This is a genomic window from Streptomyces sp. (genome assembly GCF_035644915.1).
Classification (GTDB): Bacteria; Actinomycetota; Actinomycetes; order Streptomycetales; family Streptomycetaceae; genus Streptomyces.
Map to the genome: position 1 here is coordinate 1 of NZ_DASQNP010000100.1, position 56288 is coordinate 56288.

The 56288-nt window shown below is 75.1% G+C and carries 50 protein-coding genes and 1 riboswitch; of the genes, 18 read left to right on the forward strand and 32 right to left on the reverse strand.

Annotated elements, in window-relative coordinates:
• Nucleotides 1-159: 159 nt before the first annotated feature.
• The 7 genes from murD to rsmH all read right to left on the reverse strand — a co-directional run bounded on the left by murD (nucleotide 160) and on the right by rsmH (nucleotide 9219).
• Complete coding sequence (gene murD, locus VE546_RS11595; protein WP_324921304.1) at nucleotides 160-1605, reverse strand: UDP-N-acetylmuramoyl-L-alanine--D-glutamate ligase; 1446 nt, start codon at nucleotides 1603-1605, stop codon at nucleotides 160-162.
• Entirely contained in the window at nucleotides 1602-2660 is a 1059-nt protein-coding gene (mraY, locus tag VE546_RS11600; protein WP_324921415.1) for a phospho-N-acetylmuramoyl-pentapeptide-transferase, read from the reverse strand. The genes murD and mraY overlap by 4 nt, the downstream gene beginning before the upstream one ends.
• Nucleotides 2660-4081, reverse strand: coding sequence for a UDP-N-acetylmuramoyl-tripeptide--D-alanyl-D-alanine ligase (locus VE546_RS11605; protein ID WP_324921306.1), 1422 nt, complete (start codon nucleotides 4079-4081; stop codon nucleotides 2660-2662). Before VE546_RS11605 ends, mraY begins: the two co-directional genes overlap by 1 nt.
• The gene (locus VE546_RS11610; RefSeq protein WP_324921308.1) at nucleotides 4078-5688 is read right to left on the reverse strand and encodes a UDP-N-acetylmuramoyl-L-alanyl-D-glutamate--2,6-diaminopimelate ligase; all 1611 of its coding nucleotides are present in this window, start codon (nucleotides 5686-5688) and stop codon (nucleotides 4078-4080) included. Before VE546_RS11610 ends, VE546_RS11605 begins: the two co-directional genes overlap by 4 nt.
• A 128-nt stretch (nucleotides 5689-5816) precedes the next feature.
• The gene (locus VE546_RS11615; protein ID WP_324921310.1) at nucleotides 5817-7760 is read right to left on the reverse strand and encodes a penicillin-binding protein 2; all 1944 of its coding nucleotides are present in this window, start codon (nucleotides 7758-7760) and stop codon (nucleotides 5817-5819) included.
• Nucleotides 7757-8173 carry a septum formation initiator family protein gene (locus VE546_RS11620; RefSeq protein WP_324921312.1) on the reverse strand — a complete coding sequence of 139 codons (417 nt, stop codon included), beginning with the start codon at nucleotides 8171-8173 and terminating at the stop codon, nucleotides 7757-7759. The genes VE546_RS11615 and VE546_RS11620 overlap by 4 nt, the downstream gene beginning before the upstream one ends.
• Before the next feature lie 89 nt (nucleotides 8174-8262).
• Nucleotides 8263-9219, reverse strand: a complete 957-nt coding sequence (gene rsmH / locus VE546_RS11625; RefSeq protein ID WP_324921314.1) for a 16S rRNA (cytosine(1402)-N(4))-methyltransferase RsmH — start codon at nucleotides 9217-9219, stop codon at nucleotides 8263-8265.
• Between the two features lie 407 nt (nucleotides 9220-9626).
• On the opposite strand from rsmH, the gene VE546_RS11630 reads away from it, so the two are divergent.
• The 4 genes from VE546_RS11630 to VE546_RS11645 all read left to right on the forward strand — a co-directional run bounded on the left by VE546_RS11630 (nucleotide 9627) and on the right by VE546_RS11645 (nucleotide 15094).
• Entirely contained in the window at nucleotides 9627-10157 is a 531-nt protein-coding gene (locus VE546_RS11630) for a carbonic anhydrase (RefSeq protein WP_324921316.1), read from the forward strand.
• Nucleotides 10158-10297: 140 nt separating this feature from the next.
• The gene (locus VE546_RS11635) at nucleotides 10298-11323 is read left to right on the forward strand and encodes a MoxR family ATPase (protein ID WP_324921318.1); all 1026 of its coding nucleotides are present in this window, start codon (nucleotides 10298-10300) and stop codon (nucleotides 11321-11323) included.
• Nucleotides 11323-12666, forward strand: a complete 1344-nt coding sequence (locus VE546_RS11640) for a DUF58 domain-containing protein (RefSeq protein WP_324921320.1) — start codon at nucleotides 11323-11325, stop codon at nucleotides 12664-12666. The genes VE546_RS11635 and VE546_RS11640 overlap by 1 nt, the downstream gene beginning before the upstream one ends.
• 40 nt (nucleotides 12667-12706) lie before the next feature.
• Entirely contained in the window at nucleotides 12707-15094 is a 2388-nt protein-coding gene (locus VE546_RS11645; protein WP_324921322.1) for a DUF3488 and transglutaminase-like domain-containing protein, read from the forward strand.
• 357 nt (nucleotides 15095-15451) lie between these two features.
• Here VE546_RS11645 and VE546_RS11650 read toward each other — a convergent pair whose 3' ends face one another.
• The 3 genes from VE546_RS11650 to VE546_RS11660 all read right to left on the reverse strand — a co-directional run bounded on the left by VE546_RS11650 (nucleotide 15452) and on the right by VE546_RS11660 (nucleotide 17471).
• Nucleotides 15452-15853 carry a DUF3040 domain-containing protein gene (locus VE546_RS11650; protein WP_324921324.1) on the reverse strand — a complete coding sequence of 134 codons (402 nt, stop codon included), beginning with the start codon at nucleotides 15851-15853 and terminating at the stop codon, nucleotides 15452-15454.
• A gap of 234 nt (nucleotides 15854-16087) precedes the next feature.
• Nucleotides 16088-16858, reverse strand: coding sequence for a methyltransferase (locus tag VE546_RS11655; RefSeq protein ID WP_324921326.1), 771 nt, complete (start codon nucleotides 16856-16858; stop codon nucleotides 16088-16090).
• 97 nt (nucleotides 16859-16955) lie between these two features.
• Nucleotides 16956-17471, reverse strand: coding sequence for an SAV_6107 family HEPN domain-containing protein (locus tag VE546_RS11660; RefSeq protein ID WP_324921328.1), 516 nt, complete (start codon nucleotides 17469-17471; stop codon nucleotides 16956-16958).
• A 237-nt stretch (nucleotides 17472-17708) separates the two neighbouring features.
• On the opposite strand from VE546_RS11660, the gene VE546_RS11665 reads away from it, so the two are divergent.
• Both VE546_RS11665 and VE546_RS11670 read left to right on the forward strand, forming a co-directional pair.
• The gene (locus tag VE546_RS11665) at nucleotides 17709-18335 is read left to right on the forward strand and encodes a TetR/AcrR family transcriptional regulator (protein ID WP_324921330.1); all 627 of its coding nucleotides are present in this window, start codon (nucleotides 17709-17711) and stop codon (nucleotides 18333-18335) included.
• A gap of 245 nt (nucleotides 18336-18580) precedes the next feature.
• The gene (locus tag VE546_RS11670; protein ID WP_324921332.1) at nucleotides 18581-20083 is read left to right on the forward strand and encodes an NAD(P)/FAD-dependent oxidoreductase; all 1503 of its coding nucleotides are present in this window, start codon (nucleotides 18581-18583) and stop codon (nucleotides 20081-20083) included.
• 38 nt (nucleotides 20084-20121) lie between these two features.
• On the opposite strand, the gene VE546_RS11675 is transcribed toward VE546_RS11670, so the two are convergent.
• The 5 genes from VE546_RS11675 to VE546_RS11695 form a co-directional block, all read right to left on the reverse strand.
• Nucleotides 20122-21117 carry a hypothetical protein gene (locus tag VE546_RS11675; protein WP_324921334.1) on the reverse strand — a complete coding sequence of 332 codons (996 nt, stop codon included), beginning with the start codon at nucleotides 21115-21117 and terminating at the stop codon, nucleotides 20122-20124.
• A 23-nt stretch (nucleotides 21118-21140) separates the two neighbouring features.
• The gene (gene metF / locus VE546_RS11680) at nucleotides 21141-22058 is read right to left on the reverse strand and encodes a methylenetetrahydrofolate reductase [NAD(P)H] (RefSeq protein ID WP_324921336.1); all 918 of its coding nucleotides are present in this window, start codon (nucleotides 22056-22058) and stop codon (nucleotides 21141-21143) included.
• A 158-nt stretch (nucleotides 22059-22216) separates the two neighbouring features.
• A complete protein-coding gene (gene thiE / locus VE546_RS11685) occupies nucleotides 22217-22864 on the reverse strand; it encodes a thiamine phosphate synthase (protein ID WP_414720457.1) in 648 nt (215 codons plus the stop codon).
• A gap of 173 nt (nucleotides 22865-23037) precedes the next feature.
• Complete coding sequence (locus VE546_RS11690) at nucleotides 23038-23403, reverse strand: Rv2175c family DNA-binding protein (RefSeq protein WP_324921340.1); 366 nt, start codon at nucleotides 23401-23403, stop codon at nucleotides 23038-23040.
• Between the two features lie 32 nt (nucleotides 23404-23435).
• Entirely contained in the window at nucleotides 23436-24674 is a 1239-nt protein-coding gene (locus tag VE546_RS11695; protein WP_414720458.1) for an NAD(P)/FAD-dependent oxidoreductase, read from the reverse strand.
• Between the two features lie 127 nt (nucleotides 24675-24801).
• Nucleotides 24802-24914, forward strand: a riboswitch (TPP riboswitch).
• Between VE546_RS11695 and thiO the strand changes: the two genes are divergently transcribed.
• The 6 genes from thiO (at nucleotide 24912) to VE546_RS11725 (ending at nucleotide 31420) form a co-directional block, all read left to right on the forward strand.
• Nucleotides 24912-26057, forward strand: coding sequence for a glycine oxidase ThiO (gene thiO, locus VE546_RS11700; RefSeq protein WP_324921419.1), 1146 nt, complete (start codon nucleotides 24912-24914; stop codon nucleotides 26055-26057). Its footprint overlaps the riboswitch before it by 3 nt.
• The gene (gene thiS / locus VE546_RS11705) at nucleotides 26054-26302 is read left to right on the forward strand and encodes a sulfur carrier protein ThiS (RefSeq protein ID WP_324921342.1); all 249 of its coding nucleotides are present in this window, start codon (nucleotides 26054-26056) and stop codon (nucleotides 26300-26302) included. The genes thiO and thiS overlap by 4 nt, the downstream gene beginning before the upstream one ends.
• A 124-nt stretch (nucleotides 26303-26426) precedes the next feature.
• Nucleotides 26427-27170: a thiazole synthase gene (locus VE546_RS11710; RefSeq protein WP_414720461.1), complete on the forward strand. Its 744-nt coding sequence runs from the start codon at nucleotides 26427-26429 to the stop codon at nucleotides 27168-27170.
• Between the two features lie 176 nt (nucleotides 27171-27346).
• Nucleotides 27347-29272 carry a Stk1 family PASTA domain-containing Ser/Thr kinase gene (gene pknB, locus VE546_RS11715; RefSeq protein ID WP_324921345.1) on the forward strand — a complete coding sequence of 642 codons (1926 nt, stop codon included), beginning with the start codon at nucleotides 27347-27349 and terminating at the stop codon, nucleotides 29270-29272.
• Nucleotides 29273-29700: 428 nt separating this feature from the next.
• Complete coding sequence (locus VE546_RS11720; RefSeq protein ID WP_414720462.1) at nucleotides 29701-30378, forward strand: transglycosylase SLT domain-containing protein; 678 nt, start codon at nucleotides 29701-29703, stop codon at nucleotides 30376-30378.
• Between the two features lie 94 nt (nucleotides 30379-30472).
• Complete coding sequence (locus VE546_RS11725) at nucleotides 30473-31420, forward strand: deoxyribonuclease IV (RefSeq protein WP_324921349.1); 948 nt, start codon at nucleotides 30473-30475, stop codon at nucleotides 31418-31420.
• Nucleotides 31421-31475: 55 nt separating this feature from the next.
• On the opposite strand, the gene VE546_RS11730 is transcribed toward VE546_RS11725, so the two are convergent.
• Nucleotides 31476-32099 carry a sulfite oxidase-like oxidoreductase gene (locus tag VE546_RS11730; protein WP_324921351.1) on the reverse strand — a complete coding sequence of 208 codons (624 nt, stop codon included), beginning with the start codon at nucleotides 32097-32099 and terminating at the stop codon, nucleotides 31476-31478.
• Between the two features lie 169 nt (nucleotides 32100-32268).
• On the opposite strand from VE546_RS11730, the gene bfr reads away from it, so the two are divergent.
• Nucleotides 32269-32757, forward strand: a complete 489-nt coding sequence (bfr, locus tag VE546_RS11735; protein ID WP_324921353.1) for a bacterioferritin — start codon at nucleotides 32269-32271, stop codon at nucleotides 32755-32757.
• A gap of 69 nt (nucleotides 32758-32826) precedes the next feature.
• On the opposite strand, the gene VE546_RS11740 is transcribed toward bfr, so the two are convergent.
• Nucleotides 32827-33099 (reverse strand): (2Fe-2S)-binding protein, encoded by a 273-nt coding sequence (locus VE546_RS11740; RefSeq protein ID WP_324921355.1) that lies wholly within the window; start codon nucleotides 33097-33099, stop codon nucleotides 32827-32829.
• A gap of 170 nt (nucleotides 33100-33269) precedes the next feature.
• Nucleotides 33270-34619: a class II 3-deoxy-7-phosphoheptulonate synthase gene (locus tag VE546_RS11745; RefSeq protein ID WP_324921357.1), complete on the reverse strand. Its 1350-nt coding sequence runs from the start codon at nucleotides 34617-34619 to the stop codon at nucleotides 33270-33272.
• A gap of 283 nt (nucleotides 34620-34902) precedes the next feature.
• Here VE546_RS11745 and VE546_RS11750 point away from each other — a divergent pair, with 283 nt between their 5' ends.
• Nucleotides 34903-36837: an anthranilate synthase family protein gene (locus tag VE546_RS11750; RefSeq protein WP_324921359.1), complete on the forward strand. Its 1935-nt coding sequence runs from the start codon at nucleotides 34903-34905 to the stop codon at nucleotides 36835-36837.
• A 106-nt stretch (nucleotides 36838-36943) separates the two neighbouring features.
• On the opposite strand, the gene VE546_RS11755 is transcribed toward VE546_RS11750, so the two are convergent.
• The 4 genes from VE546_RS11755 to VE546_RS11770 all read right to left on the reverse strand — a co-directional run bounded on the left by VE546_RS11755 (nucleotide 36944) and on the right by VE546_RS11770 (nucleotide 40883).
• A complete protein-coding gene (locus VE546_RS11755; protein WP_324921361.1) occupies nucleotides 36944-37975 on the reverse strand; it encodes an ATP-dependent 6-phosphofructokinase in 1032 nt (343 codons plus the stop codon).
• A gap of 183 nt (nucleotides 37976-38158) precedes the next feature.
• Entirely contained in the window at nucleotides 38159-38884 is a 726-nt protein-coding gene (locus VE546_RS11760; protein WP_414720459.1) for a response regulator, read from the reverse strand.
• Entirely contained in the window at nucleotides 38874-40070 is a 1197-nt protein-coding gene (gene macS, locus VE546_RS11765) for a MacS family sensor histidine kinase (protein ID WP_324921363.1), read from the reverse strand. The genes VE546_RS11760 and macS overlap by 11 nt, the downstream gene beginning before the upstream one ends.
• 33 nt (nucleotides 40071-40103) lie before the next feature.
• Entirely contained in the window at nucleotides 40104-40883 is a 780-nt protein-coding gene (locus VE546_RS11770) for a lysophospholipid acyltransferase family protein (protein ID WP_324921365.1), read from the reverse strand.
• A gap of 195 nt (nucleotides 40884-41078) precedes the next feature.
• Here VE546_RS11770 and VE546_RS11775 point away from each other — a divergent pair, with 195 nt between their 5' ends.
• A complete protein-coding gene (locus VE546_RS11775) occupies nucleotides 41079-41849 on the forward strand; it encodes an alpha/beta hydrolase (RefSeq protein ID WP_324921367.1) in 771 nt (256 codons plus the stop codon).
• Nucleotides 41836-42468, forward strand: a complete 633-nt coding sequence (locus VE546_RS11780) for a hypothetical protein (RefSeq protein ID WP_324921369.1) — start codon at nucleotides 41836-41838, stop codon at nucleotides 42466-42468. The genes VE546_RS11775 and VE546_RS11780 overlap by 14 nt, the downstream gene beginning before the upstream one ends.
• Before the next feature lie 16 nt (nucleotides 42469-42484).
• On the opposite strand, the gene VE546_RS11785 is transcribed toward VE546_RS11780, so the two are convergent.
• The 6 genes from VE546_RS11785 to VE546_RS11810 all read right to left on the reverse strand — a co-directional run bounded on the left by VE546_RS11785 (nucleotide 42485) and on the right by VE546_RS11810 (nucleotide 47785).
• The gene (locus VE546_RS11785) at nucleotides 42485-43339 is read right to left on the reverse strand and encodes an endonuclease/exonuclease/phosphatase family protein (RefSeq protein ID WP_324921371.1); all 855 of its coding nucleotides are present in this window, start codon (nucleotides 43337-43339) and stop codon (nucleotides 42485-42487) included.
• 15 nt (nucleotides 43340-43354) lie between these two features.
• A complete protein-coding gene (locus tag VE546_RS11790; RefSeq protein ID WP_324921373.1) occupies nucleotides 43355-44296 on the reverse strand; it encodes an ROK family glucokinase in 942 nt (313 codons plus the stop codon).
• Between the two features lie 128 nt (nucleotides 44297-44424).
• Complete coding sequence (locus VE546_RS11795) at nucleotides 44425-45009, reverse strand: DUF5304 family protein (RefSeq protein ID WP_324921375.1); 585 nt, start codon at nucleotides 45007-45009, stop codon at nucleotides 44425-44427.
• Nucleotides 45010-45207: 198 nt separating this feature from the next.
• Complete coding sequence (locus tag VE546_RS11800) at nucleotides 45208-46452, reverse strand: ArsA family ATPase (RefSeq protein ID WP_324921423.1); 1245 nt, start codon at nucleotides 46450-46452, stop codon at nucleotides 45208-45210.
• Nucleotides 46449-46898 (reverse strand): SRPBCC family protein, encoded by a 450-nt coding sequence (locus tag VE546_RS11805; protein WP_324921377.1) that lies wholly within the window; start codon nucleotides 46896-46898, stop codon nucleotides 46449-46451. Before VE546_RS11805 ends, VE546_RS11800 begins: the two co-directional genes overlap by 4 nt.
• A 98-nt stretch (nucleotides 46899-46996) precedes the next feature.
• Nucleotides 46997-47785, reverse strand: coding sequence for a metallophosphoesterase family protein (locus tag VE546_RS11810; RefSeq protein ID WP_324921379.1), 789 nt, complete (start codon nucleotides 47783-47785; stop codon nucleotides 46997-46999).
• Nucleotides 47786-48067: 282 nt separating this feature from the next.
• Here VE546_RS11810 and VE546_RS11815 point away from each other — a divergent pair, with 282 nt between their 5' ends.
• Nucleotides 48068-49870: an AMP-dependent synthetase/ligase gene (locus VE546_RS11815; protein ID WP_324921381.1), complete on the forward strand. Its 1803-nt coding sequence runs from the start codon at nucleotides 48068-48070 to the stop codon at nucleotides 49868-49870.
• Between the two features lie 147 nt (nucleotides 49871-50017).
• Here VE546_RS11815 and VE546_RS11820 read toward each other — a convergent pair whose 3' ends face one another.
• A complete protein-coding gene (locus tag VE546_RS11820) occupies nucleotides 50018-51175 on the reverse strand; it encodes a glycosyltransferase family 4 protein (protein ID WP_324921383.1) in 1158 nt (385 codons plus the stop codon).
• Between the two features lie 59 nt (nucleotides 51176-51234).
• On the opposite strand from VE546_RS11820, the gene VE546_RS11825 reads away from it, so the two are divergent.
• Nucleotides 51235-52497: a glycosyltransferase 87 family protein gene (locus VE546_RS11825; protein WP_324921385.1), complete on the forward strand. Its 1263-nt coding sequence runs from the start codon at nucleotides 51235-51237 to the stop codon at nucleotides 52495-52497.
• Nucleotides 52498-52506: 9 nt separating this feature from the next.
• Here the strand turns inward: VE546_RS11825 and VE546_RS11830 are convergent, their stop codons facing one another.
• The 3 genes from VE546_RS11830 to VE546_RS11840 all read right to left on the reverse strand — a co-directional run bounded on the left by VE546_RS11830 (nucleotide 52507) and on the right by VE546_RS11840 (nucleotide 56209).
• Nucleotides 52507-53784: a hypothetical protein gene (locus VE546_RS11830; RefSeq protein ID WP_324921387.1), complete on the reverse strand. Its 1278-nt coding sequence runs from the start codon at nucleotides 53782-53784 to the stop codon at nucleotides 52507-52509.
• A gap of 51 nt (nucleotides 53785-53835) precedes the next feature.
• Nucleotides 53836-54912, reverse strand: a complete 1077-nt coding sequence (locus VE546_RS11835) for an NlpC/P60 family protein (protein ID WP_414720460.1) — start codon at nucleotides 54910-54912, stop codon at nucleotides 53836-53838.
• A 271-nt stretch (nucleotides 54913-55183) separates the two neighbouring features.
• Nucleotides 55184-56209: an NlpC/P60 family protein gene (locus tag VE546_RS11840; RefSeq protein ID WP_324921389.1), complete on the reverse strand. Its 1026-nt coding sequence runs from the start codon at nucleotides 56207-56209 to the stop codon at nucleotides 55184-55186.
• Between the last annotated feature and the right edge of the window lie 79 nt (nucleotides 56210-56288).

The following is a 56288-nucleotide window of genomic DNA, read 5'->3' on the forward strand; positions in this document are numbered from 1 at the left end:
CGGCTGCGCGGAGGCGGTCCACCACGCCCGCCACGGGCCCGTACCACGCGTCCCGGAGGCGCCGTACGCGCTCCGCACGGGTCGGTACGGGTCGCTCGGCCGTCATCGTCCCCTCCTGTCTCCCCGCGCCGGCCGGCCCTCGGCGCGGGGACCGGCGGGCTATCGCTCCTGCGCCGCGGACCGGCCGGAGGCCAGGTCGCGGACCGCGGCGGCGAAGGCCTCGCCGCGCGCGTGGTAGTTGGTGAACATGTCCATCGAGGCGCAGGCCGGGGCCATGAGGACGGTGTCCCCGGGGCGGGCCAGCCGCGCGGCCTCCCGGACCGCCGCCGCCATCGCCCCAGTGTCGGTCCGGTCGAGGTCGACGACCGGGACATCGGGGGCGTGTCGCGCCAGCGCTTCGCGGATCAGGGCGCGGTCGGCGCCGATCAGCACCGCGCCGCGCAGCCGCTTCGCCGCCTTGGCCACCAGCTCGTCGAAGGTCGCGCCCTTGGCGAGGCCGCCGGCGATCCACACCACCGGGTCGTACGCGCCCAGGGACGCCTCGGCGGCGTGGGTGTTGGTCGCCTTGGAGTCGTCGACGTAGCGCACGCCGTCCACGTCGGCGACGTGCTCGATGCGGTGGGGGTCGGGCCGGAAGGCGCGCAGGCCGTCGCGTACGGCCCTGGGCTCCACGCCGAAGGCGCGGGCGAGGGCGGCGGCGGCCAGGGCGTTGGCGATGTTGTGCGGGGCCGGCGGGTCGACGTCGGCGACCTCGGCCAGCTCCTGGGCGTGGCTGTACCGGTTCTCCACGAACGCCCGGTCCACCAGGACGCCCTCCACCACGCCGAGTTGGGAGGGGGCGGGGGTGCCCAGGGTGAAGCCGATGGCCCGGCAGCCCTCGACGACGTCGGCCCGGCGGACCAGTTCCTCGGTGGCGGGGTCGGCGGCGTTGTAGACGCACGCGACCCGGTTGCCCTCGTAGATGCGGCCCTTGTCGGCGGCGTACGCCTCCATCGAGCCGTGCCAGTCCAGGTGGTCGGGGGCCAGGTTGAGCACCGCGGCCGAGTGGGGCCGCACCGAGGGGGCCCAGTGGAGCTGGTAGCTGGACAGTTCCACGGCGAGCACGTCGTACCGCTCCTCGCCGAGCACCACGTCGACGATCGGGGTGCCGATGTTGCCGACGGCGGCGGTGCGCAGGCCGGCGGCCTCCAGGATGGAGGCGAGCATCCGCACGGTGGTGGTCTTGCCGTTGGTGCCGGTGACCGCCAGCCAGGGGGCCGCCCCCTCGGGCCGCAGCCGCCAGGCGATCTCGACGTCGCCGACCACCTCCACGCCCGCCCCGGCGGCGGCCGTGAACAGCGGGCTGTCCGGCTTCCAGCCGGGCGAGGTGACGACCAGTTCGGTGCCCTCGGGCAGCGTGGTGCCGTCGCCGAGGCGGACGGCGATCCCGTCCCGCTCCAACTCGGCGGCCGCGGCGCGCTGTCGCTCGCCGTCGCCGCCGTCCACGACCGTGACCAGCGCGCCCCGCCGGGCCAGGGCGCGGGCGGCGCTGGCGCCGCTCACGCCCAGCCCGGCGACGGTGATCCGGCGTCCGGCGAAGTCGCCGGCGGACGGCTGCGCGGTCATTTCCCGGCCGCCCAACCGGCGTAGAACAGGCCGATGCCGACGATCGTGCACATGCCCTGGATGATCCAGAAGCGGACCACGACGAGCACTTCGCTCCAGCCCTTGAGTTCGAAGTGGTGCTGCAGCGGCGCCATCCGGAAGACCCGCTTGCCCGTCAGCCGGAAGGAGCTGACCTGGATGACGACGGACATGGTGATGATGACGAACAGGCCGCCGAGCAGGGCGAGCAGCAGCTCGGTGCGGGAGACGATGGCCAGACCGGCCAGCGCGCCGCCCAGGGCCAGCGAACCGGTGTCGCCCATGAAGATCTTGGCGGGCGAGGTGTTCCACCACAGGAAGCCGAAGCAGGCGCCCATCAGCGCCGAGGCGACGACCGCCAGGTCGAGCGGGTCGCGCACCTCGAAGCAGCTCGGGCTGCCGGTGATGGCGCAGGAGTCCTGGTGCTGCCACACCCCGATGAAGGTGTAGGCGCCGAAGACCATCACCGAGGCGCCGGTGGCCAGACCGTCGAGGCCGTCGGTGAGGTTCACGCCGTTGGACATCGCCAGGATCATGAACAGCGCCCAGATCACGAAGAGCACCGGGCCGATCGACCAGCCGAAGTCCTGGGTGAAGGAGAGCTTGGTGGAGGCCGGGGTCTGGCCCCGGGCGTCGGCGAAGTTGAGCGACAGCACCGCGAAGGCGATGCCGACGATGAGCTGGCCGAGCATCTTGGCCTTGGCGCGCAGGCCCAGGCTGCGCTGCTTGACGATCTTGATGTAGTCGTCGAGGAAGCCGACCAGGCCCATGCCCGCCATCAGGAACAGCACCAGCACGCCGGAGAACGACGGCTGGTTGCCGGTGATGACCTTGGTGAGCGCGTAGGCGATCAGCGTGGCCAGGATGAAGGCGATGCCGCCCATGGTGGGGGTGCCGCGCTTGCTGTGGTGGTCCCGCGGCCCGTCGTCGCGGATGTACTGCCCGTAGCCCTTGCGGGCCAGCAGCTTGATCAGCAGCGGAGTGCCGATCAGGGTCAGGAAGAGCCCGATGACCCCTGAGAAGAGGATCTGCCTCATCATCGGGCGGCGACCTCACCCTCGACCAGCGCGAGCGCCACCTTCTCCAGGCCGGCCGACCGGGAAGCCTTCACCAGTACGACATCCCCCGGCCGCAGCTCATCACGCAACAGGTCGATTGCCGCCTGAGCGTCGGACACGTGCACCGACTCCTCACCCCACGAACCCTCGTTCTTGGCGCCCATGTCGAGCCAGGCGGCCTCCCGGCCGCCCACCGCCACGAGCTTGCTGACGTTGAGCCGGACGGCGAGCCGTCCGACAGCGTCGTGCTCGGCGAGCGAGTCCTCACCGAGTTCCGCCATCTCACCGAGCACCGCCCAGGTGCGACGCCCCTCCCCCATGCCGTCACCGCCCGCGATCGCGACCAGCGCGCGCAGTGCGGCCCGCATGGATTCGGGGTTCGCGTTGTACGCGTCGTTGACGACGGTCACGCCGTCGGCGCGCTCGGTGACCTCCATCCGCCAGCGGGAGAGCGTGTCCGCGGCGGAGAGCGCCTCGGCGATCCCGTCGGCGGACATGCCCAACTCATGGGCGACGGCCGCCGCGGCGAGCGCGTTCGACACGTGGTGCTCACCGTACAGGCGCATCGTCACATCGCTGCACCCGGTGGGGGTGTGGAGGGTGAAGGCGGGCTGTCCCTTCCGGGTGAGTCGGACATTCTCGGCGCGGATCAGGGCATCGGCGCTCTCTCCGAAGAGCACGATGCGGGCGTCGGTGCGGGCGCGCATGGCGCGTACGAGGGGGTCGTCGGCGTTGAGGACGGCGATGCCGCCCTCCTCGGCCGGGGGAAGGGCCTCCACCAGCTCGCCCTTGGCCTGGGCGATCTGCTCCCGGCCGCCGAACTCGCCGATGTGCGCGGACCCCACGTTGAGGACCACGCCGATGCGGGGCGGGGTGAGCCCGGTGAGGTAGCGGATGTGGCCCACGCCACGTGCGCCCATCTCCAGGACGAGGTGGCGGGTGCCGGACTCGGCGCTCAGGGCGGTGAGCGGCAGGCCGATCTCGTTGTTGAGGGAGCCGGGCGTCCAGACGGTGGGGCCCAGCCGCTGCAGGAGCTGGGCGAGCAGGTCCTTGGTGCTGGTCTTGCCCGCGGAGCCGGTGAGGCCGACGACGGTGGCGCCCAGCCGCCCCACGACGTGGCGGGCGAGGGCCCCCAGGGCGGCGGTGACGTCGTCCACGACGATCGCCGGGACGCCGACGGGACGGGTGGCCAGGACGGCCACCGCGCCGTCGGCCACGGCCTGTCCGGCGAATTCGTGGCCGTCGGCGCGCTCCCCGCGGAACGCCACGAACAGCCCTCCGGGCCGCACGTCGCGGGAGTCCCTGACGACGGGGCCGGTGACGACCTGCTCCGCGTCCGGTATGTCGTGCATGCGGCCGGAGACGACGTCCGCGATCTCTGCGAGGGTCAACGGGATCATGGTGTGTTCTCCCCGGTCTCCCCGGTTTCCCCGGTCCTGTCGTGTTCGGCGGCCAGGCGGCGCTCGATGGCCCCGCGCAGCACCTCGCGGTCGTCGAAGGGGCGGACCACCCCGGCGATGTCCTGGCCCTGCTCGTGGCCCTTGCCCGCCACCAGGACCGTGTCCCCGGGCTCGGCCCGGGCGACGGCCGCGGCGATGGCGGCGGCCCGGTCCTCCTCCACCAGCACCGTGCCGCGCTCGTGGACGGGCACCTCGGCGGCGCCCGCGAGCATGGCGGCGAGGATGGCCAGGGGGTCCTCCGAGCGGGGGTTGTCGGAGGTCAGGACGGCGGTGTCGGCCAGCCGGGCCAGCGCCGCGCCCATGGCGGGACGCTTGTGCGGGTCGCGGTCGCCGCCGCAGCCGAGCACCGCGTGCACCCGGCCCTCGGTGACCTTGCGCAGGGCGCGCAGCACGGAGTCCACCGCGTCGGGCTTGTGGGCGTAGTCCACGACGGCCAGGTACGGCTGGCCCGCCTCCACGCGCTCCAGGCGGCCGGGCACCCCGGGCACCGCGGCGACGCCGTCGGCCGCGGTCTGCAGGTCGACGCCGGCGGTCACCAGGGCGGTGATGGCCGCGAGCGCGTTGGCGACGTTGAACGGGCCGGGCAGCGGCGCGGCGGCCCGTGCCGTCTCGCCCGCCGGCCCGACCACGGTGAAGGTGGAGCCGAGCGGGCCGAGCTCCACGTCCTGCGCGCGCCAGTCGGCGTCCGGGTGGCCCTCGGCCGAGTAGGTGGTGACCGGGACCTCGGACTCGCCGCCGGCCAGCCGCCGCCCGTACGCGTCGTCGAGGTTGACCACCCCGGCGCGGGAGCGCGCCTTGGTGAAGAGCTGCGCCTTCGCCCGGAAGTAGTCCTCCATGTCCGTGTGGAAGTCCAGGTGCTCGGGGCTGAGGTTGTTGAAGACGGCGACGTCGAAGACGCAGCCGTCCACGCGGCCCAGCACCAGCGCGTGGCTGGAGACCTCCATGACGACCGAGCGGACGCCGCGTTCGCGCATCACGGCGAAGAGGGCCTGGAGCTCGGTGGCCTCGGGGGTGGTCCGCTCGGACTTGATGCGTTCGTCGCCGATGCGGGACTCCACGGTGCCGATCAGCCCGGTCAGCTCCCCCTCCTTGGCCGCCGCGCGCAGCCCGCCCTCGACGAGGTAGGAGGTGGTGGTCTTGCCGGAGGTGCCGGTGATGCCGATCTGCAGCAGGTCCCGGCCGGGGTCGCCGTAGATGGTGGCGGCCAGGTCGCCCATCCGGTCGCGCGGCTCGGGGACCGTCAGCACGGGCAGGCCGGTGGCGGCGGCCCGCTCGGCGCCCGACGGGTCGGTGAGCACCGCGACGGCGCCCAGCCGGGCGGCCTGGACGGCGAAGTCCGCGCCGTGGAAGCGGGCACCGGGGCGCGCGACGTAGACGTCGCCGGGGCGCACCGCCCGGGAGTCGTGGGTGATGCCGGTGACGGCCGCGTCGCCCTCGGGGGGCGCGACACCCAGCCGCTGGGCCAGCTCCGCCAGCGGCACGGGGCGGACCCGCTCCGGGCGGGGTGGGGCCGGGGGGAGGGATGGGGTCTGATCAGCGTGTGGCACGGCGGTGAGCGTACCCGCCGCGCCCGGCGCGCCGCGAAGCGAGGTGCCGGGTGCGGCGGAGGGGTCGCCGGCGGTGCCGGCGCGGTGCCACGAGGGGTCGGTGTCGGTTCTCACGAGTCGCTTTCCGGTCAGTCTCCGGGTTCGAAGGTGACGGGCAGACGGGGGGGCTCGGCGCCGGTGGGGGGAATCCGCAGTGCCTTCAGCGTGTACTTCATGACCTGCTGGTACACCGGGCCGCACACGTCGCTGCCGAAGTAGCTGCCCTTCTTGGGGTTCTGGACGGCGCAGTAGACGGTGACGCGGGGCGCGTCGGCCGGGGCGAACCCGGCGAAGGAGGAGGTGTAGCCGTTGTAGCGGCCGGTCTCGGGGTCCACCCGGTTGGCCGTGCCGGTCTTGCCCGCCACCCGGTAGCCGGGAATACGGGCGACGGTGCCGGTGCCCTCCGTGTCGGCCACCACGGACTCCAGCATGGCGGAGAGCGTCCTGGCGGTCTCCTCGCTGACGACGCGGGTCCGCTCCGGCTTCGGCGCGGGCGTCCAGCGTCCGTCGGGGCCGGTGGTGCCGCGCACCAGGCTCGGCTCGACGCGCACCCCGCCGTTGGCGATGGTGGAGTAGACCGAGGCGGCCTGGACGGCGTTGATCGACAGTCCCTGGCCGAAGGGGATGGTGTACTGCTGCGAGGCGTTCCAGTCCCCGGGCTCGGCGAGGATGCCGGGGGTCTCGCCGGGGAAGCCGAGGCCGGTCCGCTGTCCTATGCCGAACTTGCGCAGGTAGGAGTGGAGGACCCGGTTGGCCTCCCGCTGGGTGTCGCCGAGCTGTTCGACGGCCAGGATCGTGCCGATGTTGCTGGACTTGGCGAGCACCCCGTTGAGGGTGAGGTACCAGGTGGGGTGGTCGACGTCGTCCGCGAAGCTGCGGTCGGCGCGGGGCAGCCTGTTGGGCACCACCACATGGGTCCGCGGGGTGGCGACGCCCTCCTCCAGGACCGCGGCCATGGACATCACCTTGCTGGTGGAGCCGGGTTCGAACGCGTCCTGGACGGCGGGGTTGCCCAGGGAGGCGGCGGTGGCCGTCGACAGGTCGTTGGGGTCGTAGCCGGGCGCGTTGGCCATGGCGAGGATCTCGCCGGTGCGGACGTCCTGGACGACCACGTAGCCGCGGTCGGCCCGCGACGCCTCGACCTGCCGGCTGATGGCGCGCTGCGCGGCCCACTGGATGTCGCGGTCGAGGGTCAGCTCCACGTCGGAGCCGGGCTGCGCCGGCTGCTCGCGCACGCCCGCGGTGGGAACCTGCCGGCCGCCGGACTGGGCGTAGGTGATCTTGCCGTCCCGGCCGGCCAGGACCTTGTCGAACTTCGCCTCCAGACCGCCGCCGCCCTTCCCCTCGGCGTTGACGAAGCCGAGCACGCCGGCCGCGAGCTGCTTGTTGGGGTACACCCGCTTGGCGTGCTCCTCGGAGTACACCCCGGCCAGCACGTTGTGGCCCCTGCCCTCGCCCTGCCGCTCGGCCAGCGCCCGCTTGAGGTCCGTGATCTGCCGCCAGGCCTGCGGGGACTGCTGCCGGGCCAGGACGACGTAGCGCGTCTCCTCGCGGGAGAGCCGCTCGGTGAGCGTCTCCTCGTCCACGCCGAGGATGGGGGCCAGCAGCTCGGCCGCCTGGGCGGGAGCGTCCGGGACCTCGGCCTGCTCGGGAGTGAACAGGTACGGGTCGGCGGTGATGTCGTACGCGTCGACCGTGGTGGCCAGGGGGACGCCCGCGCGGTCGGTGACGGTGCCGCGCTCGGCGGCGAGGGGGACGGTGATGTAGCGGTTGACGTCGGCCTTGTCGGCGTAGGTGCTCGCGTCCACGGCCTGCACCTGCAGCAGCCGCACGGTGAAGGCCAGCATCACCAGGGTGAGCGCGATCCCGAAGAGCCGCAGCCGGGGCCGGGGGCTGCCCAGCCGGATGGTCCCCTGCTGCGGCCTCGGCCGGGGCGCGCGGGGGGCGCCGGCGGCGCGGGCCCGCTCCGGGGTGCGGGCGGTACGGGAGGCGGGGCGCGGGGCGGAGGTGCGGCGCGGGCGCTGCTCGCTCACGGCCCCACCTCCCCCGCGGTGCCGTCCTGCCCGGGGGCCGGGGAGGGCACGCCGCGGACGGTGCCGTCCGGGAGGATGAAGACGGGGTTGCCGCCGGGCACCAGGCCCAGCTCGCGGGCCCGTTCGGCCAGTGTCCCGGGGGCGGAGTAGGAGTCCAGCTCCTGCTGGAGCGCCTGCTCCTCGTCGGTCAGCTCCTCGGTCTGCCGCTCCAGCTCGCTGAGTTCGAAGGATCCCTGGTTGACGGACGCGTTGAGCAGCAGCAGGGCCAGCAGCCCGGAGCCGAGCAGCACCACGACCAGCAGCACGAAGGGGGTGCGCGCGGCCGTCGGGGGGCTGCCGGACGGCGTCAGCCTCGCCAGCCGGGCCAGCCGCTGCTGCGGGGTCGGCTGGGCGCCCGCCCCGCCCTTCGGCACGGTCCTCGTCCCGGCCTTCGTCCCGGTCCTCGCTCCGGTCCTCGCTCCGGTCCTCGGCGCGTTCCTCGCGGTGACCTTCGGTGTGTCCTTCAGGGCTCCTCCCGGATGCGCTCGGCGCCGCGCAGCCGGGCGGGGGCGGCGCGGCGGTTCTCGGCGACCTCGTCCTCGGTGGGGAGCTCGGCGCCCCGGGTGAGCAGCCTCAGCCGGGGCTGGTAGCGCTCGGGCACCACCGGCAGCCCGGGCGGCGCGGTGCTCGTGGCCCCCGCGGCCAGGACCTGTTTGACCAGGCGGTCCTCCAGCGAGTGGTACGACAGGACGGCGATCCGGCCGCCCACCGCCAGCGCGGCGACGGCGGCGGGCAACGCCCGCTCCAGCGCGGCGAGTTCGCCGTTGACCTCGATGCGCAGCGCCTGGAAGGTCCGCTTGGCGGGATTGCCCCCGGTCCGCTTGGCCGCCTGCGGCAGCGCCTCGCGGATCAGCTCCACGAGCCGGGCGCTGGTGGTGAAGGGCTCCTTCTCGCGCTCCCGCACGATCGCCCCGACGATCCGCTTCGCCTGCTTCTCCTCGCCGTAGGTGCGCAGGATGCGCACCAGTTCCCCGGGCGGGTAGGTGTTGAGCACCTCGGCGGCGCTGATCCCCCTGCTCTGGTCCATCCGCATGTCCAGGGGCGCGTCCCTGGCGTACGCGAAGCCGCGTTCGGCCTCGTCGAGCTGCATGGAGGAGACGCCGAGGTCGAACAGCACGCCCTGGACGCGCGGTGTGCCGAGCCCGGCGAGCACCTCGGGGAGCTCGTCGTAGACGGCGTGCACCAGCGTGACCCGGTCGCCGTGGGGGGCCAGCCGCTCGCGGGCCAGCTCCAGGGCGGCCGGGTCGCGGTCCAGCCCGATCAGGCGGACGTGCGGGAAGGAGGACAGCAGGGCCTCGCTGTGCCCGCCGAGCCCGACGGTGCAGTCCACGACGGTGGCGCCGGGGCCCTCCAGGGCGGGGGCGAGCAGGTCCAGGCAGCGCCGGAGCATGACCGGGACGTGCCGCTCGTTGGTGCTCACTGGACTCTCCTTGCGCGGGCCGTACGGCCCGGTCCCCGCCCGCTCGGACGGAAGGTTGCGGCGGCCGGCGCCGGGGAAGGGACGCCGGCCGTCCCGAGGAGCGGGAGGAGGCCGGGCCGTACGCGGCCGTACGCGCGCGACGGGCGCACGTGGGGATGTCGGTTCCGGGGGAGCTCGGCAGCGTGTCCCGACTCCCACTTCGCGTCACTTTAGTCCACTCGTCCCCCCGGTCAACCAACTGGTCAAGCGCGTCACGGCCGCCCCCGGCCGGCGCCGTCCCCGGCACGGAGCGCCCGGTCGGCCCGTCCGCCCGGACGTGTGGGTTACCTCACACCAGCGGTGTGATGACCGGCTTTGCCCAGCCTCACGACGAGCCGGACGGACACGGGACGGTTACGGTCGTAGTCATGCCAGCGTCTCCTCAGCAAGAGTCGGTCGTCGACCGTCTCGTCGAAGCCAACAAGCGTTACGCCGCCGAGTTCACCGACCCCGGGATGGACGCCCGGCCGGTGCAGAAGGTCGCCGTGGTCGCCTGCATGGACGCCCGGCTCGACCTGCACGCCGCCCTCGGCCTGCAGCTCGGCGACTGCCACACCATCCGCAACGCCGGCGGCGTGGTCACCGACGACGTCATCCGCTCGCTGACCATCAGCCAGCGCGCCCTGGGAACCCGTTCCGTCGTGCTGATCCACCACACCGGCTGCGGTCTGCTGAACCTGACCGAGGACTTCCGGTACGAGCTGGAGGCGGAGGTCGGCCAGCGGCCCTCGTGGGCGGTCGAGGCCTTCCGGGACACCGACCAGGACGTGCGGCAGTCGATGGAGCGGGTGCGCACCTCCCCGTTCCTGCTGCACACCGACGACGTGCGGGGGTTCGTCTTCGACGTCACCACGGGCCTGCTGCGGGAGATCGACCCCGCGATCGATCCGGAACCGTGACGCGGAGGCGGATGTACGTGAAGAATGCGTGAGTGACGGCTCCCTCCCGCGGGAACCCGCGGGAGGCGGCGCCGGTTGTTCGGGGTGGGCCGGTCGCCCACGAAAGGGGCCGGTTCGTGGAACGGGCCGAGGAGGGCCGGGTGACGACCTATGACGAACGAGCGAACCTCAGCGATCTGACCGCCACGGCGGACCGGGTACGCCGGTCGGTGGAGAGTGTGATCGAAGGAAAGCCGGAGGTCGTACGGCTCTCGCTGACCGTCCTGCTGGCCGAGGGGCACCTGCTGATCGAGGACGTGCCGGGCGTGGGCAAGACCATGCTCGCCAAGGCCCTGGCCCGATCCATCGACTGCTCGGTGCGCAGGATCCAGTTCACGCCCGACCTGCTGCCCTCCGACATCACCGGGGTGAGCGTCTACGACCAGCAGCGGCAGGAGTTCGAGTTCAAGCCGGGCGCCATCTTCGCCCAGGTCGTGATCGGCGACGAGATCAACCGCGCCTCCCCCAAGACCCAGTCGGCGCTGCTGGAGTCGATGGAGGAGCGGCAGGTCACCATCGACGGGCGCAGCTACGAGCTGCCCGAGCCGTTCATGGTGGTGGCCACCCAGAACCCGGTCGAGATGGAGGGCACCTACCCGCTGCCCGAGGCCCAGCGCGACCGCTTCATGGCCCGGGTGTCGATCGGCTATCCGAGCCCGGAGGCCGAGCTGCAGATGCTCGACGTGCACGGCGGGGTCTCCCCGCTGGACGACCTGCAGCCGGTCGCCCACGCGCACGAGATCGCCAAGCTGGTGGAGGCGGTGCGCGGCGTGCACGTCTCCGAGCCGGTGCGCCGGTACGTGGTGGACCTGGTGGCGAGCACCCGCAACCACCCCGAACTGCGGCTGGGCGCCTCGCCGCGGGCCACCTTGCACCTGCTGCGGGCGGCCAAGGCGGCGGCGGCGCTGGGCGGCCGGGAGTTCGTCCTGCCCGACGACGTGCGCGCCCTGGCCCTCCCGGTGCTGGCGCACCGGCTGCTGCCCACCGCGCAGGTCCAGCTCAGCGGGCGCACCTCCGAGCAGATCGTCACCGACATCCTGCAGCGCGTCCCGGTGCCCGCCGCGAACTACCGGGAGGCGACCTCGCAGTCCCCGCTGTACGGCCGGCCGGCCCAGCGGGGGTACTGATGGACGGCGGTCCCGGCGCCGCGGGCCGGGACACCGGCGGGGACACCGGCCGGGCCGGGGAGCACCGCGGTTCGCTGCGCGCCGCGCTCGGCGGGCTCACCACGCGCGGCCGCTCGTTCCTGGCCGCCGGGACGGCCGCGATGGTCTGCGCCTACGTCCTGGGCCAGGGCGACCTGCTGCGGGTGGGGGTGCTGCTGGCCGCGCTGCCCCTGGTGTGCGTGGTCGTCCTGCACCGCACCCGCCACCGGGTGGCGGCCTCCCGGCGGCTGTACCCCACCCGGGTGCCCACCCATGACGAGGCCCGCGTGCACCTGCGGCTGGACAACGTCTCGCGGCTGCCCACCGGTCTGCTGATGCTCCAGGACCGGGTCCCCTACCTGCTGGGGCCGCGCCCGCGCTTCGTACTGGACCGGGTGGAGCCCGGCGGCCGCCGCGAGGTCTCCTACCGGGTCCGCTCCGACCTGCGCGGACGCTATCCGCTGGGGCCGCTGCAACTGCGGCTGACGGACCCCTTCGGCATGGTGGAGCTGACCCGTTCCTTCAGCGCGTACGACACCCTCACCGTCGTGCCGCGGACCGAGGCGCTGGCCCCGGTGCGGCTGGCCGGCGAGACCGGCGGCTGGGCCGAGGGGCGGCAGCGCGCCCTGGCGATGGCGGGCGAGGACGACGTGATCCCGCGCGGCTACCGCCACGGCGACGACCTGCGCCGGGTGCACTGGCGCTCCACCGCCCGCCACGGCGAGCTGATGGTGCGCCGCGAGGAGCAGCCGCAGAAGCCCCGCTGCACGGTGCTGCTGGACACCCGCCGGACGGCCTGGGCCGGCTCCGGACCGGACTCGGCGTTCGAGTGGGCGGTCTCCGGGGCCGCCTCGGTCGCCGTGCACCTGCTGGAGCGCGGCTACGCGGTGCGGCTGCTGACCGACACCGGCGTACCGGTGCCCGGCCCGGAGGGCGGCGGCCCGGAGTGGGGCTCCTCGGACACCGCCGGGCTGATCCTGGACACCCTCGCGGTGGTGGACCACTCCGGCGAGCCGGGGCTGTCCCGGGCGTACGGGACGCTGCGCGGCGGCACCGGCGGCGGGCACGAGGGACTGCTGGTGGCCTTCCTGGGCGCGCTGGACGAGGAGCAGGCGGTGCTGGCCTGCCGGATGCGGCAGCGCGCCCGCGGCGCGGTGGCCCTGGTCCCGCGCGGGCTCCAGGAGGCGGAGGCCGAGGAGGAGCGGGAGCGGGCGCTGCGCGAGGCGGGCTGGACGGTGCTGCCGTACGCGTCCGGCGACGCGCTGCCCGACCTGTGGCGGCGGGCGGACCGGACCGGCGGCGTCTCCGGAGGGAGAACGGCGTGACCGGCACGGCGGCGGACCGGCGAGCGAGGGGTGGACGGTGATGAGCGCACAGGCCCGGTTGGCGTTCTGCTCCTGGGTGGCCACGCTGGCGGCGGCGTGCGCGCTGCTGCCCCTGGTCTCCCCGGCGGGCTGGCTGGTGCAGGCCGCCCTGCTGCTGGGCGTCCAGGCGGCGGTGGGCACGGCGGCGCGCCGGGTGCCGCTCGCCGCCCCGGCGACGGTGGCGGTGCAGGCGCTGGTGTCGCTGCTGCTGCTCACCTTCACCTTCGTCCGCGAGGACGCCGTGCTCGGGGTGGTGCCGGGTCCGGACGCCTTCGAGTCCTTCGGCGTGCTGCTGGCGCAGGGCACCGCGGACGTCAGCCGGTTCGCGATCCCGGCGCCGGTCACCGGCGGCATCCGGCTGCTGCTGGTGGGCGGCGTGGTCGCCGTCGGCCTGCTGGTGGACGTCCTGGCGGTGACGTACCGCAGCGCGGCCCCGGCCGGGCTGCCGCTGCTGGCGCTGTACTCGGTGGCCGCCGGGCTGGCCCAGGGCGGTGCGCGCTGGCTGTGGTTCCTGTGCGCCGCGGCCGGCTATCTGCTGCTGCTCCTGACGGAGGGCCGGGACCGGCTGTCGCGCTGGGGCCGGATGTTCAGCGGCACGGACGCCGACGGCGCGGGCGGCACGCGGCCGGGCGGCGCGGCCGTGGCCCCGGTGCGCACCGGGCGGCGGATCGGCGCGCTGGCGCTGGGCATCGCCCTGGTGGCGCCCGCCGTGCTGCCGTCGCTGAGCGGCGGGCTGCTGGACGCCGCCCGGGGCGGGCGGGGCACGGCGAACGGCGGTGACACGGTCTCGGCGGTCAATCCGCTGGTCGCGCTGCAGGACAGCCTGAACCAGCCGGACAACCGCACGGTGCTGACGTACCGGACCGACGCCGACAGCACCGCGGAGATGTACCTGCGGATCGTGGCGCTGGACCAGTTCGACGGCACCGCGTGGAAGCCCTCGGAGCGGCGGATCACCGACCTGCCGCGACCGCTGCCGCCGCCGCCCGGACTGTCCGGAGCCGTCCGCACCGAGCGGGTCACCACCTCCTTCCAGGCCGCCGGCTGGTACGCCCAGAACTGGCTGCCCATGCCGTACCCGGCCGACGAGGTGCGCATCGGCGGCCGGTGGCGCTTCGAGCCGGAGGGCCGCACGCTGGTCGGCGACCGCGGGCAGACCACCCGGGGCGTGCGGTACGAGGTGGACAGCCTGGTGGTGCGGCCGACCGCGCGGCAACTGGCCGACGCGCCCGAGCCGCCGTCGGAGCTGCTGGAGGAGTACACCCGGGTGCCCGACTCGCTGCCGGACGTGGTGGCCGAGACGGCCCGGGACGTCACCGAGGGCGCCACCAGCCACTACGACCGGGCGGTCCGGCTCCAGGACTGGTTCTCCTCCCAGGGCGGCTTCCGCTACGACACCCAGGTGAAGGCCGGCAGCGGCAGCGCGGCCATCGTCCGCTTCCTGGAGGAGCGGGAGGGCTTCTGCGTCCACTTCTCCTTCTCCATGGCCGCGATGGCCCGCACCCTGGGCATCCCGGCCCGGGTCGCGGTGGGCTTCACGCCGGGCGCCTCGGACGGCAGCGGCGGGATGACGGTGGGGCTGCAGGACGCGCACGCCTGGCCGGAGCTGTACTTCGAGGGCGTGGGCTGGACCCGCTTCGAGCCCACCCCCAGCCGCGGCAACCTCCCGGACTACACCCAGCCCGACCTGCCGTCCCCGGACCAGCCGGCCGTTCCGGCACCGCGGCCGAGCGACGTCCTGGAACCCGGCCCGGAGCCGTCGCGGTCCGAGGAGTGCGCCGCGGACGCGCGGGACGGACAGGCGTGCGGGCAGTCGCCCCTTCCGGGGGACGACGGGTCCGCCGGCGGCGGCCTCCCCCTGCGCACGGTGCTGCCGACGGCGGCCCTGGTGCTGCTGGTGGCGGGGCTCCCGGTGCTGCTGCCGCTGTGGCGGAGCAGGGTGCGGGCCGGGCGGATGCGCGACGGGCCCGATCCCGGCGCCCGTGCGCTCGCCGCCTGGCGGGAGATGATCGACTCCGCCTGGGACCACGGCATCGTCCCGGAGGAGTCCGCCACCCCGCGGATGGCCGCGGAGCGCGTCGTACGGCTGGGGAAGCTGGAGGGCGAGGCGGCGGAGTCGGCGCACCGGCTGGCCACGGCGGTCGAGCAGGTGCTGTACGCGCCCGGGCCGCGGCCGGTGTCCGGGCTCGCCGAGGACGTGCGGCGGGTACGGGCCGGGCTGGGCGCGGCGGCCGGGCGCGGGACGCGGCTGCGGGCCCTGCTGCTGCCGCGGTCGGCCGTGCGCGTGGTGTGGGCGGCCTCGGAGCGCCGGTCCGCGGTGACCGGGCGGTGGGGCGGGGCGCTGCGGCGGACGGCCGCGCGGCTGAGGCCGTCACGGCAGCGGGCGTGAGCACCGGCCGCCCGCCGGCGCCGGGGCCCGCCGGGGGCCGGGTACGGGCGCGGAGGGGACGGCGGCGCACGGAGTGCGGGGACGGCACAGGCCCGGCTCGCGACGCCGGGTGACACGGCAGGGCGGTGCGGCAGGGACGGTGCGGCAGGGGTGAGGCATGGGTGACGTGCCGGGTGACGACATGGGTGAGGGGCCACCGGTCGGCCGGTGGCCCCTCACCCATCACGTCCGCCTCCCGCTCCCGGATGTCCGGATCACGCGGGTACCGGCCGTGCTGCTGGACCGTGCGGATCGTCCGCCGCCGGTGGTGACCGGTGCGGGCGGAGCGCCGCTACTGTCTGTGCTGCTGTTCGTCCGTTACTGCTGTTCGTCGCGACGGCGCTGCCAGCGTTCCTCGATGCGGCTCATCATGGAACGGCGCGGCCGGGCCTGCCTGCGGAGGTGTGGTCGTCCGCCGTGGCCCCGGTCCTCGGGGGGCTCGCCGGGCTTGGGGGCCTTGCGCCAGCCGGTCACCGCGAGGACGGCGCAGCCGAGCATGACGAGGAAACCCAGCACGCTGACGACGACCTGCTGCGCGACCATCCCGGCCATGAGGAGCGCGACGCCCACCAGAAAGCCCGCGACCGCCTGGTAGACCCGTCGCCGGGTGTACGTGCGCAGCTCGCTTCCCTCGAGCGCTGTCGCGAACTTGGGGTCTTCGGCGTACAGCGCTCGCTCCATCTGCTCGAGCATGCGCTGCTCGTGCTCAGAGAGCGGCACGGAGTCCTCCTACTCGTCGGTCGCGGGGGCGACCGGATGCGACCCTTCAAGGATAGGCAGGGATTCGCCCCCGTGAAACCCGCCCCTCTACGCCAGTTCGTGCCACCGGGACCGGGATGCCGGAGGCGGTTGCTGGGCTTCTCATTCCCCTGCCGCCGTGCCGTCATGCCGGACGGTGTCCTTCGATCATACGGCGGGTAGCGGCCTTTCGGGTCGCCTGTGGCCTACCGCACCTCAGCGCACGGACGGCGCGGTACCGGCGGGCGTACGCGCCAGTACGTGGAGGTGGGCCGCGACCGACCGGAAGGCGGGCAGTTCGGCCACCGCCTCCTCCAGCCGGGCCAGGGCCTCCGTGGCTCCCGGTTCGGCGTCCACCAGGGCGCCGGGCACCAGGTCGGCGAAGACCCGCACGCCGTGGACCGCGGCGACCTCCAGGCCGCCCGCGGTGATCAGGTCGGTGAGCCGCTCGGGGGTGAAGCGCCGGGGCACCGGGTCGCCGCTGCCCCAGCGGCCGTCGGGGTCGGCGAGGGCCCGGCGGGCCTCGGTGAAGCGCCCCGCCAGGGCACGGGCGAGCACCACGCCTCCCAGTCCCGCGGCGAGCACGCTCAGGACGCCGCCGGACCGCAGTGCGGCCGCCGCGTTGCGCACCCCCTCGGCCGGGTCGTCGACGTACTCCAGGACCCCGTGGCAGAGCACCGCGTCGTACCCGCCGCGCTCGGCCACGTCGAACAGCCCGTGCGCGTCCCCCTGCACGCCCCGTACCCGGTCGGCGACGCCCGCCTCCGTGGCGCGCCGCTCCAGCGCGAACAGCGCGTCGGGGCTCGGGTCCACCACGGTGACGCGGTGGCCCAGCCGGGCGACGGGCACGGCGAAGTTGCCGGTGCCGCCACCGGTGTCGAGGACGTCGAGCGTCTCCCGGCCGGTGGCCTTGGCCCGGTCGTCGAGTGCTTCCCTCAGCACCTCCCAGACCACGGCGGTGCGGAGGGATGTGTGGGGGCGGGACATGGCGGATGCTCCTCGGCGGCTCAGGACGCTGGGTGGCCCCAGCCTATTGGGTCGCCGTGTCCCCGCGGCCGTCCGGCCCGGGCACGGAGCGGCACGGCTAGCCCGCGCGCAGCCGCGGGCCCTCCCCGCCCGGTCGTCCCGGCCGTCCCGCCGGCTCGTCCTGGACGGTCCTGGGGAGCGGCAGGGCGGGCTGCTGCACGAGCATCCGCTCCACCAGGCGCAGGAACATCCCCGCGTCGCGTATCAGCTCGTCGGCGTCGCGGCGGCTGGCCGCGCCCTTGATGCCCGCCTCGGCGCGGGCCCGCCGCGGCGCCCCGGCGGCGAACAGCCTGCTCCACTCGTCCAGCTCGGGCGCCACCTCGGGCAGGACCTCCCACGCGCTGCGTATGCGGCGTCTGGCGCGGGCGGTGGACTCGGGCCGGCCGCGCACCGCCAGCACCGCGGCGGCGGTGCGCAGGGCGGCGAGGTGCGCGGTGGCGTAGCGCTCGTTCGGATCCTCCAGCCCGGCCGCCTCGTCCAGGCCGTGCTGCGCCTGGGCGAGCAGGTCGAGTGCGGCCGGCGGGGCCGCGGCCCGGCGCAGCACGGGATGGACATCCTCCGGGGGCCCGTTCATGGCGAACCTCCTGTCGTCGTCATGACTGTGCAGGTCGCGTGTGCCGTCGCGATGGGAACACCGTCGCACGCGACACTGACAATCGGCCCTGACCTGGGCAAACGCACCCCTGTCGGGTCTCGTCCGATGTGCCGGGACGGAAGGAACCGGACGGAGGGGCGGCGGGAGGACGGAGGCCGGGCCCCTCTTGCCGCAATCAGATCGCTGGGAAGCGTTTACGTCTGTGAAAATCGGCACATGAACAGCGGCACGCGCCGGAACGCGACCCGGCAGAGGCTCTACGACGCAGCCGTGACGCTCATCGCCGAACAGGGCTTCTCCTCCACCACGGTGGACGAGATCGCCGAGCGCGCCGGCGTCGCCAAGGGCACGGTCTACTACAACTTCGAGAGCAAGACCGGCCTGTTCGAGGCGCTGCTGCGGCACGGCGTGGAGCTGCTGACCGCCTCGCTCCAGCAGGCCGCCGACGACGCGGCCCGCGGCGGCGCGGGCCGGGGAGAGGTCCTGGACGCGATGGTCCGGGCCGGGCTGGGCTTCATCGACCGCTATCCGGCCTTCGCCCAGCTCTACGTGGCCGAGCTGTGGCGGACCAACCGCCCCTGGCAGCCCACCCTGGCGGCCGTGCGGCGGCGCATCGTCGCCGTGGTGGAGGAGGCGCTGCGCGACGGCGCGGACACCGGCGGACCGGAGGAGGGCGAGGAGGACGTCGACGTGCCGCTGGCGGCCTCGGCCCTGGTGGGGATGGTGCTGGTGGCGGCGCTGGACTGGAAGGTGTTCCAGCCGGAGCGGTCGCTGGAGGAGGTGCACGGCGCGCTGTCCGCGCTGCTGCGGGGCCGGATCGGCGGAGGCGGGCGGCCCGGCTGATCCGCCGTGCCGCCCGCCTCCGTCCCCCGTGATCCCCCGAGCGTTCCCCCACGGACGGCCGTCGCGCCGTTCCGCCGCCCCGTGCCGGCGGTCCGGCGCTCGGTTGCCCGTCGTCTCCGACTCTGCCGTCCGTGCGGGTCGAAGCCCATCCGCACGGCTACTCAAAACCCTACTCAGGTACTCCTACTCACTACTGCGTCCGGCCGTCCGAAGTCGTTACGGTCACCCGACTAGAGTCCCTGCTCATGGCACGGACTGTGGTGATCGGCGCCGGTATGGGCGCGATGGCGGCCGCCGCCCGGCTGGCCGTGGCGGGCCACCGGGTGACGGTGTACGAGCGGACTAAGACCCACGGCGGAGCGGTGGGGCGGTACGAGCGGGAGGGGTTCGGCTTCGACACCGGCCCGGGACTGCTCCACCTGCCCGCCGTCTACCGCGACCTGTTCGTCAAGACCGGCCGCGAGCCGCTGGAGGAGTGCGTCGAACTGGTCCAGGTCGAGCCGGCCGTACGGCACGTCTTCCCCGACGGCACGGACGTCAGCCTGCCGGGCGGTTCCCGGGCCGGGACGGTCGACGCCCTCGACGCCGCGCTCGGCGCGGGCGCGGGCGAGCGGTGGAGCGAGCTGCTGGGGCGGGCCCGCCAGGCGTGGGAGGCCACCCGCCGCCCGCTGCTGGAGGAGCCGCTGACCGCCGCCGTGGACCGCGGGCCGCTGGGCCGCGACCCGTACCCGGCCCGGCGGCGCGGGCTGCTGCGCCGCCGGGCCGGCACGCTGACCGGGGTGGCCCGCACCGAGCTGCGCGATCCGCGGCTGGTGGCGCTGCTGGAGAGCTACGCGCTCGCCTACGGCATCGACCCGCGCCGGGCGCCCGCGAGCGCCGTCGTCCTGCCCTACCTGGAGCAGACCTTCGGCACCTGGTACGTCCGCGGGGGGCTGCGCGCGCTGGCGGACGCGGTGTACGAGCGCTGCCGGGCGCGCAGGGTGGAGTTCCGCTTCGGCACGGCCGTCTCCCGGATCACCACGGCGGACGGCCGGGTCACCGGGGTGGAGCTGGCGGACGGGACGCGGGTGGCGGCCGACGCCGTGGTCTGCGGGACCGATCCCCGGGGGCTGTGCGACGGCCCGGACGCCGCGTCCGGCGCCGGCGGCGGACCGGGCCGCGCGACGGGGCGGCTGACCGTGCTGCTCGCGCTGCGCGGCGCCCGGCCCGAGGGGACCGCGCACCGCACGGTGGTGCACACCCCGGGCCCCGGCGGCACGACGCGCACCGTCACCGTGCTGCGGCCCGGCGACCCGGCGCTGGTGCCCGACGGGGAGCACGAGTCGGCGGTGCTGTCGGTGGTCGTGCCGCCGCACCGCGCGGGGGCGGGCCGGCCCGGTGGTTCCGGTGAGGACGCACAGGCCGTGGACTGGACGGTGCCGGGCGCGGCCGAGCGGGCCGCCGACGAGGCGCTGGCGGCGGTGGACGCCGCCGGGCTCGGGCTGGGTGGGCGGCTGCTGTGGCGCGAGGTCCGCACCCCCGCCGACACCGAGCGGGAGACCGGGGCGCCGGGCGGCGCCGTGCCCGCCCCCGTGCTGGCGGGGGCGGACGGCGCGTTCCTGCGGGCGGCCAACCTCGCCTCGCCGGCCGGGCTGTACCGGGTGGGCGGCTTCGCGCATCCCGGGGGCGGACTGGCCCACGCCGGGATGTCGGGGGCGCTGGCCGCCGGGCTGATCGTCGAGGGCGACGACTGGCGCGGCTCGCGGTAGGCGGCGGGCGGCGCGGGCGGGCGCGGGCGCCCCGGGACTCAGTAGCGGGGCTGCTCGCCGTAGTAGTAGCCGGTGCCGGAGGAGGTGTCGTACCCGCCGTCGCCGGTGCCGTAGCCGTCCGCGCCGTCCGTCCCGTAGCCGCCGTACGCCCCGGGCTGCGGCTCGGCGTCGCGCTGCTGCGGCACCCACACCTCGCCGGACGGGGGCTGCTGCCCGTACGGCTGCTGCCCGCCGGAGTAGGGATCGGCGGAGTACGGGTCGGCGGTGTAGCCGCCGTATCCGTCGGAGTAGGAGCCGGAGTAGGAGGGGTCGGGGGCGTAGCCCTGGGCGCCCTGCGCGTCGTCCGCGGCGGTCGCGTACCGGTCGTCGTAGGAGGGCGCGGAGGACGGGGAGGACGGGGAGGACGCGCCGGCGCCGTCGGCGTACGGGCCGGCATAGGGGGCGTACGGGTCGCTCTCCCCGCCGTACCCGTAGCCGTACGCGCCGTCGTACTGGCCGCCCCGCTCGCCCTGCTCCCCGTAGGGCGCCTGCCCGTCCGGGTCGTAGCCGGCGTACTGAGCGGTGGCGTACTGGTCCTGCGGGTCCTGCGACGGCTCCCCGGGCCGGGTGTCGCGCTCGTAGACGCCGTACTGGCCGGTGTCGTCGGGCAGCGGCTCCGGCCGGTACGCGGGCGGCTCCTGGGGCGCGTCGACCCGCAGGTCGGAGACCTCCAGGTGCGGGTCGGCCTCCACCGGCGGCATGGGCCGCACCTCGCGGCGGCGCCGGCTCGTCCCCGGCATGCCGCCCAGCGCCCAGCCGGCGGTGAACCCGCGCCGGTAGGAGAGGGTGACGAAGGTCTGCCCGACCGCGAAGGCCGCCGCGCCGAGCGAGATCACCACCACCGAGGACAGCAGCACCACGCCGACGACCACCGCGGCGAATCCGCCGAAGGCCAGCAGCCGCCAGCGCAGTCGCGCCTTGTACTGCAGCAGCACCTCGGCGAGCAGCCACACCGCGACAGCACCGAACGCGATGTAGAGGAGCGTCCACCCCATGTGCGTCCTCCCCACCCCGTCTTCTAGCCCCGCCGGTGCAGGCCCAGATTCTCGTAGATCTCCAACGTCGCCGTGGAGTGGTTGAGGGTGATGAAGTGGAGTCCGGGGACGTCCTCCGACATCAGCCTCGCGCACAGTTCCGTGGCGTACTCGATTCCCAACGAGCGTACAGCGGCCGGATCGTGCTCGACCGCCAGGATGCGTTCGGCCAGTTCCGGGGGGAAGGTCGCGTTGCTGAGCTTCGCGAACCGTTCGATCTGCCGCACGTTCGTGACGGGCATGATCTCCGGGATGATCGGGGTGTCGCAACCCGCGGCGGCCACCCGGTCGCGCAGGCGCAGGTAGTCCTCGGCGTAGAAGAACATCTGCGTGATGGCGTAGTCGGCACCGGCGCGGCACTTGTCCACGAAGTACCGGATGTCGCTCTCCCAGTCGGTGGAGCGCGGGTGCATCTCGGGGAAGGCGGCCACCCCGACGCAGAAGTCCCCCGACTCCTTGATCAGACGGACCAGCTCGGCGGCGTAGGTCACTCCCTGCGGGTGGGGTATCCACTCGCCCGTCGGGTCCCCGGGCGGGTCGCCGCGCACCGCGAACATGTTGCGGATGCCGGCGTCCGCGTACTGGCCGATGACGTTGCGCAGCTCGGCCACGGAGTGGTTCACCGCGGTGAGGTGGGCGACCGGGGTGAGGGTGGTCTCGGTGGCGATCCGCTCGGTGGCCCGTACGGTGCCCTCCCGGGAGGAGCCCCCGGCGCCGTAGGTCACCGACACGAAGGTCGGGGCGACGGCCTCGACGCGGCGGATGGCGTTCCAGAGGGTCCGCTCGCCCTTCTCGCTCTTGGGCGCGTAGAACTCGAAGGAGTACGAGCGCTCGCCTGAGGCCAGCAGCTCGCGGACGGTGGGTGCGTGGTCCGTCCTGGTGGATGGGGTGCCGAGAGCCATAGGGGCAGGCTAACCGGCGCCTTCCGTCCCGGGGGCGACGGCGGGGATTTTCGTCCGGTTGGCCCGTTTGCCGTCCAACAGGTGGACAGTTGGCGCCGCCCGGCGGGCGGGCAGCGGGCCGGACGGTGGGTCGGACGCCGGCCGCGCCCGGCCGCCGCTCAGGCCCCCCGCAGCCGCCCGGCGAGCTCCGCCGCGGCCGCCCCCGGGTCGTCCGCCTCGGTGATCGCGCGGACCACCACGACCCGCCGCGCCCCCGCCTCCAGCACCTGGTCCAGGTTGGTCGCGTCGATCCCGCCGATGGCGAACCAGGGCCGGTCCGGCCGCCGCGCCGCGGCGTGCCGCACCAGGGACAGCCCCGGCGCGGGCCGCCCCGGCTTGGTGGGGGTGGGCCAGCAGGGACCGGTGCAGAAGTAGTCCACGCCCGGTTCGCTCAGCGCCGCGTCCACCTGGGCCTCGGTGTGGGTGGAGCGGCCGATCAGGATGTCGTCGCCCAGGATCTCCCGGGCGGCCTTCACCGGCAGGTCGCCCTGCCCCAGGTGCAGCACGTCCGGGCGGGCGGCGTGGGCGACGTCCGCCCGGTCGTTGACCGCCAGCAGCGTGCCGTGGCGGCGGCAGGCGTCGGCGAGGACGGCCAGGTGCTCCAGCTCCTCGGCCGCCTCCAGGGACTTGTCGCGCAACTGCACGATGTCCACGCCGGACGACAGCACCGCGTCCAGGAACTCCGGCAGGTCGCCGCGCTCCCGGCGGGCGTCCGTGCACAGGTACAGACGGGCGTCGCCGAGCCGTTCGCGTGCGTCGGCTGCCATGTGGGTCATCCCCCCTGAACGGGGCGTACGGGCCGCGGCGCCCGGTCGGTGCCGCGGCCCGTACGCCGGTGGATCGGTCGTGCGGTCCCGGGGACCGCGGCCCTCCCGCCGCGCGTGCCGCGCGGGCCGGGCCGCGTTCCCGCCTCGTCCCCCGTCGCGTCCTGCCGCGCGGGTCAGACGGCGAGCGCCTGGGCGCGGCGCTTCACCTCGGTCCCGCGATTCTCGCGCAGTGCCTGCGCCGGGGTGCCGGGCAGGGAGTCGTCAGGGGTGAACAGCCACTCCAGCATCTCCTCGTCACTGAAGCCGTCGTCCTTGAGCAGGGTGATGGTCCCGGACAGACCCTTCACGATCCGGCCCTCGCCGATGAAGTCGGCGGGCACCTGGAGCACCTTGTTCTCCCCGCGGCGCACCGCGATGAGCTGCCCCTCCTTGATGAGCTGCCGTACGCGTGTCACCTCGACGCCGAGCCTCTCGGCGACGTCGGGAACGGTGAGCCAGGCCGGGACGAGAGCATCGGTCTTCGCGTCAATCTCGGTCACGGCACAAGCCTGCCACCTCGCACGGACAGTCACTACCGCACGGCACGCTTCAGGGGGACGGCCGGGTCGGCCGCCCGCACCGGATCGAGGACCGCGGACTGCTCGATCAGCTTGCGCCCCTGGGCGATGTCGCGCGGCCGCCCCACGGCCAGCAGCGCGTTGAGCACACCGTCGCGCAGCCAGCACACCGACCAGGCGGCGCCCGCCGGATCACCGCGCCACAGCAGCTCGTCGGCGTCCTCGTGGTGGCCCGCGTACTGCACGAAGCGGCCGAACTGCTCGGACCAGAAGTACGGCACCGGGTCGTACGGGGGCGTCTCGGCCTCGCCGACGGTCAGCACCGAGGCGACCGTGCGCGGCCCCTGGAGCGCGTTGTCCCAGTGGTGCACCAGCAGCCGCCGGCCGTAGCGGGCCGAGGGGAAGGAGGCGCAGTCGCCGACGGCGTACACGCCGGGGACGGAGGCGCGCAGGTACTCGTCGGCGAGCACCGAGCCGTCCCCGCCCAGCGCCACGCCCGAGCCCGCCAGCCAGCCGGTGGCCGGACGCGCGCCGATCCCGACCACCACGGCCCCGGCGGTCAGCACCGAGCCGTCGGACAGCTCCACCGCGCAGGAGTCCGCGCCGCCGGGGCGCACGGCGGTGACGGCGTGCCCGGTGCGCAGCTCGGCGCCCGCCTCCGCGTACCAGCGGCGCATGTGGTCCGCGACCTGCGGCGGCAGCACCCCGGCCAGCGGCCGGCCGGCGGCCTCCACCACGGTCACCCGGCAGCCCGCCTCGCGGGCGGCGGTGGCGAACTCCGCGCCGATCCAGCCCGCCCCGACGACCACCACGTCCCGCTGCCCGGCGAGCACCGGCCGCAGCCGTTCGGCGTCGTCGAGCGTGCGCAGCAGGTGCACCCCGGGGACGTCCTCGGCGCCGGGCAGGCGGACCGGCTCGGCGCCGGTGGCGAGGACCAGGTGGTCGTACGGCAGCGGCCCGGCGTCGGTGTCCACCACGCGGTCGCCGGGGCGCAGCCCGGTGGCGCCGTGGCCCAGGCGCAGGTCGATGCCGAGCGTGCCGAAGTCGACGTCGAAGGCGGCGCCGGTGGCCTTGCCCAGCAGCAGCGCCTTGGACAGCGGCGGCCGGTCGTACGGCCGGTGGGGCTCGGCGCCGATCAGGGTGATCGCCCCGGGCCAGCCCTGCTCGCGCAACTGCACGGCGGTCTGCACCCCGGCCATCCCGGCGCCGACCACCAGGACCCGCTGTCCGCTCTGCTCGGTTCGCACGCTCACGCGATCACTGTAGGAGGTCGGCGCGGGCGCCGTGGAGCCGCGCACCGGGAAGCCGGGCGGCGGAGCCCGGCGCCGGGCCGCCCTTCAGCCGCGCCGGGCCCCACAGTAGGGTGGCGGCTGTCCAGCGGACACAACTCGCGGGAGCCCGGCGCACCGGGCTGAGAGGGAGGCTTGCGCGGCCTCCGACCGTACGAACCTGATCCGGGTCATACCGGCGAAGGGAGGGGCGTGGTGCCCATGCGTGTGGTGGTCATCGGCGGTGGCGTCATCGGGCTGGTCACGGCCTGGCGGACCGCGCAGCGGGGGGCGGAGGTCGCCGTCGTCGACCCGTCGCCGGGCGGCGGGGCGGCCCAGGTAGCGGCCGGGATGCTGGCGGCCGTCACCGAACTGCACTACGGCGAGGAGGCCCTGCTCGCCCTCAACCTCGCCTCCGCGCGCCGCTATCCGGCCTTCGCGGCCGAGCTGGAGGAGGCCACCGGGCGGGGGATCGGCTACCGCACCTGCGGCACCCTCGCCGTCGCCCTGGACTCCGACGACCGCGCCCACCTGCGGGACCTGCACGAACTGCACCGTCGCTGCGGGCTGGACTCCCGGTGGCTGACCGGCCGGGAGTGCCGCCGCCTGGAGCCGATGCTCGCCCCGGGGGTGCGCGGCGGGCTGCGCGTGGACGGCGACCACCAGACCGATCCGCGGCGGCTGACGGCCGCCTTGCTGGCCGCCTGCGAGCGGGCCGGGGTGGCCCTGGTGCGGCGGCGGGCGGTACGCCTGGCGGTCGCCGGCGACCGGGCGGCGGGGGCGGTCCTCGACGACGGCACCGTGCTGGAGGCCGACCGGGTGGTGCTGGCGGCCGGCAGCGAGAGCGGCCGGCTGGCGGGCGTGCCCGAGGAGGTGCTGCCGCCGGTGCGCCCGGTCAAGGGCCAGATCCTGCGGCTGCGCGTCCCCGGGGTGTACGCCCCCTTCCTCTCCCGCACCGTGCGGGCCCTGGTCCGCGGCGGCCACGTCTACCTGGTGCCGCGGGTGGACGGCGAGCTGGTGCTCGGCGCCACCAGCGAGGAACAGGGCTGGGACACCACCGTGACGGCGGGCGGCGTCTACGAGCTGCTGCGCGACGCGCACGAACTGGTGCCCGGCATCACCGAGCTGCCGCTGGTGGAGACCCGGGCGGGACTGCGCCCCTGCTCCCCCGACAACGCGCCGCTGCTCGGCCCGACCGCCCTGCCCGGCCTGCACCTGGCCACCGGCCACCACCGCAACGGGGTGCTGCTGGCCCCGATCACCGGCGAGGCCATGGCCGAGGTCCTGACCACCGGCCGGCTTCCCGAACAGGCCCGCCCGTTCACCCCCCGGCGCTTCGACCGCACGTTCCAGGAGAGCCACGCATGAGCACCCACGACACCGGCACCGGCACCGGTACTGGCGCCGGCACCGTCACCGTCCGCGTCAACGGCGAGCCCCGCGAGGTCGTGGCCGGCCTCACCCTCGACCGGCTCGTGGCCACCCTCACCACCGCGTCCACGGGAGTCGCCGCGGCCGTCAACGAGGCCGTCGTGCCGCGCGGGCGGTGGCCCGAGACCCCGCTCGGCGACGGCGACCGCGTCGAGGTCCTCACCGCGGTCCAGGGAGGCTGACATGACGTCCGACGCCACGGGCACCACCGGCACCACAGCCGGCACCGCAACCGGCACCACGGTCGGCACCGCGGCCGACGACGCGTTCACCATCGGCGGCACCACCTTCACCTCCCGGCTCATCATGGGCACGGGCGGCGCACCCAGCCTGGACGTCCTGGAGCGGGCGCTGCTCGCCTCGGGCACCGAACTGACCACCGTCGCGATGCGGCGGGTGGACCCCACCGTCTCCGGGTCGGTGCTGTCGGTCCTCCAGCGGCACGGCATCCGCGTCCTGCCCAACACCGCGGGCTGCTTCACCGCCGGGGAGGCCGTGCTCACCGCCCGGCTGGCCCGGGAGGCGCTGGGCACCGACTGGATCAAGCTGGAGGTCGTCGCCGACGAGCGCACCCTGCTGCCCGACCCGGTGGAGCTGCTGGAGGCCGCCGAGACGCTGGTGGACGACGGCTTCACCGTCCTGCCGTACACCAACGACGACCCCGTGCTGGCCCGGCGGCTGGAGGACGTGGGCTGCGCGGCGATCATGCCGCTGGGCTCGCCCATCGGCTCGGGCCTGGGCATCCGCAACCCGCACAACTTCCAGCTCATCACCGAGCGGGCGTCCGTCCCGGTCATCCTCGACGCGGGGGCGGGCACCGCCTCGGACGTCTCGCTCGCCATGGAGCTGGGCTGCGCCGCGGTGATGCTGGCCTCCGCCGTCACCCGCGCCCAGGAGCCGGTGCTGATGGCCCGGGCGATGCGCCACGCGGTGGAGGCGGGGCGGCTGGCGTACCGGGCGGGCCGCATCCCGCGCCGCCACTTCGCGCTGGCGTCCTCGCCGGTGGAGGGGACGGCGGACCTCGATCCGGAGCGGCCGGCGTTCCGTTAGGACCCCGCCGGACCTGCGGGGCCGCCGTGCCGGTCCGCCGCACCCGCCCGCCGCACCGGTCCGCCGCACCTGTCTGTCGCACCGGTGCCGCGGGTCCGTCACCGTTTGGCTGCGGTCCGGTGCGCCTGCGGCCGGTGCGGGCGGCGCCGGGGGCGGCGGCTCGTAGACTCTGCGCCGTGGACACGACCCTCCAGGACCCGTTGCTCGGGCACGTGCTCGACGGCCGGTACCGCGTGGAAGCGCGGATCGCCGTCGGCGGCATGGCCACGGTCTACCGGGCCCTGGACACCCGGCTGGACCGGGTGCTCGCCCTGAAGGTGATGCACCCCTCCCTGGCGGCCGACGCCTCGTTCGTCGAGCGGTTCATCCGGGAGGCCAAGTCGGCCGCGCGCCTGGCGCACCCCAATGTGGTGGGGGTCTTCGACCAGGGCTTCGACGGCGGTTACGTCTACCTCGCGATGGAGTACGTCGAGGGCTGCACGCTGCGCGACCTCCTGCGCGAGCGCGGGGCGCTCCAGCCGCGCGCCGCCCTGGACGTCCTGGAGGCGGTGCTCGCGGCGCTGGGCGCCGCCCACCTGGCCGGCCTGGTGCACCGCGACGTGAAGCCGGAGAACGTGCTGCTCGGGGACGACGGGCGGGTCAAGGTCGCCGACTTCGGCCTGGTGCGGGCCGTGGACCAGCAGACCTCCGCCTCCACCGGATCGGTGCTGGGCACCGTCTCCTACCTCGCCCCCGAGCAGATCGAGCACGGCACCGCCGACGCCCGGGCCGACGTCTACGCCTGCGGCGTGATGCTCTACGAGATGCTCACCGGCGCCAAGCCGCACCCCGGCGGCACTCCGGCCCAGGTGATCTACCAGCACCTGAACGAGGACGTCCCGGCCCCCTCCGCCGCCGTGCCCCATCTGGCCGCCGCGCTCGACGAGCTGGTGGCCCGCACCACCGCCCGCGCGCCCGAGCGGCGTCCGGCCGACGCCGTCGGGCTGCTCGCCGAGGTCCGCGCGGTCCGGCAGGCGCTGACCGACGAGCAGCTCGACGCCCTTCCCCCGGCCGCCGCCGGCCCGGGCGGGTCCGCCGGCCCCGAGGACCCCACCACCGTCCTCCCGCGCCGCGCGCCCGGAACGCCGCAGGCCCCGCCGGACGCGGACGCCCTGGACCGCACCAGCGTGCTGCCCGCGCCGCCGGCCGCCCGCACCCGGCCCGCCGCCGGGCCCCGGGCCGGGCGGGGGCCGCGCCGCTCGGTGCTGGCGCTGGTCGCCGCCGTCCTGCTGGTCCTGGGGGCGGGGCTGGGCGTGTGGTACATCAACTCCGGACAGTTCACCCGGACCCCCGGGGTGCTCTCCATGACCGAGGCCGAGGCCAAGCGGACCGTCGAGCGGGCCGGGCTGGAGTGGCGGATCACCCGGGACTACAGCGAGACCGTGGCGAAGGGGCGGGTCATCGCCACCGACCCCGGCCGCGGGGAGCGCATCCGCGGCAACGGCACGGTCACCATCACCGTCTCCCGGGGCCCCGAGCGGGTCGAGGTGCCCGATGTGACGGGCGCCACCCTGGCCGAGGCGCGGCGGCGGCTCGCGGACGCCGGGCTGGCGCCGGGCATGGTGACCAGGGAGTTCGACGAGGACGTGGAGCGGGGCTCGGTGGTCCGTACGGACCCGGGTCCGGGCACCGGGCGCCGACCCGGCGCGGCCGTGGCGATCGTGGTCTCCAAGGGCGCGCGGATCGAGGTCCCCGACGTCGTCGGCGAGAACGAGGGCGAGGCGCGGCGGCGGCTGACCGAGGCCGGCCTGAGGGTCGAGGTGGCACCGGAGCGGGTGTTCTCCCGGGAGGAGGCGGGCGCGGTCGCCCGGCAGTCCCCCGGCCGGGGCGCGGTCGCGGCCGAGGGCGACACCGTCAGGCTCACCGTCTCCAAGGGGCCGGAGCGGGTCGAGGTCCCCGATGTGGAGGGGATGAAGGAGGGCGAGGCCCGGCGGGCCCTCGAGAACGCGGGCTTCGAGGTGAGGGTCCGCAAGGTCTTCTTCACCGGCACGGTCTTCGACCAGTCCGTGAACGGCGGCGACCGGGCGCCACGCGGCTCGACGATCACCATCTGGGTGCGCTGAACCGGTCACGGAGCGTCACCCGGGGCGGCGGCCGTTGTGAGACCGCCCATAGGACCTGCGTCACGTACGAAACCCCGTAGTGCCCGGTACGGCCGCCCCGAGCAGGGGAAACGGCCCCCTCGGCCGCAGGCGGTCCGGGGATCCTACGAGATGGGGTAGTACGTCCGTCCTTTGTCCGGATAAGTTCCCCCCGCTAACAATGCAACGGTCGCGCGGCGCCGTGGAGCAGAACCCGGCGCACCCTCTCCGGCCCCACGGCCGGTCCGGATGATCCGGCTCCGCGACGCAAGCGATCGGAAGAGGTTCTCCTCCCCATGACCGTTGCCAGACTTCTCGACCAGGTCCGTACGCAGGTCTGTACGCAGGTCCGCGCCCAGGTCCACGCCCAGGTCCGCGCGGCCGGCACCCGCAGGCTCTCGGCCATCGGCATGGCCGCGGCCACCGGCGCCGCCACCCTGGCCCTGGGCTTCGCCCCGGGCGACGAGGCGGCCCCCGCGGCCCGGAGCGTCCCGGCTCCCGCCCCCGTGAAGCTGTCCGCCCAGGACACCGGCGCCTCCCTCCAGGCGGGCAGCCTGCGCGAGCAGTCGGCCAGCGCCTACCAGCAGGCCCAGCAGGACGCCATCGAGGCGGAGCGGAGGGCCGCCGCCGAGGAGATGGCCCAGGAGAAGAGGGAGGCCCGGCGGCAGGCGGAGGCCGAGCGGCGGGCCGCCCGGGAGCGGGCCGAGAAGCAGCGGGCCGCCAGCCGTTCCGCCGCCCGCGAGCGGCAGCAGGCCGCCCCCTCCTACCCCGACAACCTCGACGGCTGGATCCGCGAGGCCCTGGCCATCATGAAGCGCGAGGGCATCCCCGGCACCTACGAGGGCATCCACCGCAACATCATGCGCGAGTCCAGCGGCAACCCCCGCGCCATCAACACCTGGGACATCAACGCCCGCAACGGCGTCCCCTCCAAGGGCCTGCTCCAGGTGATCCAGCCCACCTTCGACGCCTACCACGTCGAGGGCACCGCCTACGACCTGTACGACCCGGTGGCCAACATCGTCGCGGCCTGCAACTACGCCGCCGACCGCTACGGGTCGATCGACAACGTCAACGGCCCCTACTGACCCGGCCGGGGACGGACGCCCCCGACCGCCCCGGCGGCCCGCCCGCGAGCGGGCCGCCGAGGCGTCTCCCGCGGGCACCTGGCACCCTCGGTGTGTGAGCACAGCACCTTCCCCGTCCCCCGGCCCGTCCCCCGCTCCGTCCCCGCGCGGCACCGGCCGCTTCCCCGGCCCCCGCGCCCGCAACCCCGTCGGCAGCCATGTCGCCGTGGCCGGCGGGCTCGCCTCCCGGGGGCTGGCCTACGCCCGGGAGATCGGCGCGGAGACCGTCCAGGTCTTCGTCGCCAATCCGCGCGGCTGGGCCACCCCGGCCGGTGACCCCCGGCAGGACGAGGCGTTCCGCGCGGCCTGCGAGGCCGAGGGCATCCCGGCCTACGTCCACGCCCCCTACCTGATCAACTTCGGCTCGCACACCGAGGCCACGGTCGAGCTGTCCGTGGCCTCCCTGCGGCACTCGCTGCGCCGCGCCCGGCGGATCGGCGCCCTGGGCGTGGTGGTCCACACCGGCTCGGCCACCGGCGGACGCGACCGCGCCACGGCCCTGGCCCAGGTGCGGGAGCGGATGCTGCCGCTGCTGGAGGAGCTGGACCGGGACGACGACGGCTCCGGGACGACCCCCTGGCTGCTGCTGGAGCCGACCGCGGGCCAGGGCGCCTCGCTGTGTGCGCGGGCCGAGGACCTCGGCCCCTACTTCGACGCCCTGGACCGGCACCCCCGGGTGGGCGTCTGCCTGGACACCTGCCACGCCTTCGCCGCCGGGCACGACACGGCCGCCGAGGGCGGCATGAAGGCGCTGCTGGACGAGGTGACGGCGGTGGCGGGCGAGGGACGGCTGCGGCTGATCCACGCCAACGACTCCCAGGACGTCGCCGGCGCCCGCCGGGACCGGCACGCCAACATCGGGGCGGGGCACATCGGGACGGAGCCGTTCCGCGAGCTGTTCCGCCATCCGGCGACCGAGGGCGTGCCCCTGGTCATCGAGACGCCGGGCGGCCGGGAGGGGCACGCCGCGGACGTGGCGCTGCTGAAGCGGCTGCGGAGCTGAGCACCGGTTCCGGGCATCGGGCACGGGCGGCGGGCACGGGCGGCGGGACCGCCGGCTACGGCTGGGGGCCGTCGCCCGGCTCCTCCTGGTAGGAGTAGCGCTGCTCGCGCCAGGGGTCGCCGATGTTGTGGTAGCCCCGCTCCTCCCAGAAGCCCCGGCGGTCGGCGGTCATGTACTCCACGCCCCGCACCCACTTCGGGCCCTTCCAGGCGTACAGGTGGGGTACGACCAGCCGCACCGGGAAGCCGTGCTCGGCGGTGAGGGGTTCGCCGCCGCGGTGGGTGGCGAAGATCGTGTGCCCGGCGGCGAAGTCCGACAGCCGCAGGTTGGAGCTGTACCCGTACTCGGCCCACACCATCACATGGGTGGCCTCCGGCGCGGGCGGCACCAGGTCGAGGATCGTACGGGCCCTCACCCCGCCCCATTCGACGTCCAGCATGCTGAACCGGGTGACGCAGTGCAGGTCGCCGACCACGGTCTCGTACGGCAGCGCCGAGAACTCCTCGTGACTCCAGCGGCGTTCGCCGCCGTCTGCGGTGGCCCCGAAGACGCGGAACTCCCAGCGCTCGGGTCTGAACCGGGGTACCGGGCCGTAGTGCGTCACCGGCCAGCCGCGCTGGAACCGCTGCCCCGGCGGAAGGCGACGATGCTCCCCTTCGCGGCTTTCCGGCTGAACCATGCCTCCATGGTGACAGAACACGGAGCGTGTCGGTCACCGCACCCTCACGGTACGTTCCGCGCTCCGGCGCTCCCTTCTTTTCGGATAAGTCATCATTTACTGGACGGCACGCGGTGACGGTGCGAGGATGCGCCCATCCGACGAGTCCCCGCGCGGAAGGAACGCCGGCATGCAGGGCGACCCCGAGGTCATCGAGTTCCTCAACGAACAGCTCACCGCGGAACTGACGGCGATCAACCAGTACTTCCTGCACGCCAAGCTGCAGGAGAGCAACGGATGGACGAAGCTCGCCCGCTACACGCGGGCGGAGTCGTTCGACGAGATGCGGCACGCCGAGCGGCTGACCGACCGCATCATCTTCCTGGAGGCCCTGCCCAACTACCAGCGGCTCTTCCACGTCCGGGTGGGCCAGACCGTCACCGAGATGTTCCAGGCGGACCGCCAGATCGAGGTCGAGGCGATCGACCGGCTGCGGCGCGGCATCGAGGTGATGCGGGGCAGGGGCGACATCACCTCGGCCAACATCTTCGAGGACATCCTGGCCGACGAGGAGGAGCACATCGACTACCTCGACACCCAGCTCCAGTTGATCGAGAAGCTCGGCGAGCCGCTGTACATCGCCCAGCAGATCGAGCAGCCGGACCCGGAGTCGGACTGAGCCGCCCCGCGCCGGGCGGCCCCGCACCGGACGGCAGGGCCGGCGGTACGGGCGCGGGCAGCGGGGGCGTCAGGCCGCCGCGGCGGTCCGTACGGGCCCGCCGGGCACGGCGGGCCCGGCCGCGGGCACCCGCCCGGGGGCGCTCTCCCGCTCCGGCCGTCGCGCGGCCTCGCTCCGCGGGCACGCGCCGCGGCCCAGCAGGCCCTGGATGCGGCGGACGCAGGAACCGCAGTCGGTGCCCGCCCGGCTCACGGAGGCTATCTGGCGCGGGGTGCAGGCCCCGGCCGCCGCGTGTTGGCGCACCTGCTCCTCGGTGATGCCGAAGCACGAGCAGACGTACACGCGGTTCACCTCCACCGAAGCGGTCCAGGCACGGGTGGGACACCCGCCCCGATTTGGTGAGGTAAACCTTACCTTACTTCTCGCTCCGGCTCGCGACAGCACCGCCGACAGCACCGTGGGGCGCGGATCGCCATGATCCGCGCCCCACGGGCGCACGGTCCGCCGGCCCCCTACTGGTCGCGGTACATCTCCGCGACGAGGAAGGCCAGGTCCAGCGACTGGCTGCGGTTCAGACGCGGGTCGCAGGCGGTCTCGTAGCGCTGGTGGAGGTCGTCGACGAAGATCTCGTCGCCGCCGCCCACGCACTCGGTGACGTCGTCGCCGGTCAGCTCCACGTGGATGCCGCCCGGGTGGGTGCCCAGGCTCTTGTGGACCTCGAAGAAGCCCTTGACCTCGTCCAGCACGTCGTCGAAGCGCCGCGTCTTGTGGCCGCTGGCCGCCTCGAAGGTGTTGCCGTGCATCGGGTCGCACACCCACGCCACCTGGGCCCCGGAGGCCGTGACCTTCTCCACCAGGGTGGGGAGCCGGTCGCGGATCTTGTCGGCTCCCATCCGGGTGATGAAGGTCAGCCGTCCGGGCTCGCGCTCCGGGTCCAGCCGGTCGATCAGCGCCAGGGCGTCCTCGGGCGTGGTGGCCGGGCCCAGCTTCACCCCGATCGGGTTGCGGATGCGGGAGGCGAACTCGATGTGCGCCCCGTCGAGCTGCCGGGTGCGCTCGCCGATCCACACCATGTGGCCGGAGACGTCGTACAGCCGCCCCGTCCGGGAGTCCACCCGGGTCAGCGCGGACTCGTAGTCGAGGATCAGCGCCTCGTGCGAGGCGTAGAACTCGACGGTCTTGAACTCCTCCGGGTCCACCCCGCAGGCGTTCATGAAGTTCAGCGCCCGGTCGATCTCCCGGGCCAGGGCCTCGTAGCGCTGGCCGGAGGGCGAGTTCTTCACGAAGTCCTGGTTCCAGGCGTGCACCTGGCGCAGGTCGGCGTAGCCGCCGGTGGTGAAGGCGCGGACCAGGTTGAGCGTCGCGGCGGAGGCGTGGTACATGCGCTTGAGCCGCTGCGGGTCCGGGGTGCGCGCCTCCGCGGTGAACTCGAAGCCGTTGACGGAGTCGCCGCGGTAGGAGGGCAGGGTCACCCCGTCGCGGGTCTCGGTCGGCTTCGAACGGGGCTTGCTGTACTGCCCGGCGATCCGGCCCACCTTGACCACGGGAACGGACCCGGCGTAGGTGAGCACGGCCCCCATCTGGAGCAGCGTCTTGAGCTTGTTCCTGATCTGCTCGGCGGAGACGGCGTCGAACGCCTCGGCGCAGTCGCCGCCCTGGAGCAGGAACGCCTCGCCCTTGGCGACGGCGGCCATGCGCTCCCGCAACTGGTCGCACTCACCTGCGAAGACGAGCGGCGGATAGGACTCGAGCTCAGCGATCACATCGCGCAGAGCCTCGGGGTCCGGCCAGTCGGGCTGCTGCGCCGCGGGTAGGTCTCGCCAGGTGTGGACACCGGCGTCGGGGTTGGCGTTCACGGTCACGGACCCAAGATTACGGGGTGTGGTCCTCCGCTCCCCGCCGTGCCCGATGGGTGAGACGGGGGACATCGGCGACGGGAGGGTCGGGTAGGGTGCGGGACATGTTCGCGCAGACGACCACGGCGGCCGTGACGGCCGCGGCCTGGTGGTGGCCCGCTTCTCCGGCGGCCCACCGACGCGCGCACTGAGACGACCGACGCGAAGGCCGCCCGAGGGGCGGCCTTCGTCGTGTCTGCCGGCATCCGGCGCGCGGGTCGTTCCCTCCCGGCGGACGGAAGGACCCGCCATGGAGAACCCCGAGAACCCCCGCACCCCCGCCGACACCGCGAGCGCCGCGAGCGCCCTGGTGGAGCGGCTGCTGGCCGACGACTGCCCGCCCTTCGCGCTGCTGCGGCGGCGCACCCCCGGCCGGGACGAGCACACCGTGGAGGTGCTCGTCGGACCGGTCACGGAGGTGGAGCGGCTGGCCGACATCCCCGTCGGGAGACCGGCCGCCCTCGCCCTGGTGCCGTTCCGGCAGATCCGCGAACGCGGCTTCGACGCGGCCGACGACGGCACCCCGCTGTCCGTCCTCGTCCCCGCCGAGACGCGTGAACTCCCCCTGGACGCGGTGATGGCCGCGCTGCCCCGGCACGCGGTCCGGGTCGACGGCGGCGGCTTCGACGTGACCGACGCGGCGTACGAGGAGATCGTGCGCCGCGTCGTCGAGGACGAGATCGGCGCCGGCGAGGGCGCCAACTTCGTCGTCCGCCGCACCTACCGGGGCGTCATCCCGGGCTACGGGCGCGCCGACGCGCTGGCGCTGTTCCGGCGGCTGCTGGCCGGGGAGCGCGGGGCGTACTGGACGTACGTCGTCCACACCGGCGACCGGACGCTGGTGGGGGCCAGCCCCGAGGTCCACGTCCGGATGAGCGGCGGGACCGTGGTGATGAACCCCATCAGCGGCACCTACCGCTACCCCGCCGAAGGCCCCTCGGTGGAGGGCCTGCTGGCGTTCCTCGGCGACCGCAAGGAGACCGAGGAGCTGTCGATGGTCGTCGACGAGGAACTGAAGATGATGTGCGCCGTCGGCGACCGGGGCGGGGTGGTGGTCGGGCCGCGGCTGCGGGAGATGGCCCACCTGGCGCACACCGAGTACGAGCTGCGCGGGCGCAGCACGTGGGACGTGCGCGACGTGCTGCGCGAGACGATGTTCGCCGCGACCGTCACCGGCAGCCCGGTGGAGAACGCCTGCCGGGTGATCAGGCGGTACGAGCGGGGCGGGCGCGGCTACTACGCGGGGGCGCTGGCGCTGGTGGGCCTCGACGCGGGCGGCCGGCAGACGCTGGACTCGCCCATCCTCATCCGCACCGCCGACATCGACGCGGCGACCGGACGGCTGCGGGTGCCGGTGGGCGCCACGCTGGTGCGCGCCTCCGACCCGGCGGGCGAGGTGGCCGAGACCCACGCCAAGGCCGCCGGGGTGCTGACCGCGCTGGGCGTGCGCCCCGGCCCGGTGCGGGAGGCGCGGGAGGCCCCCGTACGGCCGGGACTGGCGGACGACCCGCGGGTGCGGGCCGCGCTGGACGCGCGCCGCGCCGGCCTCGCCCCCTTCTGGCTGCGGATGCGGACCGCCCGGGAGCGCGGCACGGCCCGCGGCGAGGTGCTGGTGGTGGACGGCGAGGACACCTTCACCTCGATGCTGGCGCACCTGCTGCGCTCCACCGGCCTGGCGGTGACGGTGCGGCGGTACGACGAGCCGGGGCTGCGGCGGGCGGCGCTCGCCCACACCGGCCCGGTCGTGCTCGGCCCCGGCCCCGGCGATCCCCGGGACGCGGCCGACCCCAAGATGCGGCTGCTGCGCGGCCTCGCCGCCGAGCTGCTGCGCGAGCACCGGCACGGGCTGCTCGGGGTCTGCCTGGGGCACGAGCTGATCGCCGCCGAGCTGGGCCTGGAACTGGTCCGCAAGGACCGGCCGCACCAGGGCGCGCAGGAGCGGATCGACCTGTTCGGCACCGAGCGGACCGTCGGCTTCTACAACTCCTACACCGCGCGCTGCGACGCGGCGGCGGCGCGGGAACTGGCCGCGGACGGGGTGGAGCTGAGCCGCGACCCGGTCAGCGGGGACGTCCACGCGCTGCGCGGCCCCCACTTCGCCGGGGTGCAGTTCCACCCGGAGTCGGTGCTGACGCTGGAGGGCTCGGCGATCACCGCCGAGCTGCTGGCCGCGGTCCTGGTCTGACCCGGTCCCGGACCGGCCCGGTGCCCCGGGCCGGGAGCGCCTTCCGGGCGGCCCCGGCCCGGGCCGCCCGGGAGGAGCCGCAAGGGGCCAGCCGCCCGGCCGGCGGTCAGCCGAAGAAGACGCTCGCCTCCTCGTACAGCGCCGGATCGACCGTCTTGAGCGTGGCGGTCGCCTCGGCCAGCCGCACGCGGGTGACCCGGATGCCCTGCAGGGCGACCATCGAGCCCCAGTCGCCCTCGTGCACCGCGTCGATCGCGTGGAGGCCGAAACGGGTGGCCAGCCAGCGGTCGAACGGGCTGGGGGAGCCGCCGCGCTGGATGTAGCCGAGCACGGTGGTGCGGGCCTCCTTGCCGGTGCGCCGCTCGATCTCCCGCCCCAGCCACTCCCCCACGCCGGAGAGCCGGGCGCGGGGACCGGCCGCCGCCGGCGCGCCGCCGTGCAGGCTGACCTCGCCCTCCTCGGGCAGGGCGCTGTCGGCGATGACGACGATCGGGGCGTAGGTGGCCCGGAAGCGGGACTCGACCCACTCGCACACCCTCTCGACGCTGAAGGGCTGTTCGGGGATGAGGATGCAGTTGGCCCCGCCCGCCAGGCCCGCGTGGAGGGCGATCCACCCGGCGCTGCGCCCCATCACCTCCACCACGAGCACCCGCTTGTGGGACTCGGCGGTGGTGTGCAGCCGGTCGATGGTCTCGGTGGCGACGCCGACGGCGGTGTCGAAGCCGACGGTGTAGTCGGTCAGGGGGATGTCGTTGTCGATGGTCTTGGGGACGCCGACGCAGGGGACGCCGTGCTCCTCGGCGAACCGGGCCGCGACGCCGAGCGTGGCCGTCCCGCCGAGCACGATCAGGGCGCCCACCCGGTGGCGGGCGAGGGTGCCGAGGACCCGGTCGGACCCCTCGTCCTCCAGGAAGGGGTTGGTGCGCGAGGAGCCCAGGATGGTGCCGCCGCGCGGCAGGGTGCCGCGCACCGCGGAGATGTCGAGCCGCACGGTCTCGTCCCGCAGGACGCCGCGCCAGCCGTCGCGGAAACCGACGAAGTCGTCGCCGTACTGCTGCACGCCCTTGCGGACGATCGCGCGCAGCGCCGCGTTGAGCCCGGGGCAGTCGCTGCCGCCGGTCAGCACTCCGACCCGCATGAGGTTCCCTTCTCCGCCTGGTTTCCCGGTCTCCGGCATCCTCCGGCCTACCCCGCCCGGGTCTCCCCAACCCGGGCGGGATAGGCCGGCCCGGCAACCGGAACGGCGGAACGGGCGGAACGCGGACGGCGCGGGGTGCCGCGGGGCGGGGCGGGGAAGGGCGGCGGGGGCGGAGCGCGCGGGTCAGGCGTCGTCCAGGCCGCGCTCGATCGCGTAGCGCACCAGCTCCACGCGGTTGTGGAGCTGGAGCTTGCCGAGGGTGTTCTGCACGTGGTTCTGCACGGTGCGGTGCGAGATGACCAGCCGCTCGGCGATCTGCTTGTACGACAGCCCCTTGGCGACCAGCCGCAGCACCTCGGTCTCCCGCTCGGTCAGCCGCGGCGCGGCGGGCTCGTCGGGCTTCCCCGGCGCGGGCGCCCCGGCCAGCCGCCGGTACTCGCCCAGTACCAGCCCGGCCAGCCCCGGGGTGAACACCGGGTCCCCGGCGGCCGTACGGCGCACGGCCTCCAGCAGTTCACCGGTGCTCGCCGACTTCACCAGGTAGCCGGTCGCCCCGGACTTCACCGCCTCCAGCACGTCCGCGTGCTCGCCGCTGGCGGAGAGCACCAGCACCCGGGGCGCGGCGGGGTCGGTCCCGGAGCCGACGAGCTGCCGGCACACCTCGACGCCCGGCAGCCCGGGCAGGTTGAGGTCCAGGATCAGCACGTCCGGCGCGGTGGCCCGCGCCCGGCGCACGGCCTGGGGGCCGTCCCCGGCCGTGGCCACCACCTCGAAGCCGGCCTCGGTCAGATCGCGGGCGACCGCGTCCCGCCACATCGGGTGGTCGTCGACGACCATCACCCGTACGGCCCGCTCACCGGTTCCGCCGGCCCCGCCGGCCCCACTGACCCCGCTGGTCTCACTGGTCATTCTTGGGCACCCTCAGCTCGACTTCCGTTCCCTGCCCCGGCACCGACACCAGCTCCGCGCTGCCGCCCAGGTCCCGCAGCCTTCCGCGGATGGACAGCGCCACGCCCATCCGTCCCTCGGCCTCCGCGTCCTCCAGCCGCCCGGGCGGGATGCCGGGCCCGTCGTCCCGGACGGTCACCACCACGGCGTCCGGCTCGTCCTCCAGCAGGATCCACGCCCGGGCCTCCTCGCCCGACGGTCCCCGCGCGTGCTTGCGCACGTTGTCCAGGGCGGCCCCGACCGCCGCCGCCAGTTCCCCGGCCGCCGCGGCGGGCAGCGGCACCGGAGCCCCGGGCTCCGCGAAGGACACCCGGGTGCCGGCGTAAGCGGACAGCAGCGCGCGCACGTCGCAGGTCTCCCCGGACGGCGCCCCGTCGGAGGCGGCGGCCGCGGCGGTGCCGTCGGCCGCGGCACGGGGCGCGGGGACCTCCGGCACCACGCCGCTGGAGACCAGCGTGCGCAGCGCCGCCTCCTGCTCCCCCGCGAGCCGCCCCAGTTCGGCCGCCTCGCCGCCGATGGCCGCGCCGCGGCGCTGCACCATCGCCAGCACCTGGAGCACGCTGTCGTGGATGTCGCGGGCGAGGCGTTCCCGTTCGCGGGTGGCGGCCTCGATCCGCAGCGCCCGCGCCAGGGTGCGCTCGCTGGCGCGGGCCACCTCGACGACGTAGCCGATGGCGATGCTGGCGATGCACACCAGCAGCACGTCGTGCACGGTGTCCTGGGCGAAGCCGCCCGTAGCGACCACGTTGGCGGCGCCGACCAGCAGCGAGGCGCCGGCGGCCCGGCGCCAGCCCTTCTTGACGGCGAAGCCGAGCACCGCGCCCGCCGTCCAGATGGACGGCAGGGTGGGACCGCCCGCGTCGATGCGCGCCTGGGTGTCCACCAGGGGCGTCAGCAGGATGCCGGTGACGGCGACGGACAGGTCGACGGCCAGGAAGGCCGGCGTGCAGCGCTCGGCGGAGGACACCCGGCGGACGGTCGCGAGCGTCCACAGCGCCAGGACGGCCAGGTAGGCGCCCGCCCCGAGCGGATGGACGTACTCGCCGTACCCGTGGACGTACAGCGCCAGCGCGTATCCCATGGTGAGCACGCGGTAGGCGGTCAGCGCGCTCCACAGCGGCTGCTCGACCGACATTCTCGCGGTCATCCTCCCCCGATCCCCCGATCCCCCGTGCGGCCGTCAGGCCACTCTGTCCGGCCCGTCCGGGGCGCCGCTCCCGCCGGCTCCGCCGGTTCCTTCCTTCGCCGCCGCCCTCCGGGCCTTCTCCGCCTTCTCGCGCTCGGCGATCTGCCGCTTCGCCGCCGTCGCGTACATGTCCACGTACTCCTGGCCGGAGAGCTTCATGATCTCGTACATGACCTCGTCGGTCAGCGACCGCAGGACGAAGCGGTCCCCCTCCATGCCCCGGTAGCGGCTGAAGTCGAGCGGCTTGCCGATCCGGATGCCGGGCCGCATCAGCTTCGGGACGATCTTGCCCGGCGGCTGGATCTTCTCGGTGTCGATCATCGCGACCGGGATGACCGGCGCCCCGGTGGCCAGCGCCACCCGGGCCAGGCCGCCCGGCTTGCCGCGGTAGAGACGGCCGTCCGGGGACCGGGTGCCCTCGGGGTAGATGCCGAACAGCTCGCCGCGCTCCAGCACCTGGATGCCGCTCCTGATCGCCGCCTCACCCGCGCCGCGCACGCCCGAGCGGTCCACCGGGAGCTGCCCGACGCCCTTGAAGAACGCGGCGGTCAGCCGGCCCTTGAGCCCCGGGGTGGTGAAGTACTCGGCCTTGGCGATGAAGGTGACCTTCCGGTCGAGGACGGCGGGCAGGAAGAAGGAGTCGGAGAACGACAGGTGGTTGCTCGCCAGGATGGCCGGCCCTTCGGCCGGAACGTTCTCCAGCCCCTCCACCCAGGGGCGGAAGGCGAGCTTGAGCCCGTTTCCGACGGAGAGCTTCATGACGCCGTACAACAACCGAGGAACCTCCTGTATCCGACGGGGAGACCTTATCTCGCCGCTGCGGACCCGCCCTGGCCGTTCCGGTTCCCCGCGACCGCCCGGCCTACCCGGTCACCGTGCGCACGCGTAGGGTGGCAGCACTCCAACCCGCTGCTTCGCCCGCTCCCGGCAGGGTGCCGGCGAGGTGTCGTCCACGAACGGAGATCCACGGTGCCCCTGCTCCCCGGTGCCGAACCGCTGCGCCACGACGGCGGCGAGGTCGGCGTCCTGCTGTGTCACGGTTTCACCGGCTGCCCGCAGTCGCTGCGCCCCTGGGGCGAGTACCTGGCCGAGCGGGACCTGACCGTCTCGCTGCCGCTGCTGCCCGGTCACGGCACCCGCTGGCAGGACCTGGCGGTCACCGGCTGGCAGGACTGGTACGCGACGGTGGACCTGGAGCTGCGCCTGCTGCGCGAACGCTGTGAACAGGTCTTCGTCTGCGGCCTGTCGATGGGCGGGGCGCTCGCGCTGCGCCTGGCCGCCCGGCACGGCGACGCGGTCAGCGGCGTCGTGGCGGTCAATCCGGCGATGACGCTCCCCCGCATCCAGGGGTACGCCCTGCCGGTCCTGCGCCACCTGCTGCCCTCCGCCCGGGGCATCACGAGCGACATCGCCAGGGAGGGCGTGCGGGAGGTCGGCTACGACCGGGTGCCGCTGCACGCCGCCCACTCCCTGTGGCACCTCCTGCGGGTGGTGCGCGGGGAACTGCCCCAGGTCACCCAGCCGCTGCTGCTCCTGCACAGCAGGGTCGACCACGTCGTGCCGCCCTCGGACTCGGCGCTGGTCCTGAGCCGGGTCTCCTCGCGCGACGTGACGGAGACGGTGCTGGAGCGGAGCCACCACGTGGCCACCCTGGACCACGACGCGGAGCGGATCTTCGCGGACTCGTACGGATTCATCACCCGCCTGACAGCGAGGAAGACGGCACGTGACGGAGCGTGAGCACAACCGCGGCGAAGGTTCCGAGCCCCTGGACGAGGAGGCCGCCTGGGCTCAGATCGTGGCGGCGTACGGCGAGGAGCCCGCCGTCCCGCCGGACGTCCGGTCCCCGGACGGCCCGCGCGACCGCACCGGCGGCGCGGAGGACGCGGAGGACGCAGACGGCGGGGACGGTACGGAGGACGGGGACGGCGCGGACGGCCGGCGCGGGCCGGACGGCGGCACCCTCACCGGGACGCTCCCTCCCGGCCCTCCCGGCGCGGACGGCGACGAGGCGCCGGCACGCAGCTTCACCGTGTACGCCGCGGGCTCCGGGCCGCGCGACTGGCGGCCCGCCGAGCCGTCCGACGGCGACCTCGACGAGGACGACGAGGGCCACTTCGTACCGCCCGAGCCCCCGCCGCTCCCCCGGGGCGACACCACCTCCCGGTTCGCCTGGCTGGCGGTCCTGGGCGGCCCGCTGCTGCTGGTGCTCACCGTCCTGTTCCAGCAGGACATGACGTGGTGGATCACCACCCTGGGCGTGGGCGGCTTCCTGGGCGGCTTCGCCACCCTGGTGATGCGGATGCGCGACGACGAGGACGACGACTTCCAGGACCCGGGGCGCGGCGCGGTGGTGTAGCGCGGCGGCGCGGCGCTCAGCCCGTGCGGCCCGCACGGGCCGCACGGGCCGCAGGGGCCGTACGGGCCGGGCCGCCGGGGTCGGCGGGGACGCGCAGGGCGGCCAGGACCGGCAGGTGGTCGGTCGCCGCCCGCAGGTCCGCCTCGCTGACGCCCGGGAGTCCGGTGGGCACGCCGCAGCCCAGCACCTCCACCGCCCCGGTGGCCAGTACGGCGTCGATGCGCTTGCGGGGGGCGCCCGGTGTCGAGGTGTGCTCGCCGCCCCACGGGCTGGTGGCCCAGCCGTCCTGGAGCGCGCCCGCCAGCCGGCGGAAACTCCGGCCGTGGGGCTCGTCGTTGAGGTCTCCGGCCACGACCCCCGCGGCCGTACCCATGCCCGCCAGCCGGTCCAGGACCATCCCCGCCTGGGCGTACCGCTCCCGCTCGGCCAGGCTGAGGTGACAACTGATCACCGCCAGCCGGGCGGCCGGGCCGAAGCGCAGCACCGCCGTCGCCAGCCCCCGGCGGTGCAGGCCGGGGGTGTGCGGCAGCAGGACGTCCTCGCTGTGCTCCACGGCGGCGCGCAGCGAGGACAGGATCATCGGCCCCGTGGCGGTCGCCCCGCCCGTGACGTACACCAGGTCCGTCATGCGGGCGAGGCGGGCCGCGTGCTTGCGCCAGCGGAAGAAGCGGGGGGCCTCCTGGACGCAGACGACGTCGGGGGCGCAGGCCCGGATGACCCGGGCGAGCGCCCGCACGTCGTCCCGCAGGGAGCGGACGTTGTAGCTGAGCAGCCGGACCACGGCCGAGCCGTCGGGCTCGGTGCGGGACGCGGGCAGGTCCCGCGGCTCCGCGGACCGGTCGTCCCGCGCCTTCCCGGCGGCGTCGCTCATCCGCGCCCCGCGCCCTCAGCCCTGGCGGGCCAGGTCGGCCGCGCCCACCAGACCGGCCCGGCCGCCGAGCTGGGCGGCGAGCACCTGGGCGTGCGGGCGCCAGCGGCTGCCCACCAGCCAGCGGCGGTAGGACTTGCGGATCGGCTCCAGGACGAGGTCGCCCTCGTCCGAGACGCCGCCGCCGACGATGAACGCGGACGGGTCGAAGAGGGAGGCCAGGTCGGCCAGGCCCGCGCCCGCCCAGCGGGCCAGCTCGCGGAAGGAGTCGACGGCGACCGGGCAGCCCTGCCGGGCCGCCTGGCTGACGTGCCGCCCCTCGATCCCCTCGGGGGTGCCGTCGCCCAGGGAGAGCAGGACCGCGGCGTTCTCCGGGGTGGCGACGGCGCGCTGGCGGGCGTAGCGGACCAGGGCGCGGCCCGAGGCGTACTGCTCCCAGCAGCCCTGGTTGCCGCAGCCGCACAGCAGGCCGTCGGGGACGACCCGGATGTGGCCGAACTCCGCCGCGACGCCGAAGCGTCCGCGGTGCAGCTTGCCGCCGATGATGATGCCGCCGCCCAGGCCGGTGCCCAGGGTGATGCACACGACGTCGTCGTGGCCCTGGCCCGCGCCGAAGCGGTACTCGCCCCAGGCCGCGGCGTTGGCGTCGTTCTCGACGACGACCGGGAGGTCGACGCGCTGCTCGACCTTGTCCTTGAGCGCCTCGTTCCGCCAGTCGATGTTGGGGGCGAAGAGGACGGTGGCGCGCTTGTCGTCGACGTAGCCGGCGGCCCCGATGCCGACCGCCTCGATCCGGTGCCCGGTGCTGACGGTGCGCACCGCGTCCGCTATGGCGTCGATGACGCCGTCGGCGGTCTGCGGGGTCGGCACCTTGCTGATCTCGAGGATCGTGCCCTCTTCATCGACCACGCCGGCCGCGATCTTCGTACCGCCGATGTCGACGCCGATGGTGAGTCCCATGTGTCCCTCAGTTACTTGGTCGATCCCCGCTGTGCACAACCGTACCGGAGGGCGGGGGTCGAAACGGACCCGGATCGGGCCCGGACCGGGCCGGAACGAGGCCGGCGCGGGCCGAACCGGGCGAGGCCTCAGTCGAGATCGATCCTCTCGGAACCCGTGGAGCCGCCCCCTTCACCGTTCTCGTCCCGGTTCTTCCGGCCCGTTCCGCCGCCGTCCGTCCCGTTCGCCGCCTTCTCCCCGGGCTCACCGGGTTCCCCGGGCCGCCCGTCCGGGCTCCTCTTCTCCCGGTCTTCCTCCCGGGGCTCCTCCCGGTGTTCCCCCCGGGGCTCCTCCCGGTCCGCTCCGCCCCTCGTCCAGCGCCGCTCCTGGCCCTCGACCGCGGCGCGGTAGGCGGCCAGCAACTCGCCGCCCGCGGCGGCCAGATGCTCGAAGACCCGCGGGTTCCGTTCGACGACGGGCTCCACCACCGCCCTGGCCTGGGCGGCGATCTGCTGGAACACCTCCCGGGCGTCCGGTCCGGCCAGGGGCGCGCCGAGTTCGGAGAGCTTCCCGGCGACCGCGTCGGCCAGGCGGCGCAACTCCTCGGCGGCGCTGCCGGGCGGGGTGCCGTACCGCTCGCGGCGGCGCTCCCGCTCGGCGGCGAGGTCCTCCTCGCACGCGGTGGCCCAGGCGTCGGGGTCGACGTCTGCGGGACGCTCGGTCGCATCGCTCATGGCGGGCTCCTGGAACGGTGACTGCGGCGGGAACCACGGCGGCTGCCGCGGCGACGGCGGCGGACCGCCGCGGACCGTGGTCGTCCGTGGCGGACGGGCTCTTTCCCCCGACGTTACCCGAACGTTCCCCCGCCGTTGAGCGCCTTCGGGGGTGCGGGACCGGCGCGGGCGCCCGGTGCGGACGCCCCGGTCCGCGGCTCAGTCCCGCTCGGGCCACATCCCCGGCTCGGGCACGAAGCGCACGGACAACTCGCCGCCGGCCAGCCGGGCACCGGCCACCGCGCAGCGGCGCAGCGCGGCGGGCAGCGGCAGGACGCGCCGGAACGGCCCGGTGGTGACGACCACCTCGTCCCCGCGCCGCACCAGCGTCAGGGACTCGCGGGTGGCCCCGGGCAGGGGCAGCCGCCACAGGAGCACGCCGTCGGCGGCCAGCCGGTCCTCCACCGTCCACGGCTCGCGGGCCGGTCCGCCCGCGCCCGCGTCGGCCGGTACGGGGGCGACCCGCTCGGCCAGTTCGGCGAGGTCGTCCACACCACCCGGACTCCGGCCCAGGTGCGGCAGTTCGCACACGGTCACGGCATCGGCCGGGCACTCCTCCAGGAGGGCCTTGAGCGCCTCCTGCTGCCGGGACGCCAGGTCCGCCAGCCAGGGGTCGGGCGAGCCGGCGGGCAGCAACCGGTTGGCGACCACGGCGTCCAGGGCCAGGCCGTGCAGCGCGAGTCCGGCGCGGGCGGCGCGCAGCGCGCGGACGGCCGCCGGCCCGGGCTCGGTGACCAGCCGCACGGTCGTCCCCGGCGCCTCGATCAGCGCCTGTACGGCGGCGAGGTCGCGGTCGAGGCGGCCGGCGGCCTCGTACAGCGACCGCGCGGGCATCGGCACCCCGGCGAGCTGGGCCAGGACCGGCCGCAGCGCGCGGGCCGCCTGCCGCTCGGGCGGCAGCAACCGCCGCAGCCAGCGCCGCGCCTGCTCGGGCAGCGCCAGGGTGCGCACCGCCTGCTCGACCGGCGGCATGTCCACCACCAGCAGGTCGTGCCCCGACGCGGCGCCGGCGGCGTGCGCGGCGCGCACCGCGCCCAGCAGGGCGAAGGCGTCCGCGCCGGGCGGTTCGGCCAGTTCGTCGTCGTCCAGCGGTTCGGCGCCCAGCAGGTCCAGGGCGGAGCGGGCGCGTTCCTGGAGGGAGACGGCCCGGGCCCGGAAGGCGGCCCCGGAGTCGATCCGGGCGATCCGCAGGCCGGGGGCCACCTCGCGTCCGCCGTCCGGGACGGTCCCGACGCCGGCGTCAACGCCGAACAGCTCCGCCAGCAGGCCGGGGTCCTCGGCGCTGAGCAGCAGCGTCCGCCGTCCGCGGCGGGCCGCCGCCAGCGCGGTGGCGGCGGCGACGGTGGTGCGGCCGGTGCCACCGCCGCCGGTGACCAGGACCGTGCGCGTGCGGGGAGTGCTCAGGACCGGCCACCGCTCTCGACGCGCTTCTTCAGCCCGGCCAGGGCGCGGTCGATGATGACCTTCTCCGCCTTGCGCTTGATCATGCCGAGCATGGGGATCTTCACGTCCACGGTGAGCTGGTAGGTCACCTCGGTGCGGCTGCCGCCGTCGAGGGGCGCCAGGCTGTACACCCCGTCCAGGGTGCGCAGCATCTGCGACTTCACCAGCGACCAGCGGACCTCGTGGGGGCCGGCCCAGTCGTAGGCGAGGGTGTGCTCGTCCCGGATGGCCCCCGCGTCGAGCAGCAGCCGGACCCGCTCGGCGCGGCCCTGGTCGTCGGTGGAGAGCACCTCGGCCTCCTTGACCTCACCGGTCCACTCCGGGTAGCGGGCGAAGTCGGCGATCACCTCCATCACCTCGGCCGGTGCCGCCTCGACGATGATGCTCGACCTGGTGTGTTCGGCCATCCCTGTGGCTCCTCCGCTTGCTGCGCTCGGCCCGTGATCACTGCCGTCTGCGGTGGAAGGCTACCGCGCGCGGCGGACCGGCCCGTCGCCCCGTCCGGTCACCACTCCAGCACCCAGGGCCTGCCGGTGGCGGCGAAGTGGCCGACGTTGACGCACTCGGTCGGGCCGATCCGCGTCCGCCTCACCAGGGGCTGGTGCACGTGCCCGAAGAGGGCGTACCGCGGGCGGACCCGGTGGATCGCCTCCAGCAGCGCCTCGCTGCCGCGCTCGAAGCGGCGGGCGACGGTGTCGTAGCACAGCTCGGGCACCAGGGGCGGGATGTGCGAGCACAGCACGTCGACCTCGCCGAGCGCGGCGACCTTGGCGGCGTAGGCCTCGTCGTCGATCTCGTACGGGGTGCGCATCGGCGTGCGCAGCCCGCCGCCGACGAAGCCGAAGCGCAGGCCCCCGATGTCGGCCGTCCGCCCGTCCAGGACGGTGGTGCCCTCCGCCGCGTACTCGGGCCACAGCCGGGGCACGTCGACGTTGCCGTACGTGGCGTACGTCGGGGTGGGGAAGGCCGCGAACAGTTCGGCGTACTGGCGGCGCACGGCCTCCTCCAGGGCGGCCCGGCGGCCGGTGCTCCCCCGGTCCCCGTCACGGGCGGTCCCGTCCCACAGCCGGGCCGACAGCTCGCGGGCCTCGTCGAAGCGGCGGGCGGTGCGCAGCTCGACGTACCGGGCGGTGTTCTCGGCCCCGAACAGCTCGGGGAAGATCCCGCGGGTGTGGTCGGCGTAGTCGATGAACAGCACCAGGTCGCCCAGGCAGACCAGCGCGTCCGCGCCGTCGCCGGCCCTGGCCAGGTCCCGGCTGTTGCCGTGCACGTCGCTCACCACGTGGACTCGCATGACGCCACCCTAGGCCCGTTCCCCGGCCCGCGGGAGCCCTCGCGCACCCCGCGGACCTGCGGTTACCGCACGGCCGTCCGGCGTGTGGACTACGCTGCCACCCGTAACAGTCCTGTGGTGTGTGACGCACCGAACATCTCGGCGCCACCCCCTACCCCGAATCCCGTACCGGTGGGTAACGTCCGTGGCCGTCCACCTCAAGATCCACCGACGTCTTGGGTCAGAGCCGGCGGAGGCCGTTCCCCAGCGGTTCCGTGACGGCGCCGACGAGGAGCATCAGTCTTGCGCGAGTTCAGCCTTCCGGCCCTGTACGAGGTCCCCGCGGACGGAAACCTGACCGACCTCATCCGCCGCAATGCCGTACAGCATCCGGACGTTCCCGTCATCGCCCGCAAGGACCCCGCCGGCGGCGGTCGCTGGCAGGACCTGACCGCCAGGGAGTTCCTGGAGGAGGTGCGGGCGACGGCCAAGGGCCTGATCGCCGCCGGGATCCGGCCCGGCGACCGGATCGCCCTGATGTCGCGCACCCGCTACGAGTGGACGCTGCTGGACTTCGCGATCTGGAGCGCCGGCGCGGTGACCGTGCCGATCTACGAGACCAGCTCGCCGGAGCAGATCGAGTGGATCCTCGGCGACTCCGGGGCGGTCGGCTGCGTCGTGGAGACCGGCGCCCACGCCGCCGCGGTGGAGTCCGTACGCGGCCGGGTGCCGGGCCTGGCGCACCTGTGGACCATCGAGGACGGCGCGGTGCAGAAGCTGGCCGACTCCGGCGCGCAGGTCCCGGACGCGACCCTGGAGGAGTACGGCTCCGCCGCGAACGCCGACTCCCCGGCCACCATCGTCTACACCTCCGGCACCACCGGCCGTCCCAAGGGCTGCGTGCTGTCCCACCGCGCGTTCTTCGCGGACTGCGGCAACGTGGTGGAGCGGCTGAGGCCGCTGTTCACCCCGGGCGAGGGGTCGGTGCTGCTCTTCCTGCCGATCGCCCACGTCTTCGGCCGCATGGTGCAGGTGGCGGCCGTCATGGCGCCGATCCGGCTCGGCCTGAGCCCCGACGTCAAGCACCTCACCGACGACCTGGCCGGCTTCCGTCCGACCCTGATCCTGGGCGTGCCGCGGGTCTTCGAGAAGGTCTACAACGCGGCGCGGGCCAAGGCCCGGTCCGAGGGCAAGGGGAAGGTCTTCGACCGGGCCGCGGAGACCGCGATCGCCTACAGCCGCGCGCTGGACGCCCCGTCAGGTCCCTCGCTGGGGCTGCGGCTGCGGCACTGGCTGTTCGACAAGCTGGTCTACGGCAAGCTGCGCGCGGTGCTCGGCGGCCGGGCCACCCACGCCATCTCCGGCGGCGCCCCGCTGGGCGAGCGGCTGGGGCACTTCTACCGCGGCATCGGCTTCACCGTGCTGGAGGGCTACGGCCTCACCGAGTCCTGCGCGCCGACCGCGTTCAACCCGTGGGACCGGCCGAAGATCGGTACGGTCGGGCAGCCGCTGCCGGGCTCGACGGTGCGGATCGCCGACGACGGCGAGGTGCTGCTGCGCGGGGAGCACCTGTTCAGCGGCTACTGGAACAACGAGGCGGCCACCGCCGAGGCGATGCGGGACGGCTGGTTCCACACCGGTGACATCGGCACCCTCGACGAGGACGGCTACCTCACCATCACCGGGCGCAAGAAGGAGATCCTGGTGACGGCGGGCGGCAAGAACGTCGCCCCGGCCGTCATCGAGGACCGCATCCGGGCCCACGCCCTGGTCGCCGAGTGCATGGTGGTGGGCGACGGCCGTCCGTTCGTCGCCGCGCTGATCACCCTGGACGAGGAGTTCCTGCCCCGCTGGGCCGCCGAGCACGGCAAGTCCGGCCTGTCGAAGGAGGAGCTGCTCGCCGACCCCGACCTGCTGGCCGCCGTCCAGCAGGCGGTGGACGACGGCAACGCGGCGGTCTCGCGGGCGGAGTCGGTCCGCAAGTTCCGCCTGCTGCCGACCCAGTTCACCGAGGAGTCGGGCCACCTGACGCCCTCGCTCAAGCTCAAGCGCGGCGTGGTCGCCAAGGACTTCGCGCGCGAGATCGAGGCGCTGTACGCCTCCTAGCGCGTCCGCGGCGCCCCACGCCGCCCCGTGCCGCCCCGGCCCCGCCGCGTCTTCTGCGGCGGGGCTCCGCCAACTCCCGTGGGCGGGGCGGCGGTTCCGTCCCGCCCACGGCCGCCACAGCCGCCACGGCCCCGGTCCGGGGCGCGGCTACAGCAGGTCCTTCAGGCGCTCGGCGAGCAGGTCCCAGCGCCAGCGCTCCTCGACCCACTGCCGGCCGCGCTCGCCCATCCGGCGGCGCAGCTCGGGGTCCTTCAGCAGGGTGACGATCCGGTCGGCCGTCTCCCGGGCCGCCTCGTCACCGGGGGCACCGGCCCGCACCACCCAGCCGGTCTCCCCGTCCAGCACCGCGTCGGGCGCACCGCCGGAGTCGCCCGCGACGACCGGCAGCCCGGTCGCCGACGCCTCCAGGTAGACGATCCCGAGCCCCTCGACGTCCAGTCCGCCCCGGCGGGTGCGGCAGGGCATGGCGAAGACGTCGCCCGCGCCGTAGTGGGCGGGCAGTTCCTCCCAGGGCACCGCCCCGGTGAAGCGGACCGCGCCGGCCACGCCGGTCTCCGCCGCCAGGCGCCGCAGCTCCTTCCCGTACGGGCCGCCGCCGACGATCAGCAGCACCGCGTCGGGCACCTCGGCCAGGACGCGCGGCATGGCGCGGACGAGGGTGTCCTGGCCCTTGCGCGGCACCAGCCGCGAGACGCACACCACCACCGGCCGGCCTTCGAGCCCGAGCCGGGCGCGCACGGCGTCGCCGCCGGAGCCGGGGTGGAAGGTCTTCTCGTCGACGCCGGGCGGCAGGTGGACCATCCGCGCCGCCGCCTCGGGGGTGAGCGCGGCGGCGATCCGGGAGCGGGTGTACTCCCCGAGGTAGGTGAGGGTGTCGGTGCCCTCTCCGATCCGCCGCAGCAGCCGCCGGGCGGCGGGCAGTTGGGCCCAGCCCGCCTCGTGGCCGTGGGTGGTGGCCACCAGCCGCTTCGCGCCCGCGCGGCGCAGCGCGGGGGCCATCAGGCCGAGCGGGGCGGCGGCCCCGAACCACACCGACGTGCAGCCGTGTTCGCGCAGCAGCTCCACGGCCCGGCGCGTCACGCGCGGGGTGGGCAGCAGCATGGTGGTGGCGTCGCGCACGACGGTGAAGGGCTGTTCGGCGTCGAAGCGGGCGGTGGCCTCGGCGCCCTCCCGGCCGCGCTTCCAGGTCGAGGCGTAGACGACGACCCGTTCGGGGTCCAGCCGCAGCGCCATGCTGTGCAGGAACGCCTGGATGCCGCCCGGGCGGGGCGGGAAGTCGTTGGTGACGATCAGGGTCTTGTGCATCGCCGCCGACAGTACCCGCTGCTCCTCCGGCGCCGGGGGGCACCCGGTACGGTCGGTCCATGCGCATTGCCGTCGCGGCCTGGGCCGCCACCCGGACCGTGGTGCTCCTGTGCGTGTTCAAGGTGATCACGGTGCCGGGGCCGGACGTCACCAGCGACGTCTCGGTGATCTACCGGGGCTGGTACGAGGTGCTGCGCACGGGCGTCTTCCCGCCGGACGACGTCACCTGGCAGTACCCGCCCGCCGCCGCGCTGGCGATCCTCTCCCCCGCGCTGCTGCCCTTCCTGGAGTACCCGGCGGCCTTCTACGTGCTGGCCTGCGCGGCCGACGCGGCGGCGTTCGCGCTGCTGCTGCGCGCCTCCCGGCGGGCCTCCCGGGGCGCGGAGCGGCACCGGTACGCGGGTGCGTGGGTGTGGGTGGCCGGGGTGCCGCTGCTGGGCCCGACCGCGTACGCCCGCTACGACCTGATGGTCACCGCCGTCGCGGTCGCCGCCCTGCTGGTCCTGGCCCGCCGGCCGCGGGCGGCCGGGGCGCTGGCCGCCCTCGGGGCGCTGCTGAAGGTGTGGCCCGCGCTGCTGCTCGTGGGCACCCCCCGCGGGCGCGTCACCCGCGCCGTGTGGGGCACCGCCGTGGTGACGGCCCTGGTGCTGACCGCCGCGTTCGCCGCCGCCATGCCCGGCGCGCTGGACTTCCTCACCCACCAGCGCGACCGCGGCACCGAGGTGGAGTCGCTGGGGGCGCTGGTCTTCCACGTGGCCCGGCACTTCGGCTGGGAGGGCCAGGTGCTGCTGAACTACGGGTCGGTGGAGTTCCTGGGCCCGTACGTGGACGCGGTGAGCACCGCGGCGCTGGCGTGCACCGCCGCCGCCTTCGGCTGGCTGCTGTGGTGGCGGCTGCGCGCGGTGGAGTGGACGGCGGGCACGGCGGCGGACGCCGCGTTCGCCGCCGTGCTGCTGTTCACCGTCACCAGCCGGGTGATCAGCCCGCAGTACCTGATCTGGCTGGTGGGGTTGGCGGCGGTGAGCGTGACGCTGCGCACCGGGCGCCAGGGGCTGCCCGCGCTGTTGGTGGTGGCGGCGACCGGGGTGACGCTGCTGGAGTTCCCGCTCAACTTCGGGAGCGTGGTGGCGAGCGACGCCCTGGGCATCACGCTGCTGGTGGTGCGCAACGGGCTGCTGGTGGCCGCCGCGGCCCTGTCCTGCGCCCGGCTGTGGCGCACCACGGTGACCGGGCCGCGGCGGCGCGCGGCGGCCGGTGCGGACGGGGACGGGGACCGGGCGGCCGCGTCCCGGGAGCCGGAGGACGGGCTGCTCACCCGGTGACCGGCCCGGCTACCCGCCGTCCCCCAACTCCGCGCGGACGTAGGCGCGCCAGCGCTCGGTGAGTTCGTCCAGGCCGATGCCGAGCACCTCGCGGACCGCGGCGTCCCCGGTGCCGCCCGCCGTGCCGTCCGCCCCGTTGCGGCCCGCCGCCAGGTACAGCTCGACCAGCTTCTCCCGGCCCCACCGCTCCGCCACCATCCGGCAGACCAGCCAGCCGCTCTCGTAGGCCCGGGCGAGCCGGTCGCCGTCCCCGGCGAAGTCGAAGTCCTCGTCCGTCGGCAACCGCCGGGGCACCTCGTCCTGCCGCACGGCGGCGGCGAGCCGGGGCGCGACCCGGGCCGGGTCCCGCCCGGTGCCCCGGTAGCCGACCCAGTCGGCGAAGCCCTCCGAGAGCCACATCGGGACGGCCTCGGTGGTGTACGGGCGGGTGGCGACGTGGGTCGTCTCATGGGTCATCACGATCCGCCGCCCCTGCGGACCGAGCAGCCCGTACGCCTGGGGGTTGACCACGATCCGCTCGGCCGGCGCGGCGCCCCGGCCGCCCACCTCGCCGGTGGTGACGGCGGCGACGCCCTGGTAGGAGGCGGGGGGACCGCCCAGGAGCTCGGCCATCCGCCGCAGGGAGGAGGGGGCCTGGACCAGCACCCGCCGGGGCCAGGGGCGCGGCCAGACGGCGGTGACCTCGGGCACCGCGCGGTCGGCGTCGGCCGCCAGGGCGCGCAGGACGGCCTCCTCGCGGCCGGTGCCGAGCACCAGGCTCCGCTCGCCGCGGACGACGGTCATCTCGCCCTGCTCCCAGAGCTGCCGGGTGCTCCGGCGGCCCCCGGCCGCGCCGTCGCTGTCGGAGGAGACGTACCAGCGGCCCCGCCGTTCGGTGAGGGTCAGGTACTCCACGTCCCGCACCGGCACGGTGTCGTAGCCCCGGACGCGGTAGCGCAGCTCGGCCCGCACGGCGACCCGGCGCGGCCCCTGACGCGTGCCGCGCGGGAGGGGGAAGGCGGCGTCACCGGTGGCGGTGACGTGGTAGGACCACTGCGCGAACGGCAGCCGGGTGAGGTTGCGGAACACCGTGCGCTGTGCGTCGCGGTAGCGGGCCGCGCGGGGGTCGACGGTCGCCAGGTAGGCCGCGCGGTCGCCGTCGCGGACGGCCTCGGCCTGCCGGTCCAGCACCGCCTGGAAGGGCGCGCGACCGGCGTCCCGGTCGGTTCCCGGGCCGGTGCAGGCGACCGGGCACGCCAGCAGTCCGGCCGCCAACGCCGCCACCGCGCCCCGCCACCGCCGTCTCACACCGCCGATCGTACGGGCCGGGACGCGGGGCACGGGGGAGGACGGGCGGCATCAGGGGCGGACGACGGCGGCGACGGGCAGCATCCCGACCGGGTCGTAGCGCACCCGCGCCCCGGGGTGCGGGGCGTGCACGACCTGCCCGCCGCCGACGTACATCCCGACGTGGCTGGCGTCGGACCGGTAGACCACCAGGTCGCCCGGGCGCGCCCGGTCCAGCGGTACGTGCCGCCCGGCGTGGAGCTGCCCCTGGGAGGTGCGGGGCAGGGCGACGCCGGCCCGGCCGTACGCCCAGGCGGTCAGCCCCGAGCAGTCGAAGGCGTACGGCCCGGACTGGCCCCAGGCGTAGGGCGAGCCGACCGCCCGCCGTGCGGCGGCCACCGCCGCGGCCGCCCGCGGCGAGGAGGCCGGGCCCGCGTCCGCCGTGGCCCCGGGGGCGCGGCCGGCGTCGCGCGCGGCGCGTTCACGGGCGGCGCGCTGTTCGGCCGGGAGCCGGTTGAGCAGCCGCTGGGCGGCGCCGAGCTTGCGCTGTACGGAGGCCCGGTGGCGGCTCAGGGCCTCGCGCTGGCGCCCCAGTTCGGCGAGTTTCCCGCGGGCCTCGGTGCGCCGCTGCTCCAGCGCCCGCGCGGCGCGCTGGAGCACCCGGATCCTGGCGGCCTGGCGGCTGTGGATCCGCTCCAGGACGGCCGCCCTGGCGAGGTAGTCCTCGGGGTCGTCGGACAGCAGCAGCGCCAGGACGGGGGCCGTCCCCCCGGAGCGGTACTGCGCGTTCGCCAGGGCGCCCAGGGTCCCGCGCAGCCGGTTGACCCTGGCCTGGTCGCGCGCGGCGCCGTCCTGGGCCCGCTCGACCTGCCCGCGGAGGTCCTCCACGCGTTCGGCGACGGCGTTGTACCGCTCGGTGGCCCGCTCCGCCTCGGTGTAGAGCCGGTCCACGCGCGCGCTCACCGCGGCCGGGTCGCTCCCGCCGCCGGGATCGGCGCCCGCCGGCACCGCTGTCAGGGCCGCCGCCGCGCCCGCGGCGGCGGACAGCGCGGTGACCCGGGCGCTCAGCCCGAAGACGCCGGGGTACGGGGCGCGTTGCCGGTCGGCACGTCGATGAGAGCCGTGTCGGGGGGACCGGTGCGAGACCACGATGGGGCCGCTCTCCCTTCCGCTGAGGAGTCCTCCGCGCCGTCCCCGCGCCCGGGTGGGGCGGGCGGTGTGCGGGCACGGCGACCGCCGACAGTAGCGGCGCGGACGCCTCCGGCCCGCGGACCGTTCCGCCGGACGGGCCGTGCCGTCCCGTCCGGTGCGCAGGTCACGGACGGCGGGAAGGAAAAACCCTCCCCCTCCCGGGTTCACCCGGAGGGGGGAGGGAGGAAGGCGCGGGAAACGGCCGGCGAGGGCCGTGGGACGGCGCCGGTCAGACGCGCACGCCGAACATGAACGGCATGTTGTTGATCGACTCGTAGCGCACGTTGGCGCCCGGCTTGGGGGCGTGCAGGACCTGCCCGTTGCCCGCGTAGAGGCCGACGTGGTGCAGGTCGCTGTAGAAGATGACCAGGTCGCCCGGGGCGAGTTCGCTCTGGGAGAGGCGGGTCCCGGCGTTGGCCTGCGCCTGCGAGGTGCGCGGCAGGGAGACGCCGGCCTGGCTGTACGCCCAGGAGGTCAGCCCGGAGCAGTCGAAGGAGTTCGGGCCGGTGGCGCCCCAGACGTAGGGCGAACCGACCTTCGTGGCGGCCGCGTTGAGGGCGGCGGCGGCCCGCGAGCTGGCGGAGGGCGAGCTGCCCAGGTCCACCCGCTCCGCGGAGGCGCGGTTGGCGCGCTCCTCCTCCTCGGCCAGCTCCTGGCGCTCCTGCGCGGTCAGGGTGTTCAGCAGCCGCTGGGCCTCGGCGAGCTTGCCCTGGATCTTCTTCTTCTTCTCGCCGAGTTCCTTGCGGGTGTCCTCCAGGTCCTTCAGCTTGTCGGACGCCTCCTCGCGCTGCTGCGCGAGGGCCCGCTGCTTGGACTGGATCTTCCGCAGGGCCTCGGTCTGCTTGCTGCTGAGCTGGTCGAGCGCGGAGGCCTTGGCCAGGTAGCTGTCGGGGTCGGAGGAGAGGAAGAGCTGCAGGGACGGGTCCATGCCGCCCGTGCGGTACTGGGCGGTGGCCATGGTGCCCAGGGTGTCGCGCAGCTTGTTCAACTCGTCCTGGCCGCGGGCGACGCTGTCCTGGAGGTTGCTGACCTGCTTCTGCAGCTTCTCCTGCTTCTCCTTGGCGCCGTTGTACTTCTCCGTGGCGTGCTCGGCCTCTTCGTAGAGCTTGTCGACTTTGGCCTTGACCTCCTCCTTGGAGGGCTTCGGCTCGGCCTGCGCCGCCTGCGAGGTCAGCGCGACCGCCGCTGCTGCGGTCGCGGTGAGCACGGTCACCCGGGTGCGGTTCGGCTGCTTGGGTCGACGGTGGGACGCCACTGGGGCGAGCTCCTTCTTCCTCAGCCGCCTGCCGGGAGTCGGCCGGAGCCACTCCCCGGCTCCGCGATGAGCGCCGCGG

What these genes read in the sequence shown, in the direction of transcription:
- murD (WP_324921304.1), bottom strand. Translation starts at nt 1,605, where the DNA reads ATGACCGCGCAGCCGTCCGCCGGCGACTTCGCCGGACGCCGGATCACC.
- mraY (WP_324921415.1), bottom strand. Translation starts at nt 2,660, where the DNA reads ATGAGGCAGATCCTCTTCTCAGGGGTCATCGGGCTCTTCCTGACCCTG.
- VE546_RS11605 (WP_324921306.1), bottom strand. Translation starts at nt 4,081, where the DNA reads ATGATCCCGTTGACCCTCGCAGAGATCGCGGACGTCGTCTCCGGCCGC.
- VE546_RS11630 (WP_324921316.1), top strand. Translation starts at nt 9,627, where the DNA reads ATGCCAGCGTCTCCTCAGCAAGAGTCGGTCGTCGACCGTCTCGTCGAA.
- VE546_RS11640 (WP_324921320.1), top strand. Translation starts at nt 11,323, where the DNA reads ATGGACGGCGGTCCCGGCGCCGCGGGCCGGGACACCGGCGGGGACACC.
- VE546_RS11645 (WP_324921322.1), top strand. Translation starts at nt 12,707, where the DNA reads ATGAGCGCACAGGCCCGGTTGGCGTTCTGCTCCTGGGTGGCCACGCTG.
- VE546_RS11655 (WP_324921326.1), bottom strand. Translation starts at nt 16,858, where the DNA reads ATGTCCCGCCCCCACACATCCCTCCGCACCGCCGTGGTCTGGGAGGTG.
- VE546_RS11660 (WP_324921328.1), bottom strand. Translation starts at nt 17,471, where the DNA reads ATGAACGGGCCCCCGGAGGATGTCCATCCCGTGCTGCGCCGGGCCGCG.
- VE546_RS11665 (WP_324921330.1), top strand. Translation starts at nt 17,709, where the DNA reads ATGAACAGCGGCACGCGCCGGAACGCGACCCGGCAGAGGCTCTACGAC.
- VE546_RS11670 (WP_324921332.1), top strand. Translation starts at nt 18,581, where the DNA reads ATGGCACGGACTGTGGTGATCGGCGCCGGTATGGGCGCGATGGCGGCC.
- VE546_RS11675 (WP_324921334.1), bottom strand. Translation starts at nt 21,117, where the DNA reads ATGGGGTGGACGCTCCTCTACATCGCGTTCGGTGCTGTCGCGGTGTGG.
- metF (WP_324921336.1), bottom strand. Translation starts at nt 22,058, where the DNA reads ATGGCTCTCGGCACCCCATCCACCAGGACGGACCACGCACCCACCGTC.
- thiE (WP_414720457.1), bottom strand. Translation starts at nt 22,864, where the DNA reads ATGGCAGCCGACGCACGCGAACGGCTCGGCGACGCCCGTCTGTACCTG.
- thiO (WP_324921419.1), top strand. Translation starts at nt 24,912, where the DNA reads ATGCGTGTGGTGGTCATCGGCGGTGGCGTCATCGGGCTGGTCACGGCC.
- thiS (WP_324921342.1), top strand. Translation starts at nt 26,054, where the DNA reads ATGAGCACCCACGACACCGGCACCGGCACCGGTACTGGCGCCGGCACC.
- VE546_RS11710 (WP_414720461.1), top strand. Translation starts at nt 26,427, where the DNA reads ATGGGCACGGGCGGCGCACCCAGCCTGGACGTCCTGGAGCGGGCGCTG.
- VE546_RS11720 (WP_414720462.1), top strand. Translation starts at nt 29,701, where the DNA reads ATGGCCGCGGCCACCGGCGCCGCCACCCTGGCCCTGGGCTTCGCCCCG.
- VE546_RS11730 (WP_324921351.1), bottom strand. Translation starts at nt 32,099, where the DNA reads ATGGTTCAGCCGGAAAGCCGCGAAGGGGAGCATCGTCGCCTTCCGCCG.
- bfr (WP_324921353.1), top strand. Translation starts at nt 32,269, where the DNA reads ATGCAGGGCGACCCCGAGGTCATCGAGTTCCTCAACGAACAGCTCACC.
- VE546_RS11750 (WP_324921359.1), top strand. Translation starts at nt 34,903, where the DNA reads ATGGAGAACCCCGAGAACCCCCGCACCCCCGCCGACACCGCGAGCGCC.
- VE546_RS11755 (WP_324921361.1), bottom strand. Translation starts at nt 37,975, where the DNA reads ATGCGGGTCGGAGTGCTGACCGGCGGCAGCGACTGCCCCGGGCTCAAC.
- VE546_RS11760 (WP_414720459.1), bottom strand. Translation starts at nt 38,884, where the DNA reads ATGACCAGTGAGACCAGCGGGGTCAGTGGGGCCGGCGGGGCCGGCGGA.
- macS (WP_324921363.1), bottom strand. Translation starts at nt 40,070, where the DNA reads ATGACCGCGAGAATGTCGGTCGAGCAGCCGCTGTGGAGCGCGCTGACC.
- VE546_RS11785 (WP_324921371.1), bottom strand. Translation starts at nt 43,339, where the DNA reads ATGAGCGACGCCGCCGGGAAGGCGCGGGACGACCGGTCCGCGGAGCCG.
- VE546_RS11790 (WP_324921373.1), bottom strand. Translation starts at nt 44,296, where the DNA reads ATGGGACTCACCATCGGCGTCGACATCGGCGGTACGAAGATCGCGGCC.
- VE546_RS11795 (WP_324921375.1), bottom strand. Translation starts at nt 45,009, where the DNA reads ATGAGCGATGCGACCGAGCGTCCCGCAGACGTCGACCCCGACGCCTGG.
- VE546_RS11805 (WP_324921377.1), bottom strand. Translation starts at nt 46,898, where the DNA reads ATGGCCGAACACACCAGGTCGAGCATCATCGTCGAGGCGGCACCGGCC.
- VE546_RS11810 (WP_324921379.1), bottom strand. Translation starts at nt 47,785, where the DNA reads ATGCGAGTCCACGTGGTGAGCGACGTGCACGGCAACAGCCGGGACCTG.
- VE546_RS11820 (WP_324921383.1), bottom strand. Translation starts at nt 51,175, where the DNA reads ATGCACAAGACCCTGATCGTCACCAACGACTTCCCGCCCCGCCCGGGC.
- VE546_RS11825 (WP_324921385.1), top strand. Translation starts at nt 51,235, where the DNA reads ATGCGCATTGCCGTCGCGGCCTGGGCCGCCACCCGGACCGTGGTGCTC.